Source organism: Chitinophaga sp. SYP-B3965, from assembly GCF_009647655.1.
Taxonomy (GTDB): Bacteria; Bacteroidota; Bacteroidia; order Chitinophagales; family Chitinophagaceae; genus Chitinophaga.
Genome location: NZ_WJFD01000006.1, coordinates 173,015 through 230,685, shown reverse-complemented (window position 1 = coordinate 230,685; position 57,671 = coordinate 173,015). Strand labels below are relative to the sequence as shown.

Sequence of the window (57,671 nt, the reverse complement as noted above, 5' to 3'; positions counted from 1 at the left end):
TACGATTCCTGTTTTTACTTTTGCCATGAATACCTATTATTAAACGGGTACAAAGGTATAAAAAACCAACCTTCATCCCATATTCTCGCATTTTCGTACCATTTCACCTCACCAGCAACACTTGTTTACTATTATTGCATTAAATATTAAATGCATGGAAAAATTCAGGAAGGTAGAGTTTTGGGCGGCTACAGGGTTATATCTCCTGGTAGTTTTCGCGGTACTTTTCCCCTTTTTATTAAGCGGGGAAGAATCCGGAACCTACTGGATAGCAAGGGTCTTTGAAGAGAACAATATGCATTTTGATGTATTTGTGCACGTGCTGATGCCTAAGTTAATGATAGCCACTGTCGGTTATGCCACTTTCCTGCTCATTAATAATTGGATAACCCCCTTCTTCCTGGAAAAGAAACGTTTTTATGGAGGTGTTCCTTTAGCCGTTTTGGCGTTTGTGCTCTTATGGGTATTTACGATGGTAGCCTTTACCTACCGTTACGGATATATGCTGGGCTATAAGGATATGAATGTGTTTCATGCTATTATGGCCAGGAGGGGCTTTGGTGCTATGCTTGTTTGCGCTATCACCTATGCCTTTTATTATGCTGTGAAATATCTCTATTTCAATTACCTGCATGGATGGTTCCAGCAACAGAACATCTGGCGAAAGATCACTGTAGAGATGGTATTGTTTTTTATGGTCTGGGTAGTTTCCCTGGTTATGACAGCGCAATATCCGCACGGAGGCACGTTCATCCTCATTCTCTTTATTGGTTTTTTCCTCCAGTTAACTTATATCACCGCTTACTTTTTCATTTTCCCTCCTTTCCTCCGCGGAGAACATCGCTGGGGAATTCTTGGAAGAAATTTACTCATCACAATAATGTTATCATGCGGCCTTGCCATGTTCATGGTGGGGATTAGCTTTAACGCGAGAGCATTGGAAGTGCTGCTGTTCCTGATGGTGTTAGGAGAAGTGATGTTTGTATTCCCTATCGCATGGTGGCTGGCTAAATTACGTTCAAAGCAAAAAGATGAGGTGTTAGTCCTGGAGAAAGCGCTGGGTCGTTCTTCCGCCAATCTGGATTTCCTGCGCTCCCAGATTAACCCTCATTTTCTTTTTAATGCCCTTAATACCCTGTATGGCACTGCTTTACAGGAAAATGCTTCCCGCACCAGCGAAGGCGTGCAGAAACTGGGAGATATGATGCGTTTTATGTTGCATGAAAATCACCAGGAGAAAATTGAACTCAGCAAAGAAGTAGGTTACCTGCAGAATTACATTGCCCTGCAGCGCCTGCGGATACAACAATCAGATGATATCAAGATAGAAGTGAATATCAGTGAAGACGATTGCGATCACCCAATTGCGCCAATGCTGCTGATCCCCTTTGTGGAAAATGCTTTCAAACATGGTATCAGCCTGCGCAACCGTTCCTGGATAGTGGTATCTCTTTCCTGCGATGCCACACATATCTACTTTGATGCCTACAACAGCGTGCATCTGAAACCGGAGAACGATCCGGAGAAAACAAGCCTGGGTATTGGGTTGAATAATGTGAAGAACAGGCTCGCGTTGCTCTATCCACGCAGACATGAATTGAGCATTCGCCAAACCGCCACCGAGTTTTTTGTACACCTCACAATAGCGATCAATAAATGACGGAACAGCAAAAGGAACCCGATGGTTTCAGCAAATTCCTGTGGTGGCTGGCCACTGCAGATGCAGAGATTTTAAAGGATTGTAAAGTAGATAAGGAAAGGTACAGGATAATAGGTATAGCCGTACTCGTTACCTGGTTGTTTGCCACGCTCGCCTGGGGATATTTCTTTTCCACTGTCGTGAAGGACGATCTGATCGTAGCGGGTTTAGCGCTGTTCTTTGGCTTTGCTATTTTATCAATAGACAGAAGCCTGATTGCCGCCATGAGCCGCACCGGCAGCAAACCGCAATTCCTGCCGGTGGCTTTCCGCTTATTGCTGGCCATCACCATCGGTTTGTTTATTTCACAGCCTGTAGTATTAATGTTATTCAAAAAAGACATTGATGCACAGATGGTGCTGGACAGGCAAAGCAAACTGGATCATTTCAGAAAAGAGCAGGCTGAACTAAACCTTGTTCGCACCAAAGAACTCAGGCAGCAGCTCAGCACGCTCAACAGTCAGCAAACACAAAAAGAAGAACAGGTAAAAGATTATAAAGACGGATACATCCGGGAAACAGATGGTACCGGTGGCTCCGGCAAGATCGGAGAGTCTGCTATTGCACGGGTGAAGAAAGGAGAGTACCTCAAATCAGAAGAAGAACTGCGCAAACTAAGAAAAGACCTGGAACCACAACGCCTTGAAAAAGAAGCGCAACTGGCTACTCAGTTTTCAGAAGATAGTCTGAAAGAGCAGGCATATATGGCTACACTAACAGATGGTTTCCTCACGCAGACAGAAGCACTGAACACCCTCACAGAAGAGCATCCGCCTTTAAAACAACGCTACCGCCTGATCGTATTCATTATTACACTGATAGAGATCATGCCGCTGCTCACCAAGCTCATGATGCCCAAAGGAGAATACGAAGAAAAGCTGGCAGCGATTAGTGCGGGTAGTTTACATGAATCCAAACTCAAGAAAGAATTACAGGAACACTATCAGGCCGGCGCTGCCGTAGCGGATGGAGAGGTAATAGATCACATCTTCAATTTAACAGCAGCCCAACGCAGGCAGGAAGCAGAGAAGGTGGTAAAAGACTGGGAGGCTGCAGATGGCAGGAGTTTCAGGAATTTATGGGCCAGTGCAAAGAGGTTGTTACTGCTGCATAAAGTGTAAGGGGGGATTTTTTTATTTACCAACCGGGGTGTTTTCATATAAAAGCAAAGAGTTTTTTTTATATAAAAACGAAACCACCAGTAAGGTTTTCATTAAGAAATAAAAAACAGTAAGCGCAGCTTTGAGATTTTTTATATAAAAAATAAACTCGCCAGTAGGGTTATCATAAAAAAACAAAACCAGTAAACGTAGCTGGGAGGCTTTTTATATAAGAAATGAACCCGCCAGTAGGCTTCATATAAAAAAGCAAAACCAGTAAACGAAGCCTTGAGTTTTTTTATATTAAAAATAAACCTACCAGTAGGGTTGTCATAAAAAAGCAAAACCAGTAATTGCAGCCTTGAGGTTTTCCATATAAAAAAAGAAAACCCCTCAAGTCTCAGCCGCCAGGGCGCACTCCCTGCATAATCCATAATTAACGTATCTTGTTCGATATATGAAAATGACCGCCATAGCGATCGATGATGAGCCCGTAGCGCTTTCCGTAATACAAGCGCACGCAGCTAAAGTTCCTTTCATGGAAATAAAAGGCACCTTCACCAATGCCTTTGAAGCCATGGAACTTTTACGCCGGGAAAAAATAGACCTCCTTTTCCTGGACATCAAAATGCCCGACATCTCCGGCCTGGATTTCCTTTCCAGTCTGCATGAACCACCCATGACCATTTTCACCACCGCCTATTCAGAACACGCCGTACAAAGCTTCGAACTGGATGCAATAGATTATCTCCTCAAACCCTTTTCACTGGCCCGTTTCCTGAAAGCCTGCAACAAAGCGCACAGCCTGTTGCAGTTGAAACAGGACCGCCCACAGAGCAGCAGTTTCCCCGGATACATTTTCATCAAATCAGGATACGAGCAGTTTAAAGTACAGCTGGATGAAGTACTCTACCTGGAAAGCGCGGGTAATTACGTGAATTTTATATTGCAGGATAAGAAGGTAATGTCCAGGTTATCCATGCAGGAAGCCATGGCATTATTACCCGTAGCAGATTTCACCAGGGTACATCGTTCCTTCATTGTAGCCAATCATAAAATAGACAGGATAGATCGTAGTTGTATTTATATCAGGCAGGCTGTGATCCCTATCGGCGCCGCGTTTGGAGAAGCCGTGAACAGGATTGCCGGCGGCAGGGAAGAGGAGTAAAAAAACAGGCGCCGCAAATGCGGCACCCGTGTCCTGTATGTGTATTCGTTAACACTACTTTTTAAATATAGTCGCCACCGTAGCTTTCGTTGTTACCCCATGCAACACAATGATCTGCGGCACAGAAAAACTCATCTCTCCTCCACGGATATAATCGATCCTGAAATCATCACTCCCTGCGCCCGTACAGCTTGGATTCGGCGATATCACAATAGAACGGCCATTGATCCTGTAGAAGTTAACTACTGCTTCATGGCCATGATCTACCACCAATACCGTATCAGTTTCCCTGAAAGCAACATAGTCGCCTTCCACCAGAATGTTCGTTGTATCTCTTATGATTTGTCCCTCGTAGGAGGCTGTAGTGACCTGGTAAGTGGCTTTCCATTGACCCGTAATAGGGCCTAAGGCTTCTCTGTCTTCTTTTTTACAGGCAGATGCAAACAGCGCCAGGCATAGGGCGCCAGCCAGCAGTTTGGTGATTTTCATAGGTACAATACGTTAGGGTAAATTACTGTCACAAATATACATTAAAATAATGAACAAATTAAAATAATATTAATGTGTTAGCGGCAGAAGGCCGCTGATAGCCGTAATTGCTTATATTTGAGGATATAAATACTATTTATGAAAAAGACATCCATGCTGTTACTGGCTGGTTTATTTGCCGCCACAGCCTCCATAGCCCAGACAAACATCGCCCGGTCCCAACCTGGCGTTACTTATGGAAAAGCCATCAATGCTGAACAGGCTATTCAAATGACGGACCTTGATCAGAAATTACAGTCAGACACTATTTATATCGGTAAAGTAGAAGGGAAAGTAGTGGAAGTATGCAAAAAGAAAGGCTGCTTCATGAAACTGGAAAGAGCTTCCGGTGAAGCTGTAATGGTGAAATTCACAGATTATGCCTTCTTTATGCCGCAGGATATTGTGGGAAAGACCGTAGTGATAGAAGGTACTGCCAAAGTAAATGAAACCTCTGTAGAGCGTTTAAAACACTTTGCAGAAGATGCAGGTAAAAGCAAAAAAGAGATCGCAAAGATCACCGCGCCCAAGAAAGATATCGTGTTCGTGGCAGACGGTGTGGTGGTAGTAAAATAAAAACAACACTAACGGAAAAGGCCTGTTCGCAAATACGGACAGGCCTTTTTTTATTAAGCCCTGATGCCGGGACCACAATTAATTAATAGCAGCCCTGATAGCCCGGATCAACACTTCACTGTCTACCTTTTCGAGGGGATGTTTAACACCCGGCAAAATAGTCATCTTACCCCGCGGCAAACTTTTGAAAACAGCATTGGTTTCTTCCACGCTTACCATGGCATCCAGTTCCCCTACCATCACGCTCACGGGGATGGTTATATTTTTTAATGTCTTAATTGTTAATGGAGGATCATTCCCCAGTTCCTGCATTAAAGACGCAGTGCCGGTTAAAAGTGTTTCCCAGCCCGGTTCTCCATGTAATGATTTTAATTGTTCTACATAAGCCGGTACCTTTTCCTGTAATACTTTAGCGTCCAGCATCCGGGTTTCCTTTGCGGCTGTTTCCGGCGTCCAGTTGAATTTGGTGGCCAGCGTACCCACTTTCAGAAAAGCCTCCGGCTGCTGTAAAGCCGCAGCTAATGCCACATACCCGCCCATACTGTAACCAAATACGGCAGCAGGCGCTAACTTATTTGTATGAATATAATCCAGCAATTGTTGTGTAAAAGCTGCTATACTAATACCTTCTGCCGGTGGTTGGGTACGGCCGTGCCCGTGAAAATTGAACTGGTGAATGGTGTACTGCTCACTAAGTGTGGGCGTTACAGTATCAAACTGCTGTGCTGCCCCCAGGGCACCATGTAAGAGAAGCAGGGTTGGTTTCATTTTATAACGGGGTTTGAAAAAGATAAAAATTTAGCGAATTTAGTTTATATTTATTGTCTGAACCTTTGCTTTCTAAAGAGACCACTCTTGATCTATTTCAATATAAACTTATTATCGTCTAAACAGAATTGTCCTCGAAAACCCAGTTGTCGCAGCAGGAAAGTGAGTAAAAATGGATAATAGCCGCAGCACCAAGTGCTGCGGTTTTTTTATGTGATCAGGCGGAGATCTGCTGGCCAAATTGCAGCAGGTAGCCATTGTTGTCGTAGATGCCAAATTCACGCATGCCATAGTCGAAGTCCTGCACAGGAAAACAAACCTCTGCTTTGTCCTTTACTTTCTCCCACAGTTCGTCAATACCATCTATATGGATATAGATAGCGCCGGTGAATACGGGTTCTGCAAAAAGCCCGCGGCTGCTGAAAGGGGATTTTGCCTGTGGATGCACCAGCTGCATGGTCACATTGTCCTTCTTGATGGAAGCAAACTTCCATTGATCATCCATGGTCTTACAGGTGAAATCGAGTACGGAAACATAAAAATCAACGGTATCCTGTAATGACGGCGCCGTTAATGTGGGAATGGGATCGAGCAGCTTCATACGTGTAAAATTGTTTGGGTCAGGTGAATAACAGTTGTGTATAGAAAAAAATGACTCTCTACTAAATTTAATAAAATAATCCAGCTGCCCAATGGCTGTTGCCATTATTTTATCAACATTTTCTCCATTTATTTCAAAAGCATGATTTATTCTATCTTTACGCCCTGAGTCAATTTTAAGTATAGCTATGCAACAATCATTGTTAACTCTGTTAAAGCATCATTTTGGCTATACACATTTCCGTCATAACCAACAGGCTATCATCGAAAATGTGTTACAGGGCAAGGATACCATGGTATTAATGCCAACAGGCGGTGGTAAATCCATCTGCTATCAGCTTCCTGCGCTTGCCTTTGGCGGTGTCACCATCGTCGTTTCCCCCCTGATCGCCCTGATGAAGGACCAGGTGGATGCCCTTACCCAAAACGGGATCCCTGCTGCCTTTCTCAATTCAACACAGACGGTTGCGCAGCAACAGACCATCATACGCCTGCTGCGGGAAAAGCGGCTGAAGCTACTTTACCTGGCCCCGGAGCGCCTGGTAGGGGAAGGCAATTTCATGCAGTTCCTGGGAGAGCTGGATGTATCTCTTTTTGCGGTGGATGAAGCCCACTGTATCAGTCACTGGGGCCATGATTTCCGGCAGGAATATCTTACGCTGGGCCAGCTGAAAGACCGTTTCCCGCACATCCCCGTGATCGCATTAACGGCCACGGCAGATGGACTCACGAAGCAGGATATTATAGAAAAACTCAACCTGAAGAATTATACGGTCTATGAAAACTCTTTCAACAGGCCGAACATCTTTTACAGCATCCGACCTAAAAAGAATCACTACGAACAGCTGACCGCTTACCTGGAAGAACACAAAGAAGACAGTGGTATTATATACTGCCTTTCCCGTGCTTCCACAGAAACACTTGCGTCAGATCTGCAAGGGGATGGATATGCCGCCGCGGCTTACCATGCAGGGCTGGATCGCCAGGTAAGGGAAGAAAGGCAGGATAAATTCCTGCGGGACGAAGTGAAGATCATGGTAGCCACCATTGCCTTTGGAATGGGCATCAACAAAAGCAATGTGCGGTTTGTGGTGCATGCGGACCTGCCCAAGAACATAGAAGGATATTACCAGGAAACCGGTCGCGCAGGCCGGGACGGACTGGCCAGTGAAGCCATCCTGTATTTCAGCGCAGGGGACGTGTTCAAGATGAAACGTTTTGCCAGCGTGGAAGGTAATGAAGCCCAGACAGCCGTAATGCTGAAAAAGCTGGACCAGATGGCAGCCCTTTGCGAAACCCGCCAGTGCCGCCGCCAATACCTCCTGCAATATTTCGGAGAAGAAGCGCCGGACCATTGTGGTAATTGCGATATCTGCCTGGGGCAATACGAACGCAGCGATGCCACCATTGTTGCACAGAAAATGCTGAGCGCTGTTTATCGTTTACAGGGACGCTTCGGTATGAACTACGTGGTAGATTTCCTGCGGGGCAGCACAACCGTAAAAGAAGCGCACCAGGAGATCAAGACCTATGGCATTGGTAAAGAAATATCCAAAGAACAATGGAAACAATATGGCAGGGAACTGATGCAACTGGGTTACCTGCAGCAGTCTGAAGGGGAATATCCTGTTCTGCAATTAACAGATACCAGCTGGCGGGTATTGAAAGGAGAAGAAACCGTGATGCTCACGGTACCCGCCAAAGCAGCACAGGCAGCTCCCCAGGCGCCCACCAAACAATCCGCAGAGATCGCTAACCCGGCTTTGTTCCAGGAATTGAAGCAGCTCCGCCGGCAGTTTGCAGATAAAGAGAATGTACCACCTTACATTGTATTCTCCGACGCTACCCTCGCGGAACTCGTCACCTACTTACCTTTAACACCCACAGATATTGCTAAGATCTCCGGCTTCGGGGATATGAAACTGGCTAAATACGGAGATGCTTTCCTGGATGCAGTGCAAACCTATTGCATCCGGCATGGCCTGCAAACACAGATGCAGCTGAAAGCGCCTAAACAAAAAGCCCGCAAGTCCTCTGCCAGAACAGATGCCGGCGGGAGCCAGCGGCAAACCCTTGAGTTATTCATGGACGGCCTTGCCGTGCAGGAAATAGCAGCAAGGCGCAACCTGGCTATGAGCACCGTAGAAAGCCACCTCGCTGAATTTGTGCGCAAAGGAGAGCTGGATATAAGGGATGTGGTACCCGATTCCAAAAGAGTGCAAACCATTATAGAAGCTGTGGAAAAAGCAGGCGGATACGCAGTAGGGCCTATTAAGGAATGGCTGGGAGAAAGCTTTGGATACGGAGAGATCAGGATGGTGATGAACTATTATTTCTGGCTGCAGGAGCAATCATAAAGCGGCATTTTTCTTTTAAGGAGATGGTGCTTTTTTAACTTTTTTCAGTACTTTGTTATATGCTTCCACGTTTTAAACGTTAGGCGTTTATTCATCACTGTTATGATTTCATTACAAAACTCAAACTATTGATCCATGTCATCCTCCACGAACCGCAGACATTTTTTACGTCAGCTGGGCTTGTTTTCCGCCGGCGTAACCTTAGGACCCGCTTTTCTTTCAGCCTGTAACAACGCAGGTACTACATCAGGAGCCGACTCTGCCAAAGCAGACAGTGCAGCAAACACCGGCGCCGCAAAAGACCTGTTCTTCAAGATCTCTCTCGCAGAATGGTCTTACCACAATGCCATCTTTGCCGGTAAAATGACCAACCTGGACTTTGCTGCCAAAGCAAAGAACGATTATGGCATCACCGGTATTGAATATGTGAACCAGTTCTTTAAAGACAAAGCAAAAGATAAAACCTACCTGGCTGATCTCAAACAACGTGCAGACGATAATGGCGTACGCAGCGTACTCATTATGTGCGATGGAGAAGGAGAGTTGGGCGATCATGATGAAAAGCTCCGCAAGCAGGCGGTAGAAAATCACTACAAATGGGTAGAAGCAGCACAGTTCCTGGGTTGCCATTCCATTCGTGTGAACGCTGCCGGCACCGGTAAATCAGAAGAAGTAGCCAAAGCAGCCGCAGATGGTCTTGGCAGGCTCACTGATTTTGCCAAGGATTTTAATATCGGCGTGATCGTAGAGAACCATGGCGGGTTTTCCTCCAACGGTATCTGGCTGAGCGACGTGATGAAATCCGTGAATAAACCAGGTTGCGGTACATTGCCAGACTTCGGTAACTTCTGTATCAACCGCTCTAAACCGGTGGATTCAAGTCCTGAAGCATGGGCTAAAACTACCTGCCTGGAAGAGTATGATCGTTATAAGGGTGTAACAGAACTGATGCCATTCGCAAAAGGTGTGAGTGCCAAAACACATGATTTTGACGCAGAAGGTAATTGCATAGAAACCGATTACGCTAAAATGCTGAAGATCGTGAAAGACGCTGGTTACACCGGTTACATCGGTATTGAATACGAAGGCGCAAAAGATTCTGAAGAAGAAGGTATCCGCAAAACACTGGCGCTGCTGAAAAGAGTAGGTGCCGCATTAAGCTGATCTAAAAATTACCACGATGGAAACAAAACCAGAAGGAATGACAACACTTAGCCGTGTTTTGGAAGTACTCGCAGAACGTGGCTACGATAATGAATTCAGATTTATGGAAGATGGCCGGCTGGAGTATGTGAACAATGGCCAGCTATATGAGCAGGAAAGTCTGAAGATCATCCGTACTTACCGTTTTGAAGGAGATTCCAATCCCTCAGATTCTGCTGTTTTGTACCTGCTGGAAAATGAATTTGGCCTGATCGGTTACATTATCAACGCATACGGTATGTACAGTGATTTTGAAGGAGATGCTTTTGATAATTTCATACGAAAGCTACCCGTGGAAGAACGGGAGTTTGAATAAATTAAAAAGCCGCCTTATTAAACAGGGCGGCTTTTTTTATGTGTTAGAATTTTATCACTACTTTTTCCCGGGTGATACGATAAGAAAACCCCACACTGTCGCCCAGTGCTGCCAGCATTTCCTGTAAAGAACCATTATGGAATTCACCTGAAACACCTTTGGGTGGCGTATCATTACCCCGCAGTTCCATTTCCACACCAAACCAGTCCTCTATCTTTTTGAATACCGCCTGCACCGGTGTATTATTAAATACCAGTTTACCTTCCAGGCAATCCTGCTGTTCTGCCAGCGGGAAAGTTTCTTTTTCCATCAGGTCAATATCTTTATTAGCCAGGATCATTTCCCCGCTCAACAGGTTCTCCGGTTGATTATCTGTAGTGGAATGATAGGATTTGGTCACCAGTGCAGCTCCGCCTAACAGGTAAAAGGTGGCGCCGGATTGCTTTTCTAAAGAACGCATCCGGAAGGTGCCTTCGATCGTAACCGCTTTCAGTTTATCTGTAGTGAGTACAAATGCTTCGTTCCCCTGGTTATGCACCTGGAAGAATGCTTCTCCGTCCAGGATCACATTCCGCCCTGTTTTCGGGAAGTTGACCGGTACATAAAGATTAGAGCGGGAGTTGAGTAATACCATCGTACTGTCTGCCAGCGTGATCGTTTTTCTTTCGCCATAAGGGCATTGGAATATCGTGTACTGCTGGCCGGTCTGCAGGATGGAAGAACTGGTGTGATGACGGCCTGCCATGTAATACAGGATGCCTGATGCCAGTAACATCACTACGATCAACGCAGCTGCAACGGGTTGCCAGTTACGTCGTTTTTTCATATACAGTGGAAGCCTCGGCCGCCGGAATTGCTTATTCGCTGCGCTCATTAATAAGAATGTGGAGTAAAGGATTTTGGTGCGTATAACTGTCCGTCCAGCTTACAATATAGTAAAATTCGGCAATTATATGTTTTCCTTCGGACATAGCCCTCATCGTTCAAGAGAAGTATGTCAGAAAACTATCATGAGTTTTAGGCCTTTTTTGTTAGTCCAGTCCCATCCCCTTAACTTTGCCCGCCATGGAAAAGCAGCTATCATTATCCTTCGAGAATACGGCCATTGCCTTTGAGCATATGTCCAACCGTGCATTGAAAAGAGCAAATTTCCTGTTCAGTAACATCGGTAAACCCTGGCTGGTAAAGCTGGGCGCTATTGCCACACCTATTGCTTTCAAGCTGAGGCTGCCTGTTAAAGGCATCATCAAAAGCACCATCTTTAACCAGTTTTGTGGTGGCGAAACACTGGATGAAGCAGTACGTGCAGCAGAAGAACTGGGGAAATTCGGTGTAGGCGTTGTACTGGATTACAGTGTGGAAGCCGTGGAAGGAGAGGAGAATTATGATAATGCCGTACCAGAATTCTTAAGGGCCATTCAGTATGCGGCCGGCAAACCGCATATCCCTTTTATAGCCATCAAAGTAACCGGCTTTGCCCGTTTCAGCCTCCTGGAAAAGATCCATGCAGGAGAAACGCTCAGCCCGGAAGAACAGGCGGAATTTAAACGGGTGCATGATCGTATCCATACTATCTCTTCCGCTGCTGCCAAAGGAAAAGTAGGTTTGCTGATAGATGCGGAAGAATCCTGGGTACAACAACCCGTAGATGATCTGGCAGATGAGATGATGGGCCTCTTCAACAAAGAGCAGGTGATCGTTTACAATACCTTTCAGTTATATCGTCACGACAGGCTGGAATTCCTGGAAACCTCTTTCGATAAAGCCAAAGCAGCCGGTTATTTACTGGGCGCAAAACTCGTACGTGGGGCTTATATGGAAAAGGAACGCAAACGTGCGGAAGAAGAAGGATATCCTTCTCCGATCCAGCCCAGCAAAGAAGCTGCAGACCAGGATTACGATACGGCAGTCCGTTTCTGCCTTGACCGCCTGAACGACCTGGGGCTTTTCATCGGAACACACAATGAAGATAGTTGCATGCTGGCAGCAGAACTGCTCCACGAAAAAGGCATCGCGCATAATCACCCGAGAGTAAGTTTTTCACAGTTATATGGCATGAGTGATAACATCACCTTCAACCTGGCACATGCCGGTTACCGCGTATCCAAATACCTGCCTTACGGTCCGGTGAAGGATGTGGTACCTTACCTGATCCGCCGTGCACAGGAGAATACTTCCATTGCCGGTTCCATGGGAAGGGAGTTGGGATTGATCCGTTCGGAAATGCAGCGCAGGAAGATGTAGACAAAGCATTGAAGAAATTTTAAAGCCGCCCTTCTTAGAACAGCTTTAAAAATCTTCCTTCCTGAAAAAGGGGACAGCCACTCTTCTCAGAACAGCGGTAAAAAAATTTCTCCTAAAAAGAAAAACACACCGCCCTTTGCTGCGAGGCAAATGAAAAAGCCGTTCTTCTCAGAACAGCTTAAAAAAAACTTCCCTAAAAAGAAAAACACACCGCCCTTTGCTGCGCGGCAAACTCATAACCAAAACAAAAAGCCGCCCCCATACAGGAGCGGCCTTTTTCTTTCTTATACAACCTCTAATTCGCCTCGGTTAAAGGAATCGGATATTTATCCCACACTTTATCTCCCACTCTTGTATTAGGCAATTCCGCCAGGCGGTTGTAACGCCGCATATCTACCCATCTATGGCCTTCTGCAAAAAGAGAAAACCTCCTCTGCCGCAACATTTCCGTGATCAATGCCGCCGATGTAGCGGCGCCCGCATATACCGGCAGATTATGACCAGTACGGATCCTGTTAAGAGCCACAATAGCATCCGGAAAAGCAGTCAACTGAATTTTAGCTTCCGCATAAATGAGAACGAGTTCTTCATTCCTGATAATAGGGAAGAAGTCCGTATTGGTTTTAATGATCCAGATATCCCTGTTGGAAGTAAGATTATCTAATGTAGGAGCATCATTGCGTAAAGTAGCTTTCCCGATGCGGTCATCTCCGGGTGTGATGTCTGCTACATAAGAAGGATGCGCCAGTCTTTTTTCACCCGGACTATTTTGCGGGAGATAAAGCGGATTCAGCAGGTCTCCGCTGGAGCCAGAGAACTCATGGGAAACACCTGTAGCAAATGCGCCGTTCAGATTAAAGAAAGATTCATTCAGGGCTGTTAGTGCCGCCGCCCATTGTTGGCGGTAAACGGCTACCCTTGCCGCGAGGGCGCGATTGAACTGGAGCATGCCAGCCGGGGTTTTAAATCCGGTATAACCGGAAGAAAGCGGAAAGCTGATAGCACTGCCGGTAAGATCTGCTTTTGCTTCATCCAGCAAAGTTGCAATATCTGTCAGCGCTGCCTGGTCTGGTTTAAATGGCCCCAGTTTTTCCGGATCTTTTACATCTGTACGGATACCGTTGCTCCAGGTCATGGTAAGGTTCATCAGCAGCTGATGTGCCATCACTGTTTTGGCAAAACCAATATATCCTTTTTTCTCTTCTGCAGAAAGTACAGCAGAATTAGTAGCGGCATCTATGAGGATATAACCCTGGCGCACTATGCGATAGCGGGAAGTCCAGGGGTTGGTGGTATAAAAGGTATTGTTATCCAATTCGCCGGTACCCATCATTTCCGTTGTCCAGCGGGGTTCTGAGCCTGAGAAGCGATAAGCTTCACGGCCCAGGATACTTACACCGTCGTAGTAAGTAGCGATGCTGAGACGTGTGCCGGATTCCAATCCAACTACCAGTGTGGCGAGTTGTTCTTTCGTGGCCCTTCTAACAAGGTCTCCCGCAACAGGAGTGTTCAGATTGGGGATCTCTCCCTTCTGGCAGGCCAGCGGCCCAAGCAGGGCAATGCATATAATGAGTAGTTTGATACGATGTTTCATGGTTCAATGATTTAATGTTACACGATGATCAGAAGGTGACAGACAAATGCAGTGATGCACGTTTGGAAGCCGGGTAAGGCGTTACCTCCACTCCGGTGGAAACACCTGTACTACCGCGGGTTGTAGCGGTAGAAAGGGTGTTACTGCCAAAGTTGGAAGACTCCGGATCATAACTCTTGTATTTTGTGAAAGTGAACCAGTTATTAGCAGATGCGCCGATGTTCACGGCCTGGATATACCTGTTCTTTTGGATAGGTATGTTGTAATACAATCCTATCTCACGGATACGTACATACGATGAATTCTGTACACGGATGGCAGCTTCGTTCTTACCGGCAGAAGCCATGCGGTCCAGACCGTCTTTTATGCCATTGCCATTATCATCGTCATCGTAGTCATGCGACGTACCGAATATGTCTGAAAGGTATTCGGTGAGGTTGATGTTCTGGCCACCTTGTTTCCAATGGATCATGAAGCGCAGGCTAAAGTTGCGGAACAGGGTGAGGTCGTTAAAGAAGCTCATCTGGAAGTCAGGCTCTGCATTGCCCAATACACCTACACCTTTGCCGGTGCCCAATGTACCAATGATCTGTGTGGCAGATTTTCCTTCTTCAATAAAGAAGTTACCGAGTGTGTTACCAAACGCACCCAGCGGGAAAGCAGGAATGGTAAGGCGGGTGATCTCTGAAGTGTTCTTCCAGAAATTAACGGTAGAACTCCAACGGAAATTCTTCGTGTTAACAGGGATGGCATTGATGCCTAACTCAATACCTTTATTTTGCAAGTCGCCCCCGTTCACCCACTGCTGGGCAAATCCGCTGGAAGGTTGCAGGTTACGGCGTAACAGCAGATCAAAGATCTTTTTGTTATAGTAAGTAGCTTCCAGGCTCAGTCTTCCATTGAAGAAGCTCACATCCAACCCTGCTTCAAATTCTGTTTGCCGTTCCTGTTCAATGTTCTCATTACCAAATTGCGTATCCACCAATGATCCCGGTTGCTGACCGGTATTGCTGGCCGTTACAGCCAGGAACCTTGCACCGTAAGGCGCTACGTTACCAGCAGCACCATAAGCTGCCCGCAGTTTGAAACTGTTGATCGTCTGGATATTCCAGAAAGGCATCTTGGCGAGGTTCCAGGATACAGATGCTTTTGGCAGTACGAAGTACTTTTTATAATCCCCGTTATTCGTGGACCGGTCGAAACGCACACCTGCAGAAGCGGTGATCGCATCCATGATCAATACTTCTTCCTGTACAAAAATACCGTTATCGCGGTATTTCAAACGGAACTGTTGCAGGTTGGAATTGGAAGCCTGATCCAGGTTAGTTTGAGAAGGAATGATATTGGTAGCAGAAGCAATGATATTATCCAGGTAACTTGTTTCCAGCGTGGCACCCAGGGAAGTGGTGAAGTTCAGATCAGGTGTTGCACTGAATTGATTCACCAGGATACCGGCCAGGTTTGTATTCAGGTTATTGGTATTACCCTGTATGGAAGCGCCTTCCAGCCCGCCTTTCATAAACTGCAGGGAACGTGGGAAAATAGCTTCTGTTTTAAGATTGAAGAAGTCGATACCACCTCTTACGATCAGTTTGGTATTGGTCTTGTCATTCTGATGTAATACCGCTTTGATCTCACCACCGGTGATGAAACGGTTGGTGGTTTCGTTGTTCCTCATCTTATCCCTTGTTTCCAGGGGATTGGCGGCGTTAGGATTTACAGGGTAATTCCCTAACGCGTCCGGATGCTGTTCCAGGAACTGCGGGATCGTAGCCAGCGAAACACCATAGGTAACACTGTTATTATCATTGTTGGTTAAGCCACGGTCTGCTGAAGTGTTCATGTAAGCGAACCGCAAACCAACGCTGATGCGGTCTGTGAGTTTATGGTCCACATTCAGGCGCAGCGCATTGTTGAGGTAACCGGTGTTTTTAATGATGCCTTCTTCTGATTTACGGTTGGCAGAAAAATAGAAACCAGTCCTGTCATCACCACCACTTACACTCACGCCGGTATTCAATATCAGCCCTTTTTCCCCATACATCTCTTTTTCATAATCATATAATTTACCGGCATTGCGGGCGGCAATAAAATTATCCCTGGCAGTAGCGCCACCCAGGTCAAATGCCGTTTGCTCCGTGAATTGCCTTACGCCTAATAATTTGCGTACCTGGTTCACACCCACATCCTGCCGGAAACGTACCGTGGTCTTTCCTAATGAGCTGCCTTTTTTAGTAGTGATCAATATTACACCCGCCGCTGCTTTAGAGCCATAGATAGCTGCTGCAGAAGCGCCTTTCAGAATTTCAATGTTCTCAATATCTTCCGGGTTCAGGTCGGCCACACGGCTGGAAGGATTATCCTGGTTCTGTGGGTTACCTGCACTGGCAGCAGCCGTGATCAGGTTTAAACCAGCGGGCACACTCACATTACTGATGAACACACCATCCACTACATACAGTGGTTGGGAGTTACCAAAAATGGAAGTAACGCCCCGCAGTTTCACAGAAATGCCGCCACCGGGCGCACCGGAGTTGGCGGTGATCAATGCACCAGGGATCTTGCCGCTGAGAGCGGCGTCAAAAGTTTGTGCAGGTGCTACACCATACAGTTCTTTGGCAGAAATAGTAGCCACCGCATTAGCGAGGTTACTTCTTTTTACCGTGGTAGCGAGCCCGGTGATCACTACCTCATCGAGGTTGGCGTAATCTTCCTGTAAGGTTACGTTCACAGTAGTGCCGTTCACCACTATCTGGTGTGTTTTGTATCCGGTGAATGTAAAGGAAAGGGTGCTGCCGTTTTCTGCTTCCAGGGAATAACGGCCGTTCACATCAGCAATGGTACCGCGGTTGGATTGAAGTATCCGTATGGTTACTCCGGGAATACCATTTCCTGCCGCATCTATGACCCTTCCGGTCACTTTTTGCTGCGCGGCAGCAAGGAGAGTGCTGCATAGCATAATGAGCAGCAGCATCAAATGTTTGATTCGAAACATGTTCTGGCGATTTTAGAGGTTTAAGAAAGAATGATTAGGTTGATAAAGAAAAAGATAGAGAATGGGAGGGCCGGGCCAAATAGGCGAGGCCCCCTAATGGAGTACATTAAGTTGCATAGTGGAGCATTTTTAGAGGTTGATAAATTGGTTATAACAAGCAGGGTCAATTCGAACTATGCCGAATAGCTATTGATCATAAATGGGAAGGTTTATGAACTAACTGAAAACAGGATTTCTTTGTCCAGGATAATTTTGGGTTCTTCCTTACTTATTGTAATGTGCGATCCATTTTGTTGTGCCAGAGTTGCCGGGTTAATTGATAAATCTGTGCTCCCTTTTCGCTGTTAAATAAATACTATGACCTTGCAATGATTTTGGTTGATGATAACCGGGTCCTTTTTTCTAAGCTTATAGTTTTTAGCGGTTAAGATTGTTGCTTTAACACTGTGATATGGTCTCCTCAATTAATGCAGATTACTGAAATTTGACGTAAAGTAGATTTGTTTGTTTTATCGATTTATTTTATATTATTACTTCGTGTAATTTGAACGCTTTGTTCACCTAATTTGGCTAAATACGGCTGAAAAAAAGTAATTTGCGGGGTCATGCAACAATACCTGAATTTATTACAAGATATCCTGGATAAAGGAAACGATAAAACAGACCGTACAGGCACCGGTACCCGTAGTTTGTTCGGATACCAGATGCGCTTTAACCTCCAGGAAGGTTTTCCGATGGTCACCACCAAAAAACTGCACTTAAAATCAATTATATACGAACTGTTATGGTTCCTGAAAGGGGATACCAATGTCAAATACCTGCAGGAGCATGGTGTGAAGATCTGGGATGAATGGGCGAACGCAGAAGGAGACCTGGGTCCTGTATATGGCAAACAATGGCGCAGCTGGGAAGGTGCCAATGGCAAAACCTTCGACCAGATCACGGATGTGGTGAACCAGATCAAAAAGAACCCTGATTCCCGCCGCCTGATCGTAAACGCCTGGAACGTAGCAGACCTGCCGGACATGGCCCTCAGCCCTTGCCACTGCCTCTTCCAGTTTTATGTAGCAGACGGTAAGCTCAGCTGCCAGTTATACCAGCGCAGTGCGGACGTATTTTTAGGTGTGCCTTTCAACATTGCCTCTTACGCTTTGCTTACCCTCATGATCGCACAAGTATGTGATCTGCAGCCCGGTGATTTTATTCACAGCTTTGGGGATGTGCATCTTTATAACAATCATTTGGAACAGGCGCAATTGCAACTCACCCGCAAGCCTTATCCATTGCCAACCATGAAAATCAATCCCGCTGTAAAAGATATTTACAGTTTTGAGTTTGAGGATTTCCAGTTGGAAAACTATGAGTTCCATCCACACATCAAAGCCCCCGTAGCTGTATGACCCCCATCATTTCTATTATCGTTGCTGCCTCAGAGAACAATGTGATCGGCATCCAAAACCGCTTACCCTGGAATCTTCCGGCAGACCTTCAATATTTCAAGAACACCACCTGGGCCATGCCCATCATCATGGGCCGCAAGACCTTTGAATCCATGGGCCAACCCCTGAAAGGCCGCCAGAACATTGTCATAACAAGACAAAAAGATTACACCCAACCCGGCATCACCGTAGTTTCCTCAATAGATGAAGCTATCGCAGAAGCAGAAAAGCAGGAAGTAAATGAGATCTTCATCACAGGAGGAACAGAAATATTCTTACAAGCCTTCCCCAAAGTAAACCGCATCTACATCACACGCATTCACGCGCAGGTAGAAGGAGATGCTTACTTTCCAGAAATAGATAAAAACGAATGGGAGTTGAAACGCAGTGAAGCGCATGATGTGGATGAGAAGAATAACCTGCCATATACTTTTGAAATCTGGGAAAGGAAATAATGAAGAATTTAATCCAAAAGCGATAATACGCATCTTAAAGTGATAAATTGTATTGTAAAACCGATATGCTTTTCTTTGCTGATTAAAAACGAAGCTCTACCTTTGTAGAGAAGTATAACACAGTGTTATACCTGCCAGGTAAATCCTAAATCCAGCGTGACGACCATCAGGGTTATCGTAAGCATAATGTAAGTATGCCGCTTTAGGGTCTGGCTTTTTTTATGCCAATCAACTCCAATTTTAAGACAATTGTTATACCTAATACTTCAGGCATAATCATACACCTATTCAATTAATCGCAAGATAATGGCTAAGAAAAGAGAAATAACAGTAAATGATACTATCATACGTGTTGTTAACTATAACAATGATGATTATATATCAATAACCGATATGTTGAAAGCCAAAGAAGGAGATTTCTTCATATCCGACTGGCTTCGAAATAGAAATACGGTTGAATTTTTAAGCATCTGGGAATCAATAAACAATCCAGATTTTAATTATGGCGAATCTGCCATAATTAAGAGTCAAGCCGGATTAAACAATTATAAAATAAGTGTAAAAGAATGGGTTGAAAAAGCTAATGCTGTTGGACTTATTGCGAAAGCAGGCAGATATGGAGGAACCTATGCGCACAAAGACATTGCTTTTGAATTTGGCACATGGATAAGTCCGGCATTTAAGTTATATCTGATTAAAGAATTTCAGAGACTGAAGGAAATTGAGAGTAACACACATCGTCTGGAATGGAACTTTAGAAGGAGCCTATCGGCTACCAATTACAGAATTCATACTGATGCTATAAAGGAGAAGCTCATTCCCTGGGGAGGCACTCAACAGAAAAGTGAAGTATACATTTACGCGGAAGAGGCCGACTTGATAAATCTGGCTTTATTTGGTCTTACTGCGAAACAATGGAGAGAGCAATATCCTGAAGAAGCGTATGAATATAAAACGATAAGGGATTGCGCTGATACGCATCGCCTCATTGTTCTTTCAAATCTAGAGAACCTTAATGCTGTATGGATCAGGCAGGGGATTGGTAAGAAAGAACGGTATGAAATGATGAGAGAAGCCGCTATCAATCAATTGGCCTCACTTCAAAAATACTTAATTGATCCTTCAACTATTGAAAGTCCTGTTAAAAAGAAGATATTGCCAACTTCTGAATTGAAGTCTTCCTTTACTTAAAGATCACCATCCCCAGCAACTGCGTAGTCTCAATCTCAATCTGCTTCAAATGCTGGTGCATTTTCAAACACGCCATCTGATCCTCAATATCCTGAGACTTCTCCATCTCATTCTGATTCTCAACGATCAGCTTTTTGATCTTGCGAAGGATGAGATACCCCGTAGTAGAACGGGTATCTTTAAGGTAGGCATTATCACCATAAATAGTTTTGATCTCAAACCGGTCCTTCCAGTTAGCACTGAGATCCGCTTCCTTATCTTCCAGTATCTGCGCAACGTTCTGTGCAATTTCCGCATCCTGGTGATAGAGGAACCATTTTTTATCCATGGGAGACCCCGAATCATACTGTGATTTATATTCGCGAAGGATCTTCTTCACCACTTCACTATCCGCCAGTGATTCAAAATCATAAGGAAGATGGAAGATGTAATCAGCCACCGTTTGTTTCCCTTCCAGGTTTTGATTCTCTTCTTCTTCCTCACTCAAAGTGAGATAAGGTTTATCGCCGAAGCGCAGCAATATCTTCACCAGTTCTCTTTCCTGCTTTTCATCCCGGTTAAAGAGATTCTCAGCAGCAGAGGTCGGCGCATCATCCTGGAAGTGCTCGGGGTACATTTCCGCGAGGGAAGGCCCGTCGTTATCCTGCGTCTGAAAAGATTGCTGTTGTTTGTTTTGCTGGGCAGCTTGTTTGGTGAGCCTGTCCCGGATGTATTTGTTGACGAGGGTCACCATACCCTCTTCATCTATCTTTAATAACTGGCTGCACTGACGGATGTAATCCTGCTGTTTGGTGAAATCTTCCACCTTATCAATGCGTGCGATCGTTTCAGCGATCTCATTTACCAGTTGAGATTTCTTGGTAGTATCAGTACCTGCTTCTTTTAAGGAAACATGTAGTTTGAAGAGGATGAAGTCTTGTTTATTTTCTGCAATGAACTGCCGGAAACCTTCCGCACCTACTTTACGCACATAGCTGTCCGGATCTTCTTTATCAGGGATGAGGGCAAGCTTTACGTTGAGGCCTTCTTCAATGGCCATGTCCAGCCCGCGGAGGGCTGCTTTCACACCTGCATTATCTCCATCATAGAGGATGGTGAGGTTGTTGGTGTATTTTTTAATGAGTCGAAGCTGATCTGTAGTAAGGGAAGTACCACTGGAAGCCACTACGTTTTCTATACCCGCCTGGTGAAGGGAAACAACATCCGTATATCCTTCCACAAGGAAACACTCATCCAGTTTATCGATGGCATGTCTTGCGAAGTAAGTACCATAAAGCACTTTACTTTTTACATAGATATCGTTTTCCGGGGAGTTGATGTATTTAGGCGCGCGGTCTGATTTTACCAGGATGCGTGCACCAAAGCCGAGTACTTTACCACTTTGGTTGTGAATGGGGAAGATCACCCTGCCGCGGTAGTTATCCGCCAGCTGTTCATTGCGGAGGGCCACGAGCCCTGTTTTCTGCAGGTAGTCTGCATTGTACCCTTTCATGAGGGCCGCTTTTACGAAGGCATCGCGTTGGTTAAGACAGTAACCCAGCTGGAACTTGCGCACCGTTTCTTCCGAAAACCCTCTTTCTTCAAAATAACTTAAGCCTACATTCTGTCCTTCTTCCGTTTCGAACATCGTTTTCACGAAGTAGTCGCGGGCGAAATTGTTGATGATGAAGAGGCTGTCCGCCAGTTGTTGCTGGAGTTTTACTTCCGGGCTAACTTCTTTTTCTTCGATCTCTACATTATACTTCGCGGCCAGCCAGCGTAATGCTTCCACATAAGAGTACTTTTCGTGCTCCATGAGGAAGTTGATGGAATTGCCGCTTTTGCCGCAACCGAAACATTTATAGATCTCCTTACTTCCGGAAACGGTAAAGGAAGGGCTCTTTTCATTGTGAAAAGGGCAAAGACCAAGGTAACTGGCACCGCGTTTCTTCAGCCGCACGAAGGAGCCGACGATTTCCACAATGTCTATCCGGTTGAGTATCTGTTGTATTGTATTCTGAGAGATCAAATTATTTCGATAGTTAGCAAATACAAACTTACCCCAAAAATCTGGTTTTGGAGCCGGTTCCACAATTCCTTAAATTTGGAGATTGTCCAAACGATTCACCAAAACAACAAAAGAATGAAAGAGGTATTTATTGTATCCGTAGCCAGAACGCCAATAGGCAGTTTCAACGGGGCTTTGGCAACATTGCCCGCCACAACACTGGGCGCTACGGTGATAAAGGCAGCACTGGAAAGGGCGAAAGTTAAGCCGGAACAGGTGCAGGAAGTATATATGGGAAATGTGATCAGTGCAAATGTGGGCCAGGCACCTGCCAACCAGGCCAGCCTTTACGCAGGCCTCCCCAATACCGTTCCCTGTACCACCGTGAACAAAGTATGTGCTTCCGGTATGAAAGCGATCATGCTGGGTGCGCAAAGTATTATGCTGGGAGACAATGACATTGTGGTAGCAGGCGGCATGGAAAGCATGAGCAATATTCCTTATTATCTCGATAAAGCCCGTAACGGGTACCGTTTAGGGCATGGTGCTGTGATAGATGGTATCTTAAGGGACGGCCTCTGGGACCCTTATAAAGACTTCCATATGGGCAATGCTGCGGAGATCTGCGCAGCTGAGTACAAGATCACCCGGGAAGACCAGGATGCCTATGCCATCCAGAGTTATAAAAGAGCCGCAGCCGCCACCGAAAAAGGATATTTCAAGAACGAAATAGTGCCTGTGGAAATAACCGGCAAGCAAACCATCACCGTAACCGAGGATGAAGATGTGAAAAAAGTAAATTTTGATAAGATCCCCACGCTGAAGCCAACTTTCCAGAAAGACGGTACCGTAACAGCCGCCAACGCCTCCAACATCAACGACGGCGCCGCGGCGGTAGTGTTAGTGAGCGGGGAGAAGCTGAAAGAGCTGGGTCTCAAGCCTTTGGCACGTATCGTGAGCTTCGCGGACGCCTCCCAGGCCCCCGAATGGTTCACCACCACTCCGGTTAAAGCCATCAACAAAGCACTGGCTAAAGCAGGGCTCACCATTGCGGACATGGACTTTTCTGAGATCAACGAAGCATTCTCCTGCGTGGCCCTCGCCAACGAGCGCGACCTGGGAATTAAGCCGGAAACTTTGAATGTTTGGGGTGGTGCGGTAGCTTTAGGGCATCCAATTGGCAGCAGCGGAGCAAGGATATTGATCACCTTAACTTCCATTTTACAGCAGGAGAACGGCCGCTATGGCGTGGCTGGTATCTGTAACGGAGGGGGCGGCGCCAGTGCGGTAGTGATAGAGAAAATGTAAATGCTTTGCTTTTTGGCAAACAAACAATATTTTTGCCCTGCCTTTCACAAAAAGGTGTGTAATGTTCTAAACATATTTAAAGAATCAAATGCGTCAGATAGCCTTCAGACAAGCCTTAAGAGAAGCCCTCCAGGAAGAAATGCGCCGCGATGAGCGGGTGTTCCTGATGGGTGAGGAAGTGGCAGAATACAACGGAGCTTACAAAGTTAGCCAGGGAATGCTGGATGAGTTCGGAGCACGTAGAGTAATTGATACGCCTATTGCCGAACTCGGTTTCACAGCCATTGGTGTAGGTGCTGCTCAAAACGGTCTCCGCCCCGTATTGGAATTCATGACCTGGAACTTTGCCGTACTGGCGCTGGATCAGATCCTCAATACCGCTTCCAAAATGCTCGCCATGAGCGGTGGCCAGGTGGGTTGCCCTATCGTTTTCCGCGGACCCGGTGGTTCTGCAGGACAGCTGGGTGCACAACACTCCACAGCCTTTGAAAGCTATTATGCAAACATTCCCGGCCTTAAAGTAATATCCGTATCTAACCCATACGATGCAAAAGGTCTCCTCAAAGCCGCTATCCGCGACGATGATCCGGTTGTTTTCATGGAAAGTGAGCAGATGTACGGTGAGCTGGGCGATGTACCTGAAGAGGAATACATCATCCCTATCGGTAAAGCTGATATCAAACGCGCTGGTAAAGATGTTACCATCGTTTCCTTCAATAAAATGATGAAAGTAGCACTCGGTGCTGCGGAAGAACTGGCTAAAGAAGGCATTGAAGCGGAGGTGATCGACCTTCGTACCATCCGCCCGCTGGACTGGTTCACCATCCTGGAATCCGTTAAGAAAACCAACCGTTTGGTGATCGTGGAAGAGCAATGGCCATTCGCCAGCATCTCTTCAGAGATCTCTTACCGTATCCAGAAAGAAGGATTTGACTACCTGGATGCACCTATCCGCAGGATCACTGCCGTAGATGCCCCTATGCACTACGCACCTAACCTGGTGAAACTGTACCTCCCTGATGTGGAAAGAACAGTGAAACTGGTGAAGGAAGTGATGTACATGAAGAAATAAGCTGGTTTATACCATATAAAAAAAGGCGTACCGTCAACCGGTACGCCTTTTTTGTGCTTAGCCTAAAGCAGGATAAGCCTTATTTTAGTTATACATAAGCCATAGATAAGCCGTCTCTATAAGGGACGGCTTATCTACGACTTATATACGGGTTATATACGGCTTATATACGGCTTATCTCCCCGAAATGGACACTGAGGAACACAAAAAAGGCCGCCCGAAGGCAGCCTTTGCTATGTATAAGGAAGTTAAATGGTTAATCTCAACCGAACAGGTCAGAACTCAGATACCGGTCTCCCCGGTCGCAGATGATGCAAACGATCACCCCGCTTTCCAGCTCCTTCGCTAACCTTACCGCTGCCGCAACAGCTCCTCCGCTGCTCATGCCACAGAAAACCGCTTCTTCGCGGGCCAGCCGGTTCGTCATGATCCGGGCTTCTTCTTCCGCAATATCCATCGTTCTGTCTATGCGTTGCCTTTCGAAGATCCTGGGTAGGTATTCCTCCGGCCATTTGCGGATCCCTGGTATTTTGGAACCCTCCGTAGGCTGGCAGCCCACTATCTGTACGTTGTTATTCTGTTCCTTTAAGAAGCGGCTCACGCCCATGATCGTACCCGTGGTACCCATGGCAGAAACAAAGTGGGTAACCTTGCCTTCTGTATCCCGCCAGATCTCAGGCCCTGTGGTACGGTAATGCATGCCGTAGTTGTCTGGATTGGCAAACTGGTTCAGCATGTGGTAACCACCTTTGGCTACTTGTGCATGCGCATAATCGATGGCGCCTTCCATGCTTTGCTCTTTGGGGGTGAGGATCACTTTGGCGCCGAAGGCCTCCATGGATAACACCCTTTCCCGTGTAGCATCTTCCGGCATCACCAGTTCAATGGGTACGCTAAAAAGACTGGCTATCATAGCCAACGCTATGCCTGTGTTCCCGCTGGTAGCTTCTATCAGTTTAATGCCCGGCTTTATTTCCCCACGGTCCAGCGCACCTTTGATCATACCATATGCGGCCCTGTCTTTTACACTGCCGCCGGGGTTATTACCTTCTAATTTAGCGTAGATCGTTACGTTCGGGTTTTCAGGAATGCGTTGCAAGGCCACCATAGGGGTGTTGCCTACTAAATCCAATACTGATCTCGTCATGTTAAACTACTTTAATACTGCCGTCTGCTTTATAATATATCCGGGAATAGGGATCTGTTGATTTGATCAGCCAGACGTTCCCGCCAATAATGCTATGATGTCCTATCACGGTATCTCCGCCCAGGATGGTAGCGCCTGCATAGATCACTACATGATCCTCTATCGTTGGATGGCGTTTGTTCTGGGCCATCGTTTTGTCAATACTCAAAGCCCCGAGGGTAACGCCCTGGTAGAGTTTCACATGCTGGCCTATCACCGTGGTTTCACCGATCACCACACCACTGCCATGGTCAATGCAGAAATAAGGCGCTATCACAGCGGCAGGATGAATATCTATACCGGTTTTCGCATGAGCGAATTCCGTGATCACTCTGGGTAATAAAGGTATTTCCAGGTTATGCAGGCCATGCGCTACACGATAGGCGGCGATGGCATAGAAACCCGGGTACGCGCGGATCACCTCATAAAGACAAGTGGCTGCAGGGTCTCCCTGGAGGATGGCTTCCGCATCCTTCGTCAGATCACTGTAAATGCCGAGCACCAGTTCCATGAACTGCCGGCTGGTGGTAGCCGCATCCTGTGGCAGGCGGGAACCCATGTTCTGCAACAGGTCTTTCAGCTGCGTTTCCAGCTGGAGCGCATATTGTTCCAGTTGTACATCATCCATCACCCTGCCAGTATGTTCCGGGAATAACCAATTCACCAGGTCCCTGCAAAAAGCCCATACCTGCTCAGATGAGGGATATGCGTCTGCAGCTGCAGCCCGGTGGCGCTTTTTAAGTTGCTCCAATAATTGCTTCATAATGCTGAATAGTTACCTGCTACGTATAAAACTAACGTGCCTTCTGTGGATAAAATTACACAAAATTAGTAGACTTCTGCGCCTTAAAACCACTGCAGGCATGTAATTATTTCTTTTACTGCGATTAAATGGGAGTATTTTGTTGTATCATTCTGAAAGATGAAGCTGGCTTTCATCTTTTTCTTATTTTTGGCGCTGACTGTTTAAAATATTAGACAACCTATGGCCAACATATTGATTATAGACGACGAGAAAAGTATCCGTAAAACGCTCTCCGAGATCTTATCCTACGAAGGATATAAGATCGAAGAAGCTGCGGACGGGGCTGAGGGTTTTAAAATGTACAAGGAAAAAGCATATGATGCCGTGTTGTGCGACATCAAAATGCCGAAGATGGACGGCCTCGAATTTTTGGAAAAAGCAAAAGAGATCAACCCGGATGTGCCCATTATCATGGTATCCGGTCACGGTAATATAGATACTGCGGTGGAAGCCGTAAAGAAAGGCGCGTACGATTACATCTCCAAACCGCCGGATCTGAACCGCCTGCTGATCACCCTGCGGAATGCGCTGGACAAAACCACCCTGGTGGCAGAAACCAAAACGCTGCGCAAGAAGGTGAACAAAACACCTGAAATGATCGGGGAATCCAATCCCATCATCAAAATAAAAGATACCATTCATAAAGTGGCGCCCACAGATGCCCGTGTACTCGTTACCGGGGAAAATGGGGCAGGGAAGGAGCTGGTAGCCCGCTGGATCCATGAATACAGCAACCGCGCCAGCGGCCCGATGGTGGAAGTGAACTGCGCAGCTATTCCCAGTGAACTGATAGAAAGCGAATTGTTCGGCCATGAAAAAGGTTCCTTTACTTCTGCTATCAAACAACGCATCGGCAAGTTTGAACAGGCCAGCGGCGGCACACTTTTCCTGGATGAAATAGGCGATATGAGCCTCAGCGCACAGGCTAAAGTGTTACGTGCTTTGCAGGAAGGTAAGATCACCCGCGTAGGTGGTGATAAAGAGATCAGTGTGGATGTACGCGTGGTAGCAGCTACCAATAAAGATCTGCTGAAAGAAGTAGAAGAGAAGAATTTCCGGTTAGACTTATACCATCGCCTCAGTGTGATCCTTATCCATGTACCGGCGCTGAACGACAGGAAAGATGATGTGCCTTTGCTGGTAGATCATTTCCTGGATATTGTTTGCGCGGAATATGGTATGGCCCGTAAAGTGGCAGATAAAGAAGCGATGAAAGCTTTGCAGTTGCATAACTGGACGGGTAATATCCGGGAACTGCGCAATGTGGTGGAAAGGCTGGTGATCCTTTCCGGGAAAACCATTACAGCAGATGATGTAGAGAATTATGTCATTCCCAATCACGAGAAAAAAAAAGCCACTACCTGAATGATGAGCTGCTCGTTTTAACCCGCCTGCATGCTTTCAGGGATGAAGTGGAAAAGATATTTATCGTATTTATGTTGAACAAGAACGGGTGGAATGTGTCTAAAACTGCCCAGGAGCTTGACATTCAGCGTAGTCACCTATACAACAAAATGGAGCGTTACGAGATTCGCAAATCAGCGGAAGACAATGAGTAGCAAACACATTTACATGATCAGCGGACTAGGGGCTGATGAAAGGGTATTTCAAAACCTGGAATTTCCGCCAGGTTACGAAAGCCACTTCCTTCCCTGGATCAAGCCCCTGAGCCATGATGAGCCAATAGAAGAGTACGCCCTCCGCATGGCACGGCGTATCCTGCATCCCAATCCCGTGATGCTGGGGCTTTCCTTTGGTGGTATGATGAGTATTGAAATTGCGCGCCAGCTGCCGGTGGAGAAGGTGATCCTTTTATCCAGCATCAAACACAAAGGAGAATTACCGCCTTACTATAACAAACTGGCAAAAAGGCTGCTGAAGAACCTGCCGGACAGATTAGTGTTCGGCCAGCGGCAGTTCATTGTACGGTTATTCATGCAAACGAGCACAGACCAGGAAAGGCAGTTGTTACAGGATTACCTGTACAGTCAGAATAAAGATCACTTCTATATGCGCTGGGCATTGAATAATGTACTGAGCTGGCAGAATGAATGGGTGCCACCTTCACTGGTGCATATTCACGGAAGCAGCGACCGTCCTTTTCCCCGCCGGTTTGTACAACCCACCCACACCATTTTGAAAGGTGGCCATTTTATGGTGATGAACCGCGCCAAAGAAATTAACAGGATACTGGAAAGGGAATTATTATAAGGTCACCTTACGCCGCACATACTGCAACACTTCCTCCATAGACATTAAGAGCGTCACATTATCCGGCAGGGGTGGGGTGATGCGTACGATCTGGGGACCAGAGATGGTAACAGGGATGCCGGGGAATAACCTTCCCAGGTCTCTGACGAAATTATCCAGCGCTCTTTGCGGGAAATTAGTGATGATATGGGTGTAGATGTGATCCACCTGTTTGCGATCCGTGTAAAAGGAAAGGTCTTCCAGCGGAACATTCGCGCCGAAATTCACCACCGCACAGCCATGTTTCTTGAGCATATACTGGGTGAAAAGCAGCGGTACCTCATGAAACTCGCCTTCCGGCAGGAAGAGCAGGAACTTTTCATCCCCTTCTTTGGGAAGGTCCAGCCCGTCTATGGCTACCATCAGCTTTTTACGGATGATATTGGCAGCAAAGTGTTCCTGTGCCGGGATCACGCAATCTACCAGCCAGAGCAGGCCTATCCGCTCCATGTAAGGGTAGATCACTTTGAGGATGGTTTGTTCAAAGCCCATCCGGAGCAGCACGTTATGGAAGATCTTTTCAAACTTGGTCTGATCAAAATCAATCATGGCCTCCACTAACTGGTTGATATACACCTGGTGAAGATGCGTTCCTTTCTGGCCGCCTTCCTCGAGTGACAGTTGCTTGATCTCCTCATCCGTCATGTTGGCGATCTTGGAGATCTTGTATCCATGACGGTATAAGTACGCAATGCGCATGATATGTTTAAGATCACCGTTGTCATATATGCGGTGATTCGTATCTTTCCGTTTAGGCCGCATAACATTATAGCGCTGCTCCCATATCCTGATGGTGTGCGCTTTGATGCCTGTGAGGCTTTCCAGGTCCTTTATAGTGAAACTGTTCAATGTAGCGTGTATAGTAATTAAACAAAAATAGCTATAAAGTAGTTGACCTGCATGCTGATTTTAACAAACTATCGTGGGATTTTTTTGTGAAAACTTTTGCGAAGGAAAACTAGCTTACAATTAGCAGAATATTATATTTGTTCTTTCAACTAACTAAAAGAAATCGAATGAACCTGGCATTTTGGAGAAAGAGGGATGGTCAGCCCAAGAAAAAAAAGTCCGCAGTACGCGAATGGCTGGATGCAGCTTTATTCGCCGTGATAGCGGCTACGCTGATCCGCACCTTCATTTTTGAAGCATATACCATTCCTACTCCTTCAATGGAAAAAACCTTACTGGTGAATGATTTCCTGTTCGTCAGCAAAGTTAGTTATGGCCCCCGCATTCCTATGACACCATTGGCAGTGCCCTTTACACATCATACCCTTCCGCTCACAAAATATACAAAAGCCTATTCTGAAGCAGTTTCCTGGAAGTACAGGCGCCTGCCGGGCTTTGGTGATATCAAACGGAACGATGTAGTGGTATTCAACTTCCCCGAAGGAGATACCGTAGCCCTTGAGCATCAGGACGAAAGCTATTATGAGCTGGTTCGCCGGATGGGCAGGGACGAAGTATGGAGGCAGTTCCAGGTAACTTCCCGCCCGGTAGATAAACGCGAAAACTATATAAAACGTTGTGTGGGCATAGCAGGAGATTCCCTGGCCGTAAGGGATGGTATCGTGATCGTGAACGGTGTACCGGAAATACCACCACCCGCCAGTCAGCGTTTTTACAACCTGAGCACGAAAGATGATCAAACCCTGAACGCCATGCGCCTGGAAGAAATGGGCGTGGACAATACCCCTGAAATAAAGGTAGCCGGCAGAACGAGTTATAATCTTACGCCTTCCCAATCAAAAGAAATTGGCACGAATGCCGTAGTGAGTGAGATCCAGCCTTTCCTGGATAACACGCAGGATGGTGTGTGGCCACAGGATACAGCGAACTTCAAGTTCTCCATCGATAATTTCGGTCCTATCTATATCCCGCAAAAGGGCGCCACGGTAAAACTGGATAGCAGTACTATTGAGTTATACCGCCGCATTATTGCAGTGTATGAGGGTAACACCCTGGAAACCAAAGGTGGCCAGTTTGTTATCAATGGCAAAGCCACTAACCAGTACACGTTCAAAATGAACTACTACTGGATGATGGGGGATAACCGCCACAAATCCCTGGACTCCCGCTATTGGGGATTTGTACCGGAGGATCACGTGGTAGGTAAAGCCTGGCTCATCTGGATGAGTTATGGTAAAGGTGGCATCCGCTGGAGCCGTCTCTTCAGAACTATCAGATAATTACGCTCAAAAGGTTAATAACCAACAGGGAGCAGCAACGTTGAATTTTGAAAAGCATTATCTTCGAAATTCAGCATTTGCTGCTCCCTGTTCAATTAAAGCCCTTGTATGGAATTGAAATCCCAACAGATCATATTTGAAGAACACGCTGATATTTCAACATTAGCCCCGGCTGATGCTGCCCTGCTGCGGGCTGCACGCGAAGCCACCAAACATGCCTATGCCCCTTATTCCCATTTCAGGGTAGGCGCGGTATTACAACTGGCCAATGGCAAACAGGTGATGGGCACCAACCAGGAAAACGCTTCCTATCCGGTAGGGATCTGCGCAGAGCGGACAGGGCTCTCGGCCGCTTCCTCCCTTTACCCGGATGTACCGGTGCAAACCATTGCCGTGAGCTATCATAATGAACTGGGGGACAGTACCAGGCCTATCAGCCCCTGTGGACTCTGCCGGCAAACCCTGGCAGAATACCAGCAGCGGTTTAAGGCTCCCATCCGCCTCATCCTGTCCGGACTTACCGGTAAGGTGATCGTGATCCCGGATGCCCTTAGTTTACTGCCCCTTTCTTTTTCTTCCGATGACATGAAATATTTTTCTTTATAAATTAATTTTTATTTATATTTGTCATAGTGCGTAAAGCACTTTTGCTATGTTCCTATACCGTATCCTACACCTATGCACCATTGTGCTGGCTATATGTATTGTTGTGCCAGCCATTGCGGGATCACCAGCCGGTGATAACCGTGCCAGGAAGTTATATAAGGAAGGGCTGCAACTGAAGAAAGATGGCCGTCTGGATGAAGCGCAGCAGCGTTTTACCGCCGCTATTGCCGCAGATGGTGCTTTTGCAGCAGCATACATAGAGCTGGCAGGGGTTTACCGCTTGCAGCAGCAGCCGGAACCGGCCAAACAACAACTACTCAGATTACTGGAAAGATCTCCTGAACATCCTACCGCGCTGGAAACGCTGGCAGGCATCTTTTACGAGCAAAAAGCGTATGAAGATGCACTGACCTATGCCTACCGCGCACAACAGCGGGGCTGCCGCAAAATGCACCGGATCATCGGTTTAAGCTATGCTTACCTCGATCATCCTGCAGAAGCCATCCCTGCACTCGAAACAGCCTGTAAGGAAGAACCGCGGAGAGCAGAGTTACTCTGCCAGATCGCGCGGTTGTATGCCCAACAGGAAGATTATAAACAAAGCATCCGTTATTACGAGTTATCACTGCAGGGAGACAGTACCTCGCCGGATGTATATTACGAACTGGGAATGATGAATTTCAATATGGAAAACTACAAAACCGCCACGGGGGCATTTGAGCAGGCAGCCAGGTTAGGGCGCCCCGTTGATGCAGACCTTTATTTGAACCTGGGTATGGCCCACCTTAAACAGGCCGCTTACGATGATGCCATCCGCAACCTGCTCTCCGCTTTAGCTTTAAAACCTAAAGACATCCAGGTAATGATGAACCTTGCCAATGCCTACTACAAAAAGCAGGAATTCAGGAACGCTATTACCCAATGGAATAATATCCTTTTGCAGCAACCGCTCAATGGCTTCGCCATGTTCATGCTGGGAAAATCGTATATCTGTTCCGGTGAAATAAGCCGCGGGCAAGCTATCTGCGATCAGGCTTTAACGTTAGGGGAGCGGTAGGGGCATAAAAAAAGGTAAAGGATGTGATCCTTTACCCTATTATCTTTTAAGAAAGTCCTACATTCTTTCCGGCACCGCAATACCCATAAACTTCAAACTTTGTTTGATCGTATTGGCCGTGAGGATAGCAATCTGTAAACGCAGCTTTTTCTTATCCTCATTTTCCGCATCTCTCACAGAGTAAATGTATTTACCCTCCTCTTTCTTCGCATAGAAAGAGTTAAACGTCTGCGCCAGCAAAAATGCATAGTTGGCAATAACGGCAGGGCTCATTTCCCTTTGTGCTTCCAGCAGGATAGCATTAAACTGCTCACATAACATGATCAGTTCTTTTTCCATGGGAAGCAGTGCTGTATTGTGCGAATAACCTGTCAGTTCTTCCAGATCTGCTGTGCTGAATTCACGCAGGATGGATTTGATCCTTGCGTAGCTATATTGTATGAAAGGGCCGGTAAAGCCGTGAAGGTCGATAGACTCCTCCGGGTTGAAGACCATTTTCTTTTTAGGATCTACTTTCAGCAGGAAGAATTTCATGGCCCCTAAACCAATGGTTTCATACAGCTCCCGTAATTCTTCTTCAGAAAAACCTTTTGTTTTACCCAGCTCTTCCGTTTGCTCAGCAGCTGTTTTTACCATTTCTTCTATCAGATCATCTGCATCCACTACAGTGCCTTCCCTGCTTTTCATACGGCCATGTGGTAATTCCACCATGCCATAGGAGAGGTGGTAAATACCATCTGCGCAAGGCTCCTGTAACTTCTGCAGGATCAGTTTCAACACCTTGAAATGATAGTTCTGTTCATCCGCTACCACGTACAGGCTTTCTTCCATATGGTAATCGTCGTACTTCAAACGCGCAGTACCTAAGTCCTGCGTCATGTATACAGAAGTGCCATCTCCGCGGAGCAGTAACTTCTCATCCAATCCATCTGCTGTAAGGTCTATCCATACAGAGTTATCTTCTTTACGGAACAACACACCTTTCCGTAATCCTTCTTCCACCAGGTCTTTCCCTAACAGGTACGTGTTGCTTTCGTAATACATTTTATCGAAATCAATTCCCAGGCGTTGATAGGTTTTATTAAAACCTTCATACACCCAACCGTTCATCGTAGCCCAGAGTGCACGCACTTCCGGGTTGCCGGCTTCCCACTGCTGCAGCATGATCTTAGCCTGCTGCATGATCTCCGTTTTATTACGGCTCAGTTCTTTGATCTCATCCTGCACTTTAGCCAGCTTCTCTTTATCTGCCTGCACTTCCGGTTTGTGTGTGGCGTTGTGCAGTTTTTCTATCTTGTCTTTTTCAGCGCCTTCAAAATCTTTCAGGTTGCCATCCAGTACGCGGGAGATGATAGGCTCTGCCTGATCACGCAGTACTTTTTCAAAGTGAACATAAAAATCACCTACCAGGTGATCTCCTTTAATACCGCTGCTTTGCGGTGTTTCACCATGAGAGAACATCTGCCATGCCAGCATGGATTTGCAGATGTGGATGCCCCGGTCATTCACCAGGTTGGCTTTGATCACTTCAAAACCATTTGCTTTATAGATCTCTGCTACGGAGTAACCGAGGAAGTTATTACGCAGATGCCCCAGGTGCAAAGGCTTATTGGTATTGGGAGAAGAATATTCCACCATCACCTTGCGGCCGTTGGCAGGCTGCTGACCCACTGTTTTATTGCTATGTGCGGTTTGCAGATACTGGATCCAGTATTGGTCCTGGATCTGAAGATTGAGGAAACCTTTCACCACGTTAAAACCGGTGAAAAGAGCAGGGTAATGCGCTAAAAGGTATTCGCCCAGCTGTTTGCCCGTTTCTTCCGGTTTCAGGCGGCTGAATTTAGTAAATGAAAATACGACAACAGTATATTCCCCTTCAAACTCTGGCTTGGTGATGTTAACAGACACGTCATCAGCCGTAAAATTCTGCTGATACAGCGCCTGGATGGCCGTTGCGGCGGCATTTTTGATAGCAATAACTACACTCATTCTAAAAAATGTTAATGCAAATTTAGATAGCAAAGGTAGTTTTATTAAAGCTAATTTAACAGCTCACTCCCGGATCACCGGCCAATTTTACGTAACTTTGTGATACCTATAGAAGTTGTAAACCCATTTATCCCGCTATTTTTCACGTAAACAGTACGCATGCTAACTGCAAACATTACAGAGACACAACCGTTCGGGAAAATGGCCATTTTTGATATGGACAATACCCTCTTACACAAAAGCTTTATTTATACTGCCGCCGATCAACTGGGATTTATGCCACAGTTACTGGCCATTGTGCAAGCCGGTTATTCAGATGTAGTGCGCACGCAGAAAATTGCACAGTTACTGAAAGGAAGAACACAGGAAGAACTGATCGCTGTCGTTCAATCGATCCCGTTAGTGGAAGATGCCGTGAGCGTGATCCGGGCATTGAAGGATAAAGGGTATGTATGCGGCATTATCAGTGACAGCTATACCTGTATCACCAATTACGTGAAAGACCAGCTGGGCATGCATTTCTCCTGCGCCAACGTGCTGGAATTTGAGGATGATATTGCTACGGGTGTAGTGAGCATCCCTGCGAATTTCTTAAAACTACCGGATAATGATTGTAATCATGCTTACTGTAAATGTAACATGATGCACCATGTACGTGGACAATATGACATTGAGATGCACAATATCCTCGCCATCGGAGATGGAACGAATGATATCTGCATGGTCCGCAAAGCAGGGATCGGTATTGCTTTTAACACGGAACATGACAGGCTGAAAGAAGTGGCAGATCACATTTTTGAGGAACGCACTTTCATGCCACTACTGGGCCTGGCTTAATAAAAAAACAGCGCTATTTCTTAAACTTCCCAAAAGTATAATACAAACCTATCTGCGCAACGGAGTTCTTCTGGCTTTCATCCTGTTCATATACATCCGTTAAACCGAAATTATACCGGCCACCAATGCCTAATCCAAAATCAAAGTCATAACCGAATCCAAAGCCCAGCCCAAAGTCTACACCTTTCGTCTGGTCTTTGACATCCACAGTCGTTTTGCCATGTATGTTTTTGGCAGCTACCAGGAAACCCAGTTGCGGGCCAGCTTCCAGGTGAAATTCAGGAATCAGATAATACTGTACCATTACAGGGACGTTAATGTAGTTGAGGCGCACCTTATATTCTCCCAGGATAGGAATATCGTATTTGAACCCCTGGCCGGAGTATACCAGTTCCGGCTGAACGCTCCAGCTCTCATTCACGGCTATACGCGCAAAACCACCCAAATAAATGGAAGCCCTGGTCTCTTCATCCCCGAAGATCGTGTTAGTCACTTTGGCAATGTTCAAACCACCCTTTGCACCAAAGCTGATCTCCTGTGCGCTGGCATTAGCAACCAATCCTCCGAATAAAATTAAAAAAGCAAGTTTTTTCATAATACGTTATAGTTAGCAGGCTGTCATTTGGCAAATAGTATGCCGCAAAAAAGGGCGCCGATCTGCATCGGCGCCCTTGGTATAATGACATGCAAAACTGTCAGATTATCAATAGATAGTGAACTCAACACGGCGGTTCTGCTGACGGCCTGCAGCTGTTTTATTGCTCGCAATAGGCTGGGTTTCACCATATCCTGTTGCTTCAATACGGCTTGGGTTAGCACCCTTGCCAACAAGGTAAGCCTTCACAGATTCTGCCCTGTTCTTAGAGAGGATCATGTTGCTGGCATCTTTACCCACATCGTCCGTATGGCCGGCCAGTTTCAGGCTCAGGTTCTTACGTTTGATCAGGTCTGCCACTCTATCCAGTGAAGCAAAGGAACTTGGTTTGATATCCGCTTTACCGGTAGCAAACTCAAGGTTGGCGATCGCTTCCCTTACCAGGCGGCGGTCATCTTCTGTGATGATCACCTTCACTTCCGGTTTAATGGTGTCAGGTTTCGGCAGCGGACAACCAGCCCCGTCTACCTTATCAGTGGCAGGTGTGTTCGGGCATTTGTCAAACAGGTCAGAAACACCGTCACCATCACTGTCCACCTGCAGCTTAGCTACACTGGCAGCCAGTTTGGCGTTGTTTTCCTTCTCTGCGTCCAGTTCCAGTTTAAGCTGGTTGCGGGCAGCTTCCAGCTGATCATACATTACTGCCGGGGCATTATGCCATTGCAGTTGTGGTTTGCTGCGGCTGCCAAGGCTGAATTCCAGACCTGCGTAACCGTAGGCATACTTGTCCTTGGAGGGGGCTTTGTTATAGCCGTCCAGGTTATCCCCATCCAGGTAATGCATCGTGTAGCCGAGATCGAGGTTCACGCCTTCAGAGAGTTTGAACTTCAAACCAGCCCCAACGGGTACAAAGAACTCTTTAATTACACCGCTGGGTTTGTATTCTGTGGTAATACCGCCCGGTGTGGTCACTTCCGGGTTGTAACCTGCCAAACCGCCACCTACAGACACATAAAGTGTTGCAGCGCTTTGTTTGTGCAGCCAGTTGATAGTCGCTAAATTGAAAACGGCATTTAAACTACCGGACCATTTAAGAGATGTTTCAAACGATGCGTAAGGACTGTTTGGTGCCTGGCCATTACCCAGCTCACGGCTGTTATCTCCTTTGAGCTTACCACCTACAAAGTCTCCCCGGAGGGCCAGGAAGTGTAACAACTGCCATTTAAGATAAGCGCCATAACCGTAATTAACCTGCCATTTGGAGAAATCATTGCTGCCGCCTGTAGCAACAGAAGGTACCAATACACCGCCATTAATGCCGATGGAGAAGGTGCGGAAGTTCCTGCTTCCACCAAAAAGGACGCCTGAAGAAGGCGTTGGAGTTTCTGAAGTGGTTGACGGGGTCTGCGCCAAACTTGCAAGGGGTAGCACGGTCAACAAGTAAACGACCCATTTGATTTTTTTCATATGATTGTGGTTAGTGATACCCTTGCAAAACAAATTTTACGCCACTGTGTTCTATCAAAAAGACATAGTTTTTATTCATATACATCTTTTTGTCTGATAAAACTGACATAATTGCATAAAAGGGGCCTTGGCATAATCATTGACAATTCATGGGCAAGGTCCGGAAACGTCCGGGCCACACTGTTTCACAAAGGAGAACATTAATTATTATGGGAAAAATCATAGGTATTGACTTAGGGACTACCAACTCTTGCGTTGCCGTAATGGAAGGTAACGAACCGGTAGTTATTGCCAACGATGAAGGACGCCGTACTACGCCTTCCGTTGTTGCATTTTTAAAGAACGGCGAAAGGAAAGTGGGTGATCCGGCTAAACGCCAGGCGATCACAAATCCTGTTAACACTATCATGTCTGTGAAGCGTTTTATGGGCCGCCACTACGACGAAGTGTCCAGTGAATTGAATCATGTGACTTACAAAGTGGCAAAAGGTGATAATAACACTACACGTATTGATATAGATAGCAGGTTATATACTCCGCAGGAGATATCTGCTATGATCCTGCAAAAGATGAAGAAAACGGCAGAAGACTACCTGGGTCAGGAAGTAACAGAAGCTGTTATCACTGTTCCGGCGTACTTTAATGACGCGCAACGCCAGGCAACGAAAGAAGCCGGTGAAATTGCAGGTCTGACCGTTCGCAGGATCATCAATGAGCCTACTGCTGCTGCACTGGCTTATGGTATGGACAAAAAACATCAGGACAGCATCATCGCTGTATTTGACCTTGGTGGTGGTACTTTCGATATCTCTATCCTCGAACTGGGTGATGGTGTATTCGAAGTAAAATCTACCAACGGTGATACCCACCTGGGTGGTGATGACTTTGATAAAGTGATCATGGACTGGCTGGCAGATGAATTTAAGAAAGACGAAGCAGTAGATCTGCATAAAGACCCAATGAGCTGGCAGCGTTTGAAAGAAGCTTCCGAGAAAGCGAAGATAGAATTGTCTTCTTCTCAGGAAACAGAGATCAATCTGCCATACATCACTGCGGTAGACGGTGTACCCAAACACCTTGTAAAGAAACTCACCCGCGCTAAGTTTGAACAACTGAGCGACAGCCTGATCCAAAGAACACTGGAACCATGTAAGAAAGCGCTGGCTGATTCTGGTCTGGACCTTTCCAAGATCGATGAAGTGATCCTCGTAGGTGGTTCTACCCGTATTCCAAAGATCCAGGAAGTAGTAGAAAAATTCTTTGGTAAAAAACCGAATAAAGGTGTGAACCCGGATGAAGTAGTTGCCATTGGTGCTGCTATCCAGGGTGGTGTACTCACCGGTGAAGTGAAGGATGTATTGTTGCTGGACGTTACACCATTATCCCTCGGTATCGAAACCATGGGCGGTGTGTTCACTAAACTGATCGAATCCAACACCACTATTCCGACAAAGAAAAGCGAAACTTTCTCCACCGCTGCTGATAACCAGCCTAGCGTAGAGATCCATGTACTGCAAGGTGAAAGACCTTTAGCTTCTCAGAACAGAACGCTGGGTAAATTCATCCTGAATGACCTGCCACCAGCACAACGTGGTGTGCCGAAGATCGAAGTGATCTTTGACATTGATGCCAACGGTATCCTCCATGTAACTGCTAAAGATCAGGGTACTGGTAAATCTCAGAACATCCGTATTGAAGCCGGTAGCGGTTTAAGTAAGGAAGAGATCGAAAAGATGAAAGCTGAAGCGAAAGCAAATGAGTCAGAAGATAAACTGGCACGTGAGAAGATCGAAAAGGTGAACCAGGCAGAAAGCTTAGTATTCCAGACAGAAAAACAACTGAAAGAATACGGTGATAAAATTCCTGCTGATAAGAAAGCACCTATCGAATCTGCACTCGAGAAAGTTCGCGAAGCGGTGAAAACACAGGACATCACGCAGATCGATGCTACCACAGCAGAATTGAACAATGCATGGACAGCTGCTTCTGAAGAAATGTACAAAGCCACGCAAGGGCAACCTGGCGCAGATGGCGGAGCACAGGCAGGCGCAGAGCAAGGTGCCGGACAGCAAGGTGGTGCCGGTGATACCGTAACTGATGCAGAGTTTGAAGAAGTGAAGTAAGCTTATAATGAATATTAAAAAAGCCCGGACGTTTTATGCGTCCGGGCTTTTTTATTTGGGTGATTTTTTACTAAAAAAACACGCCCTATCCCCCCGCAGGGGGGATTTTATTTCTTTTTAGCGTAGTCGAAAACAAGATTGCAGAAGGCCTTTACCCCCACATCCAGCATACTGTCGTCAATGTAAAAGTCCGGCGTATGATGGCCCGGTGCCTTTTTGGGATCTGCCCCCTTAGGCATACCACCCAGGTAGAAAAAGAAAGCCGGCGCTTTAGTGCCATAGAAGGAAAAATCTTCTGCACCCGTTACCCAATTCATGATACTCACTTTGTCGCTTCCCGCTGCTTTCTGTAAAGAAGGAAGCATGCGGGCTACCAATGCAGAATCATTAAAAGTAACGAGCGTTTTCTTATCTATGGTAACAGTAACCTGTGCATTGGAAGCCTCTGCTATCTTGGTGGCCGTGCGGCGAATGCGTTCATGCACATCTGCCTGCATCTTACTGTCCAGCGTACGGATGGTGCCTTCCAGTACGGCTTCTTCCGGAATAATATTACTCCGTATACCGGAATGAAATTTACCTACCGTGATCACAACCGGAGCCTCTACAATATTAGACTGACGGCTTACAATGGTTTGCAAACCATTAATGATCTGTGTGCCTACCACAATAGGATCAACACTGTTCCATGGAGAAGAGCCATGTGCCTGTTTACCTTTGATGGCAATGGTGAACCAGTCAGAAGAGGCCATCATAGCGCCTTGCTTATACTGGATCTTTCCTATCTCAATACCGGAACCGATATGTAATCCGAACACGGCATCTACTACCGGGTTCTCCATCACACCTTCTTTCACCATCAATGGAGCGCCACCTTCTTCATCGCCGGGAGGGCCTTCTTCCGCCGGTTGAAAGATGAACTTCACTGTACCCTGTATATCCTTCTTCATGGCAGCCAGCACCTCCGCAGTGCCCATTAAAATGGCAATATGACTATCATGTCCGCAGGCATGCATCACAGGAACTGTCTGGCCCAGATATTCTGCAGTGACGGTAGATTTAAAAGGGAGATTGACCTTTTCCAGTACCGGTAATCCATCCATGTCTGCACGCAGGGCAACAACAGGCCCAGGTTTACCACCTTTCAGAAGGCCTACCACACCGGTTTTGGCGATGCCTGTTTTTACTTCAATACCTAATGTGCGCAAATGTGCTGCAATGTATTCCGCGGTTTTTGTTTCACGGTTAGAGAGTTCAGGATGTTCGTGAATATATCTCCGCCATTCAATGATCTTCGGTAAAAGCGCGCTGGCTTTTTGCGCGATCTGCGCCTGGAAGTCTTGTGCATGCAGGGATAGAGACGATACAATAAGGGTGATCAGGAGGGTTAGTGATTTGTTCATATAGTTCGCGTTGGCTTCTGATAAAATAAGCCAGTTCCGCGAATTATCCTAATTATTTGGCCAGCCCTATCTGTTTCATAATAGCCAGGTTATCATAGAAGAGGTACTCCTCTATCATCTTCCCCTTTTCCCAACGCCCGATAGTGACCATGGAGAACTTGAATTTCCTGCCGGTAGGAGGGATGGTTTTACCACCGCCTATGTCCATTGGCTGAGAGAAGGTGCCTTCCACTGTGCCTATCCCGCAGGTCCATTCACCGGTACCGAAACGTACAGGATGCGCTGTGACCTTAGTGTCCGGCGCAAATTCGAACTGCGGCTTCAGCATATCTATGTGTGCCGGATTCAGGCCTATTGTGGTGCTCCCATCCGGGTAAAATGCCTTGATGTGGTCTGCATGGCTGAGGCTGAGAGAATCCCATAACTGGTGGCTATAGAACTGGAAATCCAGGGAGTCGAAGCGTGCGAGGTGCACTTCCGTGAGCTTTTGAGCAGCTTCGTACTGATCTACCTTCTTTTGCAGTTCCTGCAGTTTATTATTGTCGCTATTGCAGGCTATGAAAGCCAAAGCAACCAGGAGATATTTCATGTGTATTTTATTTTGGTATATACACATTAGTACAATCTCAAAGGCCGGAAAGTTTTTTTGAACGCACCAGTTTGAGTAAATACTTACTCAAACTGGTGCGCCAGGGCAGATCAAAGCTTCTGCAATTTCTTAGAAATAGACCGGCCACCATGTTGTAGCTGAAGGATATAAGATCCCGCCGGTGTGTCCCCACATTTGAACGGAATGGTATGTTTACCTGCCGGTAATTGCCCATTCACTAGTACAGCCACTACCTTACCTGTAATATCATACACTGCGAGGTGTGTTTTGCCCGCTGCTTTCAGATGGAAACTTACCGTAGTTTGCTGGGTGAACGGATTGGGCGTAGTCTTTAATTCTATCTCATTCGTCTCTTCTTCTGTCGCCGCCTTACGGGAAACAAAACTGCTGCCGTTCAATACTTTTACTTCCGTATAACTGTTCCAGGCATTCACCGTATTGCCATGCCCCACAATGCGGACATATTTCGCAGATGTAGGAGAGAAGTTAAATGTTTCCAATGCGTTGGAAGTACCGCTGCTTTGTAAGCCGGTGGATACATTGGAGAAAGAAGTACCGTTGGTGGAAACCTGTATATCAAAGTTAGAACGGCGGGTGGTGCCTTGATAAAAAGCGATCTGAACACCGGATACTGTTTGGGTACTGCTCAGGCAAAGCTGTATCCACTGTGGGTTGCCAGAGGCAGACCATCTTGTGCTCAGATTATTGTCCAACACATTGCCCGGTACATTACCATCATCGGTACTCGCTGAAGCAGGTACACAGGCAGTGCCCACATCGCTGGGGCAAAGACTTGTGGTGCCTTTTGTTACGCAGATATCTGCCAGGCGGATGGTTTCATCGCGCAGGTAAGAAGGGCTGGTTAGACTACGGTAGAACCCGAATTTGGGTGCGCCATACCCTGCGCCATCTTCCCACATATCCAGGCTGTTGTTGGTGTACGATAACAGCGTTACACCATCACTTAATCTTTTGACCACAAATTCCAGTGTACCGTTATTATCGTGTTTGATCTTCACGTACGCTTCTACCCATACACCTTTAAAAAGGCTCAGGTCAGCGGTGGCAACAGCGCCACCCAGCCCCGTATGGCCTATTTCCATTTTGTTGTTATAACGCGGTGTAAGCGTGATGATAGGCGAACCACTGCCATGGCCATTACCATATGCTTTCAGTTGCATGATATGGCAAAAGTTGGGAGACTCCTGGAAGTTGGCATCCAGTTTAAACTTCCAGCGGTAATGGCTGGTAGAGCCCTGCGTGCCCTGTTGTGCACTTCCTGTTCCTCGTAACTCTATCCGCTGCCGGTCTGTAGCGCCGCAACGGTCGTCATCCAGATCGCGGTGCAGCGTGAAGCCAAAAACATATTTGCCCAGCTGCGTGTCCATGATCTCATTGATATGTTTTACAGCGTGGCCGCAATCGGGGGATTCAACATTGTATCCTTTTTCGTTCATCAGTTCATACGTATTGCCGGGGCCGTCAGCAATAACAGTTGACTGCTGCGCCTGTACGGCAGCTGTCACAAATAATAATAAACCTACAAGGCATGCCTTTACAGAGAAGACAGCACGGGTGAAGTACGCCTGCATCATGGGAAGAGGGTTTTAAATGATTAAACAATGATCCTGCAACGCGTGGAATATAATAAGTATAGAAGGCGGAAAATGAAGCGGTTAGCCTGTTACAGGCATTTTAGATCTGGGTTGTTTTCATAAGTGGATGTGTTGTTCTACTCCTAATTTAAATTATTTTCCTTGATCTTTCTTTCTGTTTGTATGAAATTACCTATATTTATGCAAACGATTGCACTTTAAGCCAGAATAGAATGTAATCTGAGTGAAAGCCCGCTTGATTTACACGTTATAACTTCCGCATCTCCTTTTAATTATCGCAATTGTCCGCATAGGACAGGGCATTGTATTGCCATCAACCTAACTGATGTCTAAATCACAACCCTTAATAGTTATCGTTATGAAAACACATTTATCCTTTAAACTATTGCTGTTGATCGTATGCCTGTTAACCGGCACAAGTATCCTTAAAGCACAAACACCTGTTGCACAGAATGGACAATTACGGGTGATAGGTCTTAAATTATGTAATCAGTATGGGAACCCAATTCAGCTGCGCGGCATGAGCACGCATGGTATCCAGTGGTATGGATGGGGGAGTTGTTTAACGGAGGCATCGCTGGATGCCCTGGCATATGACTGGGGTGCAGATGTATTGCGCATTTCCCTGTACGTACAGGAAGGTGGTTATGATACAGACCCTGCAGGTTTTACCGCACAGGTGAGCCGCCTGATAGAAGAGGCTACAGAGCGTGGCATGTATGCGCTGGTAGACTGGCATCAGCTAACTCCCGGTGATCCTAATGCCAACCTGGCAAAAGCAAAAACATTCTTCACCGCTATTGCCAATCAGCACAAGAATAAGAACAACATCATTTACGATGTATGTAATGAGCCCAACGGCGTTTCCTGGGCAACCATCAAAAACTATGGCGACCAGATCATCCCGGTGATCCGGGCTATTGACAGTGATGCGGTGATCCTTATTGGTACACATGCCTGGGGTTCCATGGGTATTTCTGACGGGCGTACCGCACAGGATATTGTGAGCAATCCTTTGAGCTTCACCAATATCATGTACACTTTTCACTTCTATGCAAAGTCCCACGGCAATGCGTATTATAACGAACTGAACTGGGCCTCCGATCGCCTGCCGGTTTTTGTAACCGAGTTTGGTTCGCAGGAAGCGAGCGGTGACGGACCAAATGATTTCACCATGACGCAACGGTACATAGACCTGATGCGTACCAAGAAGATCAGCTGGACGAACTGGAACTACTCTGATGATAACCGCTCCGGCGCGGTATGGACTACAGGTACCTGCTCAGCAGGCCCATGGACCACTGCCCGCCTGAAACCCGCAGGCACCTGGATCCGTGAACGGATGCTAAGCCCGGCAGATGATTTCCCCGGCGGTAGTACACCACCGGTTTGTTCTCCTGCTGCAGCCAGTGCTGATGATGGAAACGTGGCAGGTAATGTATTGGATAATAACCTGACTACCCGCTGGTCTGCCAGTGGAGACGGGCAATGGATCCAGTTCTGTTTGAATAATATCGTAACAGTAACAGGCGTGAAGATTGCTTTCTATAATGGAAACGTACGCAGTTCTAACTTTGATATACAGGTTTCAACGGATGGTATTGGCTTCACGAATGTAGCCACCGGCCTGAGCAGCAACGGCACCTCCACGGCGCTGGAAACATTTAACTTTACGGCGGCATCTGCTAAATGGGTGCGCATTGTTGGGCATGGTAATAGTGTGAATGCCTGGAACAGTTATACAGAAGTGCAGGTAGTACAGCAAACAACACCTCCCTGTTTACCTGCTTCTGCCAGTACCGATGATGGCAACGTACCAGGCAATGTGCTGGACAATGATCTGAATACGCGCTGGTCTGCCTCCGGTAACCCGCAGTGGATACAGCTTTGTCTGAGCAGTACCCAAACAGTATCTGGTGTGCAGATCGCTTTTTATAGTGGTACTACCCGCCGTTCTAACTTTGATATACAGGTTTCCACCAATGGGACTTCTTTCTCCAATGTATCCACCGGCCTGCAGAGCAGCGGTACTTCCAATGCATTGGAAACATTTTCTTTCTCTCCAACATCTGCGAAATATGTGCGCATTGTTGGGCATGGGAATACCGTGAATGCCTGGAATAGTTACACGGAAATAAAAGTACTGAACGGCAGCAGTTTCGTTTCGCGCAAGGCAGCAACAGAAGAAGAATCACCTGCTATCGAATTAACGACTACTCCCAACCCGTTCACCCAGCAAGCCACGGTAAGCTTTGATCTGAAAGCAGCTGGCAAAACTCACCTGGCGGTATATGATATCAATGGTAAAGTAGTAACGGTATTGGTGAATGGACAGTTATCCGCAGGCAGACACACCATTCCTTTCAAGTGTGGTGAAACACCGGCGGGATCTTACATTCTGCAATTGCAACATGGTGGAAAATCTGTGTCACGGAAAATACAAAAGTTGTAGCTAACAGCAACATGCCTGCATCATTTGGTGCAGGCATGTTTTTTTTCGTAATTTCCGGCAATGACGCTTCATCTGTATGTTCGTTTTTCTTCTGCCTGGGGGCAGGAACTGTATGTATCTGTTTGCCACGATCAGGGTGAAACGAAGTTGCTGATGGAGTATTACAATGCTTCCTTCTGGTGCCTGACCATACAGGTGGATGATCCATCTGTATTCCGTTACAGGTACTGTCTGGGTACCCTGGCAGAGAAAAATATCCGTACCATTTATTGCTTCCCTTCAGATAAAGAACTCACGGTGCGGGATACCTGGATCTGGCCGGGTATGTCAGAGAATGCCTGGTTAACGGCCCCATTCAGTGAGGTGTTTTTCAAACGACCTGTAACAGCACTTCCAGCCCCTGCATTATATACTTTCCGGGTACACGCTCCTTTGTTAAAGACAGAACAATCTGTTTGCATCGTCGGTAACATTCCGGAACTGGGGGAGTGGGATGCAGCGAAGGCCATTCCTTTAACTTATACGGCAGAAGGAGATTTTATAACAATAGCAGACATACCACGCGGTGTACTGATCGAATATAAGTACGGAAGAAAAGAAGGTGATCAATTTATTTATGAAGAAGGAGAGAACAGGGTGTTGTTCACCGGAGAATTCAGCATACATGGCCGCACCATCCTCCATGATGGGTTTGCACGGTTTCCTTTAACCCGATGGAAAGGAGCAGGCGTAGCGGTGCCGGTATTCTCACTCCGTTCTGAAAAAGGTTTAGGCATAGGAGAGTTTGAGGATCTGAAATTACTGGCGGACTGGGCTGCGGCCACAAGCCAACGCATCCTGCAATTGTTGCCGGTGAATGATACCACCGTGAATTACAGCTGGACGGATTCTTATCCTTATGCGGCTATTTCTGCATTTGCTTTACATCCTGTTTATATACACTTGCCTGCTGTTGGTAAAGTGAAAAACTACAAAAAATACCAGGCAAAACTGAATCAATTGCCCACGCTTGATTATGAGCAGGTGATCCGGATCAAGATGGAAGTGCTGCGGGAATTGTTTGCTGCATTTACACCGGATAGTGCTTATGATACCTGGGTGCAAACACACCTGCACTGGCTGGAACCTTATGCCCGCTTCAGTTGTGAACGGGATAAGGATATGGAGCCCGCATTTTATTTCTTCGTACAATATCAATTACATGGCCAGTTACTGGATGCTGTAACTTACGCACATAGTAAAGGTGTCGCCATTAAAGGAGATCTGCCGATAGGTGTATTCCTGCAAAGTGTGGAAGTGAAGGAAGCGCCGGAATTGTTTAATGTAAACGTACAGGCAGGCGCTCCACCGGACGACTTTGCAGAGAAGGGACAGAACTGGGGTTTCCCTGTTTACAACTGGGCGCAAATGGAAGCAACCGGATATAAATGGTGGAAGGAAAGGCTGGCGCATATGGCATTGTACTTCTCTGCTTTCCGCATTGATCACATCCTTGGTTTCTTCCGCATCTGGCAGATACCGCGTGATGCCATAGATGGCTTACTGGGTTACTTTGATCCTGCCTTGCCTTATACAACAGATGAATTAATGGCTGCCGGTATTCCGTTTGACCGTTCCCGTTATTGCCAGCCTTATATAACAGACGCCATCCTCTATCATACTTTCAGCGATGCAACACCTGCGGTAAAAGGTATTTACTTTGAACCGAATGGTGACGGTACTTTCCGGTTATTGCCGCAATACGCCACACAACAGGCGGTTGCGAAAGAGGCAGATCCTTTTATCCGCCAGGGTTTACTTGATCTGATCGCCAATGTGCTTTTCCTTGAACCGGTAAAGGGTGAATTCCATCCACGGTTCCATCTGCACTTAACAAGTTCCTATGCTGCGCTGGAACCGGATGTGCAGGAAAAACTGCGGGCTTTGTCTGACCAGTATTTCTTCCATCGCCATAATGCACTTTGGGAACAGGAGGCGTTAAAGAAATTACCGGTATTACAGCAAGCCACGAATATGCTGGTTTGCGGAGAAGACCTTGGTATGGTACCGGAAGGTGTGCCGGGTGTGATGCAATTACTGGGCATACTCAGCCTGGAGATCCAGCGCATGCCTAAACGGACGGACAGCAGCATAACCACTGCGCCCTACCTTTCTGTTGTAACACCTTCCACCCATGATATGAGTACTATCCGGGAATGGGCAGAGGGGGATTATCACACATTGATCGAGCAGCATTTGCAATCACCTGCCATGTGGAGCATCTTCCAGTTGCAGGACTGGCTGGCACTGGATGAGAGCCTGCCGCAGGTAACACCTTCGGAAGAGCGGATCAATGTACCTGCCGTTTCTCCCTGGTACTGGCGCTACCGCATGCCGCTCAGCCTGGAAGCCCTGCTGAAAGCAGAAAGGCTCACAGCAACTATCCGCCGGATGATCAGCATCACCGGAAGGGGGTAGGAAAAATCATATTACATTGTGTATATTTAAATCATGGAGCTAACACTTTATCCCTTCGAGTTAAGATTCCGCCACACGTTTACTATTTCGAGAAAAAGCAAGGATGTACAACCGCTATTGGTAGCAGAACTGCAGGAAGACGGATGGAGCGGCCTCGGAGAAACTGCTGACAATTCTTATTACAATATCACCGTACCCATACTGATGGCAGCTATCAATGCCCATCGTCCTTTTATTGAATCTTACAAGCTGGATACGCCGGAAGCCTTCTGGGCAGCCATGTATCCCAAGCTGTCTGATAACCTGTTTGCACTCTGCGCATTGGACCTTGCCGCGCATGACCTGTATGCAAAACGGCAGGGTAAAAAATTGTATGAAGTGTGGGGCCTGGACCCTTCTCATAATCCCTTAACGGATTATACGATAGGGATTGATACAGTGGAAAATATGGTGAAGAAATTAAAAGAATTTCCCTGGCCTATCTACAAGATCAAGCTGGGTACTAAAGATGATATTGCTATTATCACAGAGTTGCGCAAACACACAAAAGCTATTTTCCGGGTGGATGCCAATTGCGCATGGGGTGTGGAAGAAACCCTCCGGAATGCAGCGGCTTTCAAAGGCCTGGGTGTGGAATTCATCGAACAGCCTATGCCTGCCGCAGATTGGGAAGGCATGAAAAAGGTGTACGAAACATCTGCCTTACCACTGATTGCGGATGAAAGTTGTATCGTGGAAGCAGACGTAAAGAACTGCCATGGTTATTTCCATGGCATTAATATAAAACTCACCAAATGCGGCGGCATCACGCCGGCGCGGAGAATGATCCTGGAAGCAAAACAGCTGGGCATGAAGGTAATGACGGGCAGCATGAATGAAAGCACTGTCGGTACTTCTGCCGTAGCGCACCTGCTGCCCTATCTGGATTATACAGACATGGACGGCCCGTTGCTGCTGGCAGAAGATACCGCAGATGGTGTTTTGATCCGGAACGGCGAGATCATCTATGCTAACCGGAATGGTACGGGAGCTGAGTTGCGCAGGGCTTTCTGAGGAAGGTGCTGCGCATGCTAATAAAAGCTGCCTGACAAAACCTTCTGGGAAATCTGCTTTGCAAACCTCTCTAAGGGCGGCTCCCTAATGAAACCAACACTTTCTCCGGCTGCTTCGCGGGCTCATCATGCTTCATCCCCGAAAAGCTATACAACCGGTTCTCCTCATCATTCTTCGCGAGCATATACCCGTTAATGATATTCGGTTCCCGGATGGAGAAATACGTTTTGTTGTTCAGGAGCCACTCATGCGGCTGGCAGATCAGCTTATACGGCGTACCATAGTCCAGGTCCGGCTTCATGATGAAGTCGTACCCTTTCCGTTCAGCCAGTATGCCTTTGATACGGCAGAGCTCCCGGCGGGATGGATGGTAATTGGTGTCATTTTCCAACGTGCCGTAAAAGAACATACCACGGGCGCTGTCTATGTTCAACACATAGCGCAAAGTGCCTCGTTCTGATTTAAAGGATACCAGGTATTTACCCAGGAGTGCAGCGGTTTTTTGCTGCATAATGCGATTAGGCTGACTGTTTCCCTGCAGGGGGATACATAACAGGATTGCTGCAAGAACAAAAACAGCCTGCCGTATGAGAGAATGGCGGATCATAGCGACAGATTTTGTTACTATAAATTTACGGGGTTACGGTGGCTCTTTTGAACAATAAGGACGGGTGGAGGGAACAGGATTAATTGGTTGGGGAGAATTGGCTGCAAACCGGCTATCCTTATGATCCGGCTTCTTCTTCCGTGATCTCTTTCCAGGTTTTTACGAAGAAAACGTAATTGCTTTTACGCCCTTCAGCTTCAATGAATTTCCCTGCCAGGGCGGCCAGGGGATTATCCATAAAAGGATTACCCCCTGCCGGCCGGATAAGGAAGGTGCCATCTGCGGTTTGCAGGTACACACCTAAACTTTCGCTTTTAGTGGTCCGCGCGAAAGTCTTTAATATTATTTGACCTTTTACCCTTTTCGGGGCTGCTTTTTTATCGTCTGACATATTCTCTGTATCCCAATATTTCACCATTCTTTTCTTTCACTACCAGCACCTTTGTTTTCTTATGCCTGCCGCTGGTAGAGGAAGATGAATATACATGAAATTTCACCGGTGTGTTGAAGGCCTTTATATCCCTTGTCAACGCATTGGGTTTCGGTGCTGTTTCAAAAACCTTCTTTGTTGCTTTTTCTGAGAACTTTTTATCCTTCAGTAAAGAGCGCACATTCGCTGCAAATGCTGTGCCCTCTTTTTTAGTGCTCACCAAAGTTGGTGTGGCAATGAAATTGCTCAGGGCTGCTCCTTTGGAGATCATATTATCCCGGTTGTTCTTGCGGAAGTTCATGGCCTTGGATACCGGGGCGCTTGCCACCGGTACAACGGATGGTTCTCCCAGCAGATAGAACTGCGCAATGGTCTTCAGTTCATAAGGGTCCAGGGTAGGGCCCATTTTATCCAGGAAGCTTTGCCTTGCTTCCAGCAAAGCGCGGCCGGTAGAGGCGCCTTTGATGGTATTGATGAGGAAGTCCTGCGTGAGGATGTCCGCCAGGCCCTGGCCTTCTGTGGGACCATAGGCGATAGTGGAACTTCCCATGAAGGCAATGGCATGATTGATCAGGTAAGTATTGGCTACGCTCATCTGAGACGTTTCAGTTTCTTTGGGATTATACAGCTGCGCGCCGTAGCAGCATTCAGCAGCCGCAATGGTGCCTTTGGTGATCATTTTGGCCAGCATGCTGGCGTTCACGGCTTCGGGGTAATTAGCGCCCTTCTGGCCATAATAACAATGATCTTCCAGGGAGCCGTGGCAGTTAATGAAGTGTGTTTTAGCCTTGAGTTGTGTGGCTGTCCATTTGGGGCCACTCACCGGAGAGATCTGCATCAATCCGTTCTCGCCGAAAATATTATGCAGGCTTTCCTGGGTAGACAGGCGCCATTCGAATACACTCACAGAGAAATATTTACGGTATTCCTTGTCTTTAACCGGTTTGCTGGTGAGTACATCTTTCACCAGGGAATGGAAGTAGGCAGGATCATTGCTGCCGGGCACATCCGGTAAACGGCCCACCACGCGGGTAGGAGCAATGAACTTACCCGGGTCTGTATGATAAGGTGCTTCGCAGGCGTATGGCAGATCGCTGGGGATCAGTTCATCCTCATCATCATCACCGGATAAAAGATTCTCCAGTTCCTGGAAGGGGATCACATCCTGCGCACCGGCAATCAGCAGGTAATCCGGCTGGAAGTATTTGTACAAGGCATCGATGGCCGCTTTGTTCTGGCGCTGGTCCTCCGGGTTCTTTACCGCGGGGACCTTGTACTTTTTCATGGCCGTAGCATCATCGAGGAATACGATCACGGTGCTCATCTTTCGCTTTTTGTCGAAGTCTTTGATGGCGGTGAGATCTTTCAGAAATGTTTTGTGTTTACTGCCATACTTTTTAACCAGGGCAGACCGGTTGGAAACGATCAGTTTATCCTTTTTCATTTTGGGGGTATTTTGGGAGTTAATTAACCCTGTTAAGGTAAGGAAAGGTTATTAAATGTAAATCAGATTGAGTAATTTACTTACTATTCAATCGATTCCATATGAGATACCCGCGTTATGTTCTATTACTGGCTTGCCTTATGACCACCTTATTATCACAAGCCCAACTGATTGGCCGTATCACTGTAAAGGCTGGTGCCTATGCACGGCATAATACTATTTTGCGAGTGAAGCCGGGCAAATTGCAACAGCAATCCTGTCATTTAGTGACTTTCCTGGGCAAAAATGAAACAGTGGTGCCTGCACAGTTCCAGGAAGATGGCAGTTTGGTATGGCAGCTGGAAAAAGATCTGCCGGCAGGGGAACAAAGAGTGTATGAGATCTGGGCGGAAGGTCGCGGCGGAACAGATATAGTGAAAGTAGAAACAACACCTACCGCCTATCTTCTAAAGAACGAAGGCAAACAGGTATTGCAATATAATTATGCCGTGATGAACCCACCTGCAGGCATAGATACAGCTTTCAAAAGAAGTGGTTTTATTCATCCGGCATGGACGCCTGCAGGCCGCGTGCTTACAAATATCCATCCCAAAGATCACTATCATCACTTCGGTATCTGGAACCCATGGACGGATACAAAATATGAAAAGGATACAGTGGATTTCTGGAACCTGAAAAAATTATCAGGCACTGTTCGTTTTGCTAAACTGGTGCAGTTAACGAACGGAAAAGTTTTTGGTGGTTTTCATGTATTACAGGAACATATAGTGCTCACTAAACCAGAAAAGATAGCCATGAAAGAGGATCTGGAGGTAACGGCATATGGCGGAAAAGGTGCGCAGGTATGGGATTACAATTCCACGCTGCGTTGTGCAGGTACTTCTCCGATAACATTACTGGAATACAGATATGGCGGTGGTTTTGCCATCAGGGGCGCAGCGGAGTGGAATAATGAGAACAGTGTAGTGCTCACCTCTGAGGGAAAGAGCCGCAAAGATGCAGATAATACACATGGCCGCTGGTTCAAGATTGCGGGAGCACTAACAGGTGGCAAAGGCGGTTTGCTGGTATTATCAGCGCCTGATAATTTCAACTCACCACAGCCTGTACGTATCTGGCCGGAGAAAGATCAGAACGGACAGGTGTTTGCGATGTTCAGTCCAACAAAAGACCGTTCCTGGGAATTAACACCCGGTAATGTATACCCGCAGAAATACCGTGTGATCACTTTTGATGGTGATCTTACTGCTGCAGAGGCAGAAGCATACTGGAATGATTATGCTTTTCCGCCGGAGTGTACTTTCTCTAAATAATCTGCATGAGACATACATTCTCCCATTGAACTGAGGTAAGTTAAAAAGTGCCGCATTTTTTTGTGCATCCGTGCGCCGGACACATTTTTTACAATAAAGGGCAATTTATAACTGCTCAGGTCCTCCAGTTCCCAGGGATGGAAGTAGAAAGAAAAGTACTCTTCTTTCTGCAGGATCCTCCGGCTGCAATACCGGGAAAACCATAAAGGAAAATTCTTTACACTCAGCCAGAACACAGGCAGCCTTAAGCGCGGTGTTACGGAAGACGGCATTACCCACAGGGCCTCTTTGCGATGCACCCCGCGGGGCAAATGACGATTGTTGTAACGCCCGGGGATCCAGGTGGGATTCAGGGAAGCATCATAGGTATAACCTGCTTTTTCCAGTGATCCTATATTCACCGGTTTCAGACGAGGCATCCGGAAGCCTTTTACTTTCTGCCCGCTGATGTATTCCAGTTCATTCCGCGAATCCAGCAGATCTCCTTCTTCAAAAGCATCATGGTAAAAAGCATGAGAGGCGATCTCATGTTTGGCCGCCATGCGTTTTACCATGTCCGGGAAATTCTGCGCCCAGTAGGCAGTGATGAAAAAGGTAGCACGGATGTTCAGCTCGTCAAATAAAGCCATCGTTTTCAGCACACCACGATAGGATACGAGCAGTTTCTCCTGTAAAGGGATCTTCTGCCCGTATTCTTCCGGAATATCAAATTCCTCTACGTCTACACTGATCAGTATTTTATTTTTCATCTTAACTCACCATAAAGATGCCTATGAAATTAATGAATTCCCGCAGGAGCACTTTGGATTTAAATTCTGAGAAACAAATGCCCGGCCTGCACATGATAGGTATCGTACGGATCTTCAATGACTTGTTCTTTCCGGCGCGGTGAACAAATTCACTGTCGTACAGGAAACCATTGATGCGGGTGGACAGGAATTCCCTTCTGCCTTTGTCATTAAATCCTTTCAATCCCGCCTGTGCATCTGCTACGGGCAAATGCAGGAGGTAACGGTTCATGAGGCGGTTCACCATGGTGATCACCTTCCTTTTGCGCGGCAGCAATTTTACATATTGCTCTCCGCGGATACCCGCTACCACATCAGATCCATGCAGCAATTGCTCAAATGCCTGTTTCACGGCTTTTACGCCGAAAGGGAAATCAAAGTCTGTACATACCTGGTAATCGCCGGTGGCAATGGCTACGCCTAAACGAACGGCATATCCTTTTCCACGGTTCACCGGGTGATTGATAATACGTACGCCGGGAATGCCTTCCTGTAGTTGCCGGAAATGCGCATTGGTTACATTACGTATAGAGCCGTCATTCACCAGGATCAGCTGGATATCTGTTTCAGGCATCATTTCCTGTAATTCCCAATAATCCGTAACCATCTGCATTACCCAGCCTTCCGGTGGGTTGCAGCAGGGGATCACCAGGTCAAGATGATGTGTTAGGTTGTTAAGAAAAACGGGGTGCGTTGTTAATTTTGATGTTACTAGTTGCATAGTTAGTTGTTAGGCGCCATTGTAAAAAGAGAAGTACAGCAAAACAAGGCAGGGCTTTCACGCGATAATTAACAGCGATCTCATTGATCACTTTCGGAACGAGATCCGTTGGACACAGGCAGGTGACCACAAAAGTGGTGCAGAGTAAAATTGTGGTCCATTTATTATAGGGGAGCAGGAGTAAACCAAACCCCACGCCGGTTACGGCCATGATATAGGTAGGAGATTCTGTACTTTGATTGAAGATAACGATCCATATCATCAGGTAAGCTGCCACCAGCCATGGTGTAACAGCCTGTTGCCGCAGAAGCCCTGTGATGAATACAACAACGAGGGCGGCAATGGCTGCGATCAGGATGATGGTATCATTTACATGCCATACCTGGTGCAGGAAACCCAGCAGGGAACCATCTTCTTTGATGGTGCTGCCGGTGAGCAATTCTACCCAGGAGATGTAATAACCAGTAAGTGTATCCGGTGATATAAACAGTAAAGGCAATAAGGTGCCGGCAATGCCAAACAAAAAACAATATTGTATGTAGTGCCACTTCTTCGGATAAAAAAGGAATACGAGGCCTATCACTGCACCATAACCTTTGATAAAAAAAGTAAGGCAGGTGAAGAACGCCGCTCTGCCGGGATTGCCTTTGTCTAAATGCACAACGGTGAGCAGCATAAAAGCAGTCATGGCTGGGTTGGTTTGCGAAGATTGCAGGGCATTGCCTAACTCCAGTAAGAGGAACCAGAAGAGCGTTGTGCGGGCATTACCACTAAGCGGTAGCTTACTGATAGCATACAGGAAGATGCCAGCACTAAAAAGCACCCACAAGAGCAAACCAAGCTGTTGCGGAAATATAGCGAAAGGGGAAAAGAGTACCGGGAAACTGGGGTGATACAGGAAGTAATCGTAGTATTCTCCCTGGTACGCATTGTACAAGGGCAACCCTGCGGTGAGGTGCAGCCAGGAACTGCGAAAAATGATGAAGTTATTATATCTGCCTGTGAGCACGGATTGCAGGTACAAGCCTACGGCCACAAGTAAGTATATAATTACTATGCTGGAGGTGGAATGCCACCATCCCCGCCGGTCAGTTTCCACGGTGGAAACCGCCGATCCGGCTACGTTATGCATGATGTTAGGTTAAATGAGCACGCTTAAAAAAATGCGTTACTTGCTATATAGACGCTGAAGGTAAAGATTACCCCCATTCATTCTACATTAAATTCTTGAACGAAGTGGCCATGCGGAATGTTACAGGACAACTTTACTGGATGTAAACGGTTTTTATATTCAGGAATTCATGTACGCCTTCCAATGATAATTCCCTGCCATGGCCGGAGAGTTTTACGCCGCCAAAAGGAAGCCTGGCATCTGAGCGTACCATGGCATTGATGAATACATTACCACTGTCTATGAGGGTAGCGAGGCGCGCTGCTTTTTCAATGTCTTTCGTCCAGAGGGAAGCGCCTAAGCCAAATGGTGTTTGGTTAGCAAGGCGTATGGCTGCCCCTTCATCATTGGCAACGATGATCGCTGCCAGGGGGCCGAAAGTTTCTTCATCAAAAGCGGCCATACCGGGTTGTACATGTGTTAATAAAGCGGGTATGAAATTACAGCCGTCCCGCTCTCCGCCTGCCAGGAGCTGTGCGCCCTGTTCCATGCTCTTCTCCATCTGGCGCGCCAGTTCTTCTGCAAGGTCCGGGCGGGCCATCGGGCCGGTATCGGTATCTGCCGCAAAAGGGTCTCCCTGTTTCAGGGAGGAGATAATGGATTGCACCTCGTAGATAAAATCGTCTGCAATGGTTTTGTCTATGATCCAGCGTTTAGCGGCAATGCAGGATTGCCCGGCATTTTGCATGCGTGCTTTCACGGCGGTCTTTGCAGCTTCTGCGAGGTTGGCATCTTTCAATACAATGAAGGGATCACTGCCACCTAATTCCAGTACTGTTTTCTTGATATATTTCCCGGCCAGTTGTGCCACACTCATGCCCGCAGGTGTACTGCCGGTGAGGGTAACGCCATGGATGCGGTAATCCCTGATAAGGGATTCCATTTCTTTGGATGGAACGAGTACGGTCTGGAAAGTGCCTTCGGGGAAACCGGCTTCGCGGAATACTTTTTCTATGGCCAGTCCGCAGCCGCTTACATTGCTGGCGTGTTTTAAAATAACGGTGTTGCCCGCCAGTATATTCGGAATGGCAAACCGGAACACCTGCCAGTAGGGAAAGTTCCAGGGCATGATGGCCAGTATGATGCCTTTCGGTTCAAAAGCAGCATAGCTTTTTTTACCGTCCGAAGGAATGATCCTGGGCTGCAGCATGGGGCCAATATTGGCGGCATAATATTCTGCGGTGGAAGCACATTTGAGCACTTCTGCTTTAGCTTCTTTCAGCACTTTACCCATCTCCTGTGTAATGAGCGTACCATGCTCCGTTACATTATTCTTCAGCAGCGTGGCCGCCTGCATCATCCACTCCGATCGTTGTTCCAGGCTTGCCTGTTTCAGCGCAGAAAATGCTTTCCAGCCCTGCTGTAATTTCTTCTCCAGTTCTTCTACTGTATGGGCAGGATATTCTGCAATAGTCTCCTGCGTGTACGGATATATGCTTTTGAACGTCATGTTATAAAGTTAATGATTTTACCGGGCCGGCACAATGTTACAAAAGCTATAACTTTGCAGCCTTATGACACTAAGTAAATGGAACATTGCGATCATGGCTTTGTGTACCGGCCTGATCGTAGCTAACATATATTATTGCCAGCCTTTGGTGGTATTGATCAGCAGGGAATTTGGGGTATCGGAAAGTAATGCCGGGCAGGTAACCTTCTTTACACAGATAGGGTATGCATTGGGGTTATTGTTCTGTGTGCCTTTGGGGGATAAACTGGAACGGAAAAAACAGATCCTGATCATGACGGGCGCGTCTGTAGCGGCATTGTGTGCAGCGGCGCTTTCTGTTAATGTGGGCATGCTGAAGATCATGGGACTGATCATTGGTTTTACTTCCATCGTACCACAGCTGATCCTGCCGCTGGCAGCCAGCCTGGCAGAACCGGAACGCCGTGGTAAAG

50 protein-coding genes (2 of these 50 running past the window's edge) are annotated in these 57,671 nt (G+C 46.7%); 26 read left to right on the top strand and 24 right to left on the bottom strand.

Going from position 1 to position 57,671, the window contains the following annotated elements; genetic code table 11:
- Positions 1-27: the 5' portion of a carbon-nitrogen hydrolase gene (locus GFS24_RS25825; RefSeq protein ID WP_153664792.1), read on the bottom strand. Its footprint begins 852 nt before the window's first position; the window shows 27 of its 879 coding nt (coding positions 1-27); the start codon lies at positions 25-27; its stop codon lies beyond the left edge, outside the window.
- Between the two features lie 127 nt (positions 28-154).
- Here GFS24_RS25825 and GFS24_RS25820 point away from each other — a divergent pair, with 127 nt between their 5' ends.
- The 3 genes from GFS24_RS25820 to GFS24_RS25810 all read left to right on the top strand — a co-directional run bounded on the left by GFS24_RS25820 (position 155) and on the right by GFS24_RS25810 (position 3,967).
- Positions 155-1,660 carry a sensor histidine kinase gene (locus GFS24_RS25820; protein WP_153664790.1) on the top strand — a complete coding sequence of 502 codons (1,506 nt, stop codon included), beginning with the start codon at positions 155-157 and terminating at the stop codon, positions 1,658-1,660.
- Positions 1,657-2,820: a DUF4407 domain-containing protein gene (locus GFS24_RS25815; protein WP_153664788.1), complete on the top strand. Its 1,164-nt coding sequence runs from the start codon at positions 1,657-1,659 to the stop codon at positions 2,818-2,820. Before GFS24_RS25820 ends, GFS24_RS25815 begins: the two co-directional genes overlap by 4 nt.
- Positions 2,821-3,256: 436 nt before the next feature.
- On the top strand, positions 3,257-3,967 hold the full coding sequence (locus GFS24_RS25810) for a LytTR family DNA-binding domain-containing protein (protein ID WP_216647530.1): 711 nt from the start codon (positions 3,257-3,259) through the stop codon (positions 3,965-3,967).
- A gap of 54 nt (positions 3,968-4,021) precedes the next feature.
- Here the strand turns inward: GFS24_RS25810 and GFS24_RS25805 are convergent, their stop codons facing one another.
- Positions 4,022-4,456 (bottom strand): hypothetical protein, encoded by a 435-nt coding sequence (locus GFS24_RS25805; RefSeq protein WP_153664786.1) that lies wholly within the window; start codon positions 4,454-4,456, stop codon positions 4,022-4,024.
- 138 nt (positions 4,457-4,594) lie between these two features.
- On the opposite strand from GFS24_RS25805, the gene GFS24_RS25800 reads away from it, so the two are divergent.
- Entirely contained in the window at positions 4,595-5,071 is a 477-nt protein-coding gene (locus GFS24_RS25800) for a DUF4920 domain-containing protein (RefSeq protein WP_153664784.1), read from the top strand.
- A gap of 78 nt (positions 5,072-5,149) precedes the next feature.
- Here the strand turns inward: GFS24_RS25800 and GFS24_RS25795 are convergent, their stop codons facing one another.
- Both GFS24_RS25795 and GFS24_RS25790 read right to left on the bottom strand, forming a co-directional pair.
- Positions 5,150-5,839, bottom strand: a complete 690-nt coding sequence (locus GFS24_RS25795; protein ID WP_153664782.1) for an alpha/beta fold hydrolase — start codon at positions 5,837-5,839, stop codon at positions 5,150-5,152.
- Between the two features lie 217 nt (positions 5,840-6,056).
- Entirely contained in the window at positions 6,057-6,440 is a 384-nt protein-coding gene (locus GFS24_RS25790) for a VOC family protein (protein ID WP_173003199.1), read from the bottom strand.
- Between the two features lie 187 nt (positions 6,441-6,627).
- Between GFS24_RS25790 and recQ the strand changes: the two genes are divergently transcribed.
- The 3 genes from recQ (at position 6,628) to GFS24_RS25775 (ending at position 10,315) form a co-directional block, all read left to right on the top strand.
- Positions 6,628-8,796: a DNA helicase RecQ gene (gene recQ, locus GFS24_RS25785; protein WP_153664778.1), complete on the top strand. Its 2,169-nt coding sequence runs from the start codon at positions 6,628-6,630 to the stop codon at positions 8,794-8,796.
- Positions 8,797-8,931: 135 nt separating this feature from the next.
- Positions 8,932-9,960 carry a sugar phosphate isomerase/epimerase gene (locus tag GFS24_RS25780; protein WP_153664776.1) on the top strand — a complete coding sequence of 343 codons (1,029 nt, stop codon included), beginning with the start codon at positions 8,932-8,934 and terminating at the stop codon, positions 9,958-9,960.
- Positions 9,961-9,976: 16 nt separating this feature from the next.
- Positions 9,977-10,315 carry a hypothetical protein gene (locus GFS24_RS25775; RefSeq protein WP_153664774.1) on the top strand — a complete coding sequence of 113 codons (339 nt, stop codon included), beginning with the start codon at positions 9,977-9,979 and terminating at the stop codon, positions 10,313-10,315.
- Positions 10,316-10,358: 43 nt separating this feature from the next.
- On the opposite strand, the gene GFS24_RS25770 is transcribed toward GFS24_RS25775, so the two are convergent.
- Positions 10,359-11,141 (bottom strand): FecR family protein, encoded by a 783-nt coding sequence (locus GFS24_RS25770; protein WP_173003198.1) that lies wholly within the window; start codon positions 11,139-11,141, stop codon positions 10,359-10,361.
- A gap of 239 nt (positions 11,142-11,380) precedes the next feature.
- On the opposite strand from GFS24_RS25770, the gene GFS24_RS25765 reads away from it, so the two are divergent.
- Entirely contained in the window at positions 11,381-12,559 is a 1,179-nt protein-coding gene (locus GFS24_RS25765) for a proline dehydrogenase family protein (RefSeq protein WP_153664770.1), read from the top strand.
- A gap of 295 nt (positions 12,560-12,854) precedes the next feature.
- On the opposite strand, the gene GFS24_RS25760 is transcribed toward GFS24_RS25765, so the two are convergent.
- A complete protein-coding gene (locus GFS24_RS25760; protein WP_153664768.1) occupies positions 12,855-14,153 on the bottom strand; it encodes a RagB/SusD family nutrient uptake outer membrane protein in 1,299 nt (432 codons plus the stop codon).
- Positions 14,154-14,181: 28 nt separating this feature from the next.
- Positions 14,182-17,148, bottom strand: coding sequence for a SusC/RagA family TonB-linked outer membrane protein (locus GFS24_RS25755; RefSeq protein WP_153664766.1), 2,967 nt, complete (start codon positions 17,146-17,148; stop codon positions 14,182-14,184).
- Positions 17,149-17,753: 605 nt separating this feature from the next.
- On the opposite strand from GFS24_RS25755, the gene GFS24_RS25750 reads away from it, so the two are divergent.
- The 3 genes from GFS24_RS25750 to GFS24_RS25740 all read left to right on the top strand — a co-directional run bounded on the left by GFS24_RS25750 (position 17,754) and on the right by GFS24_RS25740 (position 20,233).
- Positions 17,754-18,548 carry a thymidylate synthase gene (locus GFS24_RS25750; RefSeq protein ID WP_153664764.1) on the top strand — a complete coding sequence of 265 codons (795 nt, stop codon included), beginning with the start codon at positions 17,754-17,756 and terminating at the stop codon, positions 18,546-18,548.
- The gene (gene folA, locus GFS24_RS25745; RefSeq protein WP_153664762.1) at positions 18,545-19,042 is read left to right on the top strand and encodes a type 3 dihydrofolate reductase; all 498 of its coding nucleotides are present in this window, start codon (positions 18,545-18,547) and stop codon (positions 19,040-19,042) included. The genes GFS24_RS25750 and folA overlap by 4 nt, the downstream gene beginning before the upstream one ends.
- A 306-nt stretch (positions 19,043-19,348) precedes the next feature.
- Positions 19,349-20,233, top strand: coding sequence for a KilA-N domain-containing protein (locus GFS24_RS25740; protein WP_153664760.1), 885 nt, complete (start codon positions 19,349-19,351; stop codon positions 20,231-20,233).
- Here the strand turns inward: GFS24_RS25740 and dnaG are convergent.
- Positions 20,226-22,304, bottom strand: a complete 2,079-nt coding sequence (dnaG, locus tag GFS24_RS25735) for a DNA primase (RefSeq protein ID WP_371731316.1) — start codon at positions 22,302-22,304, stop codon at positions 20,226-20,228. The two genes, GFS24_RS25740 and dnaG, sit on opposite strands and share 8 nt — an antisense overlap.
- Positions 22,305-22,355: 51 nt before the next feature.
- Between dnaG and GFS24_RS25730 the strand changes: the two genes are divergently transcribed.
- Both GFS24_RS25730 and GFS24_RS25725 read left to right on the top strand, forming a co-directional pair.
- The gene (locus GFS24_RS25730; protein WP_153664756.1) at positions 22,356-23,528 is read left to right on the top strand and encodes an acetyl-CoA C-acyltransferase; all 1,173 of its coding nucleotides are present in this window, start codon (positions 22,356-22,358) and stop codon (positions 23,526-23,528) included.
- A gap of 88 nt (positions 23,529-23,616) precedes the next feature.
- A complete protein-coding gene (locus GFS24_RS25725; RefSeq protein WP_153664754.1) occupies positions 23,617-24,600 on the top strand; it encodes a pyruvate dehydrogenase complex E1 component subunit beta in 984 nt (327 codons plus the stop codon).
- A 262-nt stretch (positions 24,601-24,862) separates the two neighbouring features.
- Here the strand turns inward: GFS24_RS25725 and cysM are convergent, their stop codons facing one another.
- Both cysM and GFS24_RS25715 read right to left on the bottom strand, forming a co-directional pair.
- The gene (gene cysM / locus GFS24_RS25720) at positions 24,863-25,747 is read right to left on the bottom strand and encodes a cysteine synthase CysM (protein WP_153664752.1); all 885 of its coding nucleotides are present in this window, start codon (positions 25,745-25,747) and stop codon (positions 24,863-24,865) included.
- 1 nt (position 25,748) lies between these two features.
- On the bottom strand, positions 25,749-26,549 hold the full coding sequence (locus tag GFS24_RS25715; RefSeq protein ID WP_153664750.1) for a serine O-acetyltransferase: 801 nt from the start codon (positions 26,547-26,549) through the stop codon (positions 25,749-25,751).
- Positions 26,550-26,771: 222 nt separating this feature from the next.
- Here GFS24_RS25715 and GFS24_RS25710 point away from each other — a divergent pair, with 222 nt between their 5' ends.
- The 3 genes from GFS24_RS25710 to GFS24_RS25700 are packed head-to-tail and all read left to right on the top strand — an operon-like array spanning position 26,772 to position 28,802.
- A complete protein-coding gene (locus tag GFS24_RS25710) occupies positions 26,772-27,956 on the top strand; it encodes a sigma-54 dependent transcriptional regulator (protein WP_153664748.1) in 1,185 nt (394 codons plus the stop codon).
- 47 nt (positions 27,957-28,003) lie between these two features.
- Positions 28,004-28,150 carry a helix-turn-helix domain-containing protein gene (locus GFS24_RS29535; RefSeq protein ID WP_153664746.1) on the top strand — a complete coding sequence of 49 codons (147 nt, stop codon included), beginning with the start codon at positions 28,004-28,006 and terminating at the stop codon, positions 28,148-28,150.
- Between the two features lie 13 nt (positions 28,151-28,163).
- Positions 28,164-28,802, top strand: a complete 639-nt coding sequence (locus GFS24_RS25700; protein ID WP_173003196.1) for an alpha/beta hydrolase — start codon at positions 28,164-28,166, stop codon at positions 28,800-28,802.
- Here the strand turns inward: GFS24_RS25700 and GFS24_RS25695 are convergent.
- Complete coding sequence (locus GFS24_RS25695; protein WP_153664742.1) at positions 28,797-29,690, bottom strand: MerR family transcriptional regulator; 894 nt, start codon at positions 29,688-29,690, stop codon at positions 28,797-28,799. The two genes, GFS24_RS25700 and GFS24_RS25695, sit on opposite strands and share 6 nt — an antisense overlap.
- Before the next feature lie 167 nt (positions 29,691-29,857).
- Here GFS24_RS25695 and lepB point away from each other — a divergent pair, with 167 nt between their 5' ends.
- From lepB to GFS24_RS25680, 3 genes are all read left to right on the top strand, one after another.
- A complete protein-coding gene (lepB, locus tag GFS24_RS25690) occupies positions 29,858-31,030 on the top strand; it encodes a signal peptidase I (RefSeq protein ID WP_153664740.1) in 1,173 nt (390 codons plus the stop codon).
- A 108-nt stretch (positions 31,031-31,138) separates the two neighbouring features.
- Positions 31,139-31,636 carry a cytidine deaminase gene (locus GFS24_RS25685; RefSeq protein WP_153664738.1) on the top strand — a complete coding sequence of 166 codons (498 nt, stop codon included), beginning with the start codon at positions 31,139-31,141 and terminating at the stop codon, positions 31,634-31,636.
- Between the two features lie 46 nt (positions 31,637-31,682).
- Positions 31,683-32,693 (top strand): lipopolysaccharide assembly protein LapB, encoded by a 1,011-nt coding sequence (locus GFS24_RS25680; RefSeq protein WP_153664736.1) that lies wholly within the window; start codon positions 31,683-31,685, stop codon positions 32,691-32,693.
- A gap of 57 nt (positions 32,694-32,750) precedes the next feature.
- Here the strand turns inward: GFS24_RS25680 and GFS24_RS25675 are convergent, their stop codons facing one another.
- Positions 32,751-34,682, bottom strand: a complete 1,932-nt coding sequence (locus GFS24_RS25675; protein ID WP_153664734.1) for an arginine--tRNA ligase — start codon at positions 34,680-34,682, stop codon at positions 32,751-32,753.
- Positions 34,683-34,841: 159 nt separating this feature from the next.
- Between GFS24_RS25675 and GFS24_RS25670 the strand changes: the two genes are divergently transcribed.
- Positions 34,842-35,519, top strand: coding sequence for an HAD family phosphatase (locus GFS24_RS25670; RefSeq protein WP_153664732.1), 678 nt, complete (start codon positions 34,842-34,844; stop codon positions 35,517-35,519).
- Between the two features lie 13 nt (positions 35,520-35,532).
- Here the strand turns inward: GFS24_RS25670 and GFS24_RS25665 are convergent, their stop codons facing one another.
- The gene (locus tag GFS24_RS25665) at positions 35,533-36,114 is read right to left on the bottom strand and encodes a porin family protein (protein ID WP_153664730.1); all 582 of its coding nucleotides are present in this window, start codon (positions 36,112-36,114) and stop codon (positions 35,533-35,535) included.
- A gap of 108 nt (positions 36,115-36,222) precedes the next feature.
- Positions 36,223-37,581, bottom strand: coding sequence for an OmpA family protein (locus tag GFS24_RS25660; RefSeq protein WP_153664729.1), 1,359 nt, complete (start codon positions 37,579-37,581; stop codon positions 36,223-36,225).
- A gap of 209 nt (positions 37,582-37,790) precedes the next feature.
- On the opposite strand from GFS24_RS25660, the gene dnaK reads away from it, so the two are divergent.
- Entirely contained in the window at positions 37,791-39,704 is a 1,914-nt protein-coding gene (gene dnaK / locus GFS24_RS25655; RefSeq protein WP_153664727.1) for a molecular chaperone DnaK, read from the top strand.
- 107 nt (positions 39,705-39,811) lie between these two features.
- Here the strand turns inward: dnaK and GFS24_RS25650 are convergent, their stop codons facing one another.
- The 3 genes from GFS24_RS25650 to GFS24_RS25640 form a co-directional block, all read right to left on the bottom strand.
- Positions 39,812-41,107 (bottom strand): amidohydrolase, encoded by a 1,296-nt coding sequence (locus tag GFS24_RS25650; protein WP_153664725.1) that lies wholly within the window; start codon positions 41,105-41,107, stop codon positions 39,812-39,814.
- Positions 41,108-41,159: 52 nt separating this feature from the next.
- Positions 41,160-41,696, bottom strand: coding sequence for an ester cyclase (locus GFS24_RS25645; protein ID WP_173003195.1), 537 nt, complete (start codon positions 41,694-41,696; stop codon positions 41,160-41,162).
- A gap of 110 nt (positions 41,697-41,806) precedes the next feature.
- Positions 41,807-43,312 (bottom strand): discoidin domain-containing protein, encoded by a 1,506-nt coding sequence (locus tag GFS24_RS25640; RefSeq protein WP_153664721.1) that lies wholly within the window; start codon positions 43,310-43,312, stop codon positions 41,807-41,809.
- Between the two features lie 379 nt (positions 43,313-43,691).
- On the opposite strand from GFS24_RS25640, the gene GFS24_RS25635 reads away from it, so the two are divergent.
- From GFS24_RS25635 to GFS24_RS25625, 3 genes are read left to right on the top strand one after another with little or no spacing between them, the layout of a single operon-like run.
- On the top strand, positions 43,692-45,785 hold the full coding sequence (locus GFS24_RS25635; protein ID WP_153664719.1) for a cellulase family glycosylhydrolase: 2,094 nt from the start codon (positions 43,692-43,694) through the stop codon (positions 45,783-45,785).
- A 60-nt stretch (positions 45,786-45,845) separates the two neighbouring features.
- On the top strand, positions 45,846-48,242 hold the full coding sequence (locus GFS24_RS25630) for a 4-alpha-glucanotransferase (RefSeq protein ID WP_153664718.1): 2,397 nt from the start codon (positions 45,846-45,848) through the stop codon (positions 48,240-48,242).
- A 33-nt stretch (positions 48,243-48,275) separates the two neighbouring features.
- Positions 48,276-49,295 (top strand): dipeptide epimerase, encoded by a 1,020-nt coding sequence (locus tag GFS24_RS25625; RefSeq protein ID WP_153664716.1) that lies wholly within the window; start codon positions 48,276-48,278, stop codon positions 49,293-49,295.
- 70 nt (positions 49,296-49,365) lie between these two features.
- Here GFS24_RS25625 and GFS24_RS25620 read toward each other — a convergent pair whose 3' ends face one another.
- The 3 genes from GFS24_RS25620 to GFS24_RS25610 all read right to left on the bottom strand — a co-directional run bounded on the left by GFS24_RS25620 (position 49,366) and on the right by GFS24_RS25610 (position 51,776).
- Complete coding sequence (locus GFS24_RS25620) at positions 49,366-49,902, bottom strand: hypothetical protein (RefSeq protein ID WP_153664714.1); 537 nt, start codon at positions 49,900-49,902, stop codon at positions 49,366-49,368.
- A gap of 118 nt (positions 49,903-50,020) precedes the next feature.
- A complete protein-coding gene (locus GFS24_RS25615) occupies positions 50,021-50,293 on the bottom strand; it encodes a hypothetical protein (protein ID WP_153664712.1) in 273 nt (90 codons plus the stop codon).
- Positions 50,280-51,776, bottom strand: coding sequence for a hypothetical protein (locus tag GFS24_RS25610; RefSeq protein WP_153664710.1), 1,497 nt, complete (start codon positions 51,774-51,776; stop codon positions 50,280-50,282). Before GFS24_RS25610 ends, GFS24_RS25615 begins: the two co-directional genes overlap by 14 nt.
- Positions 51,777-51,916: 140 nt before the next feature.
- Between GFS24_RS25610 and GFS24_RS25605 the strand changes: the two genes are divergently transcribed.
- Positions 51,917-53,089, top strand: coding sequence for a PmoA family protein (locus tag GFS24_RS25605; RefSeq protein WP_173003194.1), 1,173 nt, complete (start codon positions 51,917-51,919; stop codon positions 53,087-53,089).
- Here GFS24_RS25605 and GFS24_RS25600 read toward each other — a convergent pair.
- The 4 genes from GFS24_RS25600 to GFS24_RS25585 all read right to left on the bottom strand — a co-directional run bounded on the left by GFS24_RS25600 (position 53,053) and on the right by GFS24_RS25585 (position 57,219).
- A complete protein-coding gene (locus GFS24_RS25600) occupies positions 53,053-53,838 on the bottom strand; it encodes a polysaccharide deacetylase family protein (RefSeq protein WP_153664706.1) in 786 nt (261 codons plus the stop codon). The genes GFS24_RS25605 and GFS24_RS25600 overlap by 37 nt on opposite strands.
- Before the next feature lies 1 nt (position 53,839).
- On the bottom strand, positions 53,840-54,598 hold the full coding sequence (locus tag GFS24_RS25595; protein WP_153664704.1) for a glycosyltransferase: 759 nt from the start codon (positions 54,596-54,598) through the stop codon (positions 53,840-53,842).
- Complete coding sequence (locus GFS24_RS25590) at positions 54,552-55,730, bottom strand: glycosyltransferase family 87 protein (protein WP_153664702.1); 1,179 nt, start codon at positions 55,728-55,730, stop codon at positions 54,552-54,554. Before GFS24_RS25590 ends, GFS24_RS25595 begins: the two co-directional genes overlap by 47 nt.
- A 133-nt stretch (positions 55,731-55,863) precedes the next feature.
- A complete protein-coding gene (locus GFS24_RS25585) occupies positions 55,864-57,219 on the bottom strand; it encodes an NAD-dependent succinate-semialdehyde dehydrogenase (protein ID WP_153664700.1) in 1,356 nt (451 codons plus the stop codon).
- A gap of 64 nt (positions 57,220-57,283) precedes the next feature.
- Between GFS24_RS25585 and GFS24_RS25580 the strand changes: the two genes are divergently transcribed.
- Positions 57,284-57,671, top strand: the beginning of a protein-coding gene (locus tag GFS24_RS25580) for an MFS transporter (protein WP_153664698.1). 785 nt of this gene lie beyond the right edge of the window; 388 of the gene's 1,173 nt are visible here — the first part of the coding sequence; it begins with the start codon at positions 57,284-57,286; its stop codon lies off the right edge, out of view.

Excerpts from the sequence above, each read along its gene's own strand:
- dnaK (WP_153664727.1), top strand. The coding sequence starts at position 37,791 with ATGGGAAAAATCATAGGTATTGACTTAGGGACTACCAACTCTTGCGTT.
- GFS24_RS25780 (WP_153664776.1), top strand. The coding sequence starts at position 8,932 with ATGTCATCCTCCACGAACCGCAGACATTTTTTACGTCAGCTGGGCTTG.
- GFS24_RS25715 (WP_153664750.1), bottom strand. The coding sequence starts at position 26,549 with ATGAAGCAATTATTGGAGCAACTTAAAAAGCGCCACCGGGCTGCAGCT.
- GFS24_RS25795 (WP_153664782.1), bottom strand. The coding sequence starts at position 5,839 with ATGAAACCAACCCTGCTTCTCTTACATGGTGCCCTGGGGGCAGCACAG.
- GFS24_RS25750 (WP_153664764.1), top strand. The coding sequence starts at position 17,754 with ATGCAACAATACCTGAATTTATTACAAGATATCCTGGATAAAGGAAAC.
- GFS24_RS25710 (WP_153664748.1), top strand. The coding sequence starts at position 26,772 with ATGGCCAACATATTGATTATAGACGACGAGAAAAGTATCCGTAAAACG.
- GFS24_RS25820 (WP_153664790.1), top strand. The coding sequence starts at position 155 with ATGGAAAAATTCAGGAAGGTAGAGTTTTGGGCGGCTACAGGGTTATAT.
- GFS24_RS25755 (WP_153664766.1), bottom strand. The coding sequence starts at position 17,148 with ATGTTTCGAATCAAACATTTGATGCTGCTGCTCATTATGCTATGCAGC.
- GFS24_RS25650 (WP_153664725.1), bottom strand. The coding sequence starts at position 41,107 with ATGAACAAATCACTAACCCTCCTGATCACCCTTATTGTATCGTCTCTA.
- GFS24_RS25645 (WP_173003195.1), bottom strand. The coding sequence starts at position 41,696 with ATGAAATATCTCCTGGTTGCTTTGGCTTTCATAGCCTGCAATAGCGAC.
- GFS24_RS25600 (WP_153664706.1), bottom strand. The coding sequence starts at position 53,838 with ATGAAAAATAAAATACTGATCAGTGTAGACGTAGAGGAATTTGATATT.
- GFS24_RS25590 (WP_153664702.1), bottom strand. The coding sequence starts at position 55,730 with ATGCATAACGTAGCCGGATCGGCGGTTTCCACCGTGGAAACTGACCGG.
- GFS24_RS25630 (WP_153664718.1), top strand. The coding sequence starts at position 45,846 with ATGACGCTTCATCTGTATGTTCGTTTTTCTTCTGCCTGGGGGCAGGAA.
- GFS24_RS25640 (WP_153664721.1), bottom strand. The coding sequence starts at position 43,312 with ATGATGCAGGCGTACTTCACCCGTGCTGTCTTCTCTGTAAAGGCATGC.
- GFS24_RS25685 (WP_153664738.1), top strand. The coding sequence starts at position 31,139 with ATGGAATTGAAATCCCAACAGATCATATTTGAAGAACACGCTGATATT.
- GFS24_RS25760 (WP_153664768.1), bottom strand. The coding sequence starts at position 14,153 with ATGAAACATCGTATCAAACTACTCATTATATGCATTGCCCTGCTTGGG.
- cysM (WP_153664752.1), bottom strand. The coding sequence starts at position 25,747 with ATGACGAGATCAGTATTGGATTTAGTAGGCAACACCCCTATGGTGGCC.
- GFS24_RS25815 (WP_153664788.1), top strand. The coding sequence starts at position 1,657 with ATGACGGAACAGCAAAAGGAACCCGATGGTTTCAGCAAATTCCTGTGG.
- GFS24_RS25810 (WP_216647530.1), top strand. The coding sequence starts at position 3,257 with ATGAAAATGACCGCCATAGCGATCGATGATGAGCCCGTAGCGCTTTCC.
- GFS24_RS25700 (WP_173003196.1), top strand. The coding sequence starts at position 28,164 with ATGATCAGCGGACTAGGGGCTGATGAAAGGGTATTTCAAAACCTGGAA.
- GFS24_RS25765 (WP_153664770.1), top strand. The coding sequence starts at position 11,381 with ATGGAAAAGCAGCTATCATTATCCTTCGAGAATACGGCCATTGCCTTT.
- lepB (WP_153664740.1), top strand. The coding sequence starts at position 29,858 with ATGAACCTGGCATTTTGGAGAAAGAGGGATGGTCAGCCCAAGAAAAAA.
- GFS24_RS25775 (WP_153664774.1), top strand. The coding sequence starts at position 9,977 with ATGGAAACAAAACCAGAAGGAATGACAACACTTAGCCGTGTTTTGGAA.
- GFS24_RS25635 (WP_153664719.1), top strand. The coding sequence starts at position 43,692 with ATGAAAACACATTTATCCTTTAAACTATTGCTGTTGATCGTATGCCTG.
- GFS24_RS25680 (WP_153664736.1), top strand. The coding sequence starts at position 31,683 with ATGTTCCTATACCGTATCCTACACCTATGCACCATTGTGCTGGCTATA.
- GFS24_RS25620 (WP_153664714.1), bottom strand. The coding sequence starts at position 49,902 with ATGATCCGCCATTCTCTCATACGGCAGGCTGTTTTTGTTCTTGCAGCA.
- GFS24_RS25730 (WP_153664756.1), top strand. The coding sequence starts at position 22,356 with ATGAAAGAGGTATTTATTGTATCCGTAGCCAGAACGCCAATAGGCAGT.
- GFS24_RS25805 (WP_153664786.1), bottom strand. The coding sequence starts at position 4,456 with ATGAAAATCACCAAACTGCTGGCTGGCGCCCTATGCCTGGCGCTGTTT.
- recQ (WP_153664778.1), top strand. The coding sequence starts at position 6,628 with ATGCAACAATCATTGTTAACTCTGTTAAAGCATCATTTTGGCTATACA.
- GFS24_RS25790 (WP_173003199.1), bottom strand. The coding sequence starts at position 6,440 with ATGAAGCTGCTCGATCCCATTCCCACATTAACGGCGCCGTCATTACAG.
- GFS24_RS25660 (WP_153664729.1), bottom strand. The coding sequence starts at position 37,581 with ATGAAAAAAATCAAATGGGTCGTTTACTTGTTGACCGTGCTACCCCTT.
- GFS24_RS25800 (WP_153664784.1), top strand. The coding sequence starts at position 4,595 with ATGAAAAAGACATCCATGCTGTTACTGGCTGGTTTATTTGCCGCCACA.
- GFS24_RS25585 (WP_153664700.1), bottom strand. The coding sequence starts at position 57,219 with ATGACGTTCAAAAGCATATATCCGTACACGCAGGAGACTATTGCAGAA.
- GFS24_RS25615 (WP_153664712.1), bottom strand. The coding sequence starts at position 50,293 with ATGTCAGACGATAAAAAAGCAGCCCCGAAAAGGGTAAAAGGTCAAATA.
- GFS24_RS25595 (WP_153664704.1), bottom strand. The coding sequence starts at position 54,598 with ATGCAACTAGTAACATCAAAATTAACAACGCACCCCGTTTTTCTTAAC.
- GFS24_RS25605 (WP_173003194.1), top strand. The coding sequence starts at position 51,917 with ATGACCACCTTATTATCACAAGCCCAACTGATTGGCCGTATCACTGTA.
- GFS24_RS25670 (WP_153664732.1), top strand. The coding sequence starts at position 34,842 with ATGCTAACTGCAAACATTACAGAGACACAACCGTTCGGGAAAATGGCC.
- GFS24_RS25770 (WP_173003198.1), bottom strand. The coding sequence starts at position 11,141 with ATGAAAAAACGACGTAACTGGCAACCCGTTGCAGCTGCGTTGATCGTA.
- GFS24_RS25625 (WP_153664716.1), top strand. The coding sequence starts at position 48,276 with ATGGAGCTAACACTTTATCCCTTCGAGTTAAGATTCCGCCACACGTTT.
- folA (WP_153664762.1), top strand. The coding sequence starts at position 18,545 with ATGACCCCCATCATTTCTATTATCGTTGCTGCCTCAGAGAACAATGTG.
- GFS24_RS25665 (WP_153664730.1), bottom strand. The coding sequence starts at position 36,114 with ATGAAAAAACTTGCTTTTTTAATTTTATTCGGAGGATTGGTTGCTAAT.
- GFS24_RS25725 (WP_153664754.1), top strand. The coding sequence starts at position 23,617 with ATGCGTCAGATAGCCTTCAGACAAGCCTTAAGAGAAGCCCTCCAGGAA.
- GFS24_RS25675 (WP_153664734.1), bottom strand. The coding sequence starts at position 34,682 with ATGAGTGTAGTTATTGCTATCAAAAATGCCGCCGCAACGGCCATCCAG.
- GFS24_RS25740 (WP_153664760.1), top strand. The coding sequence starts at position 19,349 with ATGGCTAAGAAAAGAGAAATAACAGTAAATGATACTATCATACGTGTT.
- GFS24_RS25610 (WP_153664710.1), bottom strand. The coding sequence starts at position 51,776 with ATGAAAAAGGATAAACTGATCGTTTCCAACCGGTCTGCCCTGGTTAAA.